Raw genomic sequence first — 57,671 nt, forward strand, 5'->3', positions numbered from 1 at the left:
AAGAACAGTTACAGCGAATTCAAAGCCGAAGAACACCATACCGTCTACGAAGACCGCAAAGTCGAAGCCCGCGCCAACGACCACCTCACCGTGGGCGTGAACCAACACATCAAAATCGGCACCGGTCAGTTCATCGACGCTGGCCAGGAAATTCATCTCAGCAGCGGCATGAAAGTGGTGATGGAAGCCGGCGCAGAGCTGACCCTGATCGGCGGCGGCAGCTTCATCAAGATCGACGCCGGCGGCGTGACCCTGAGCGGCCCGGTGATCAACATGAACTCAGGCGGCAGCCCAGGGAGCGGCACTGGCGCCGCCCCGCTGATACCCGGAATCCTGAAACAGGCCGACGCCGACAAGGCCGGCCAGGTCCTGACCCCGGCCCAGATCAACACCCTCAAACGTAACGCGCCGTTCTGCGAAGAATGCGAAAAATGCAAGGCAGGTGCCTGTGCCATCTGATCGAATTACGCCCAAGGACTGGCTGGCGCAACAGCCGTTGCAGACTGGCGAGCGTTTGTATCTGGTCATTAGCGCAGCAAGCGATTCCGACGCGCTGAAAAACCTCTACCTCACCGAACCCTCCGCCCAACTCCTGCCGATCTGGGGCGGCACGCCCTACTCCACCTGGCAACCGGTGATGCCCTACGTCACCGAGCTCAAAGCCAATTCCGCGTTCCTGCCGTGGATCGCTGAAACCGACGCCCTCGACTGGGGTTGGCTGGCGGTATCGCGTTCGGAGCCGAACGAAGTGTTCGAGCATCTGCGCAGCCTGACTCAGGTGAAGATGCCGGATGGGACCGAGGTGTTTTTCCGGTTTTGGGATGGGCGGCATATCTACCCGATTCTGCATGGGCTTGGGGAGAAGGCCGGGGAAGTACTGCCGATGTTTGAGCGGTATCTGATTAATGGGCAGTCGCTGGAGGTTGGGACGCGGGTTGTGCCGAAGGTGAAGGATTGGCCGTGGTGGGAGGTGCCGAAGCCGTTACTGGACGGCTTGGCCAAGGAAAATCCGACGACGCTGATCAGCAACTTGATGCAGTGGCTGGAAGAAGACCGACCGGACATTTACACCGCTTGGCCCGAGAACAACCTGAAGCTGAAAGTCAGCCGTTTCGTGCGCCGTCCGGACGCACCGAAAAACCTTAAAGAAGCACTGTTAAATCACCTGATTCTGGAGCAAGGCTGATGGATCGCGTTGCCTTTGTTGACAACCAACTGAACACCTTCAAGGACAGTCTGAAGCTGTATCAGGAACAAACCAAAACCTGGTACGCGCGCGTCGCCGACAAGGCCAGTCGGGCCGCTGATATGCCTTCCCTGCTGGGCATGGAGCGAGTAATCAAGGTTGGTGACTCGAGCAAAGCGGTGAGCATGACCGACGGCAATTTCACTTCGAACGTGGCGCAGTGCCCGCTCAAGGGGCCGTTGCTGATCGAAAGTAAATTCGAGTCGGTTTACGACATTCCGGTAGGCGATATCGAAGTCGAAATTGTCGCCGTGGAAGGTGGTGCAGTCAGCAAGGTCAAACTCGACGCACAAGGCAAAGCCGCCTGGACAGGTGGTATTCCCGGCAAGTTCTACAAGATTCGCGTTCATAACGAAGTGACGCCGGCGCAGATCGATGCGCTGTTCAGCTCCTACAGCGGCGTGACAGCTGACCTGGAAGGTTTTCTGCGCAAGGAGTGGGCAGGTTTCAAACCGCAATGGTCGAACCTTTCCACCTCGGGCACTGCAATGGCGATTGGTACCGGCATTCTTGAAGGTGGCTGGGAGGCCATCAAGGGTGTGTGGGATGGCATCAATCAGGTGCTCGACATCCTGCAGGATCCGGGCAAGTTCGCGAAGGATCTTGGCGCGGGTGCGGATGAACTGATCAAAGTTGCCAAAAGCTCGCCGGACATCATGAAAAAGGCCATGTTGCTGGCCAGCGACGAAGCTGCTTTGTTCCTGTTGGTACGCAGCGCCGTGATCTGGCTGGCGGGCTTGCCGCCGATGAAGATGGCGGGCGACATAGCGAAAACCACCACGGCAATGGTCGTTGGTATCGCCATCGACATTGTGATCGGCGTAGTACTGACCATCGCTGCTGAAGGCACCGGCGTTATCTACCTGATCGCCCGCTTGAAGAAGTACGGTGAGCTTGTCCTCAACGCCGTCATCGGTTTTGTGAAGTCGCTGTTCAAGATCATCAATGGCTTTATGGAGTACGTCGCGAAATACACTGCTGTTGCGGCGCGTGGTGTGACGGCTAAGGTGAGAAATGGCATTTCCGAGTTGCGGTTTGATGGGAAGAAAAACGCGAAACTCGCGGATGGCAAAATAGCTGACGATGCCTCCAAGCAGGCGAAGACGCCGGCCGACAAAAGTGCAGAACCTGCCGCCGAGACTTGCACTAACGGATGCCCGGTTTCGATGGTGACCGGCGAAGAGCTGTTGACGCTGACCGACGGTCAACTCGACGGGCTACTGCCGTTTGAGTGGACGCGTCTCTACAGAACCAGTGCCGTGGAAATTGATTGCGGTCTGGGTTATGGCTGGAGCCATGCACTGGCTCATCGCATTGACATCAATGGCGATGAAGTCATCTGGACTGACCACGAAAACCGCGCAACGCCGTTCCCGCTCCCGAGTGAACAACGTCCAGCGATCACTAACAGCCTTTCAAAAGCTGCCATTTTCCTCGGTGACGATCCATCGGAACTAATTCTAGCGCAAGCCGGCAAGCGTCCGTCGTTCTATCACTTCCGTTTCAACAGCAAAGGCACCACCCTAATCGCCATCAGCGACAGCTATGGCAATCGACTGCACGTCACACGCGATATCCATGGTCGTATCAAACGCCTCGACAACGGCGCCGGTCGCGCCCTGCTTCTACGTTACGACCGCAAACACATTGTTGCGGTCGACTATCAGCAGTTCCTGCCCGCAGACAATCTGGAAGACGCCTGGAATACAGTGCAGACGCTGGTGACCTACAGCTACGACGCCCAGCATCGTCTGATCGAAGCAAAGAACGCAGCCGGCGAAGCCGAGCGCTATCGCTACAACGAACAGCACGTCATTCTCGAGCGGCAACTGGCGGGCGGCGCTGCGTTCTACTGGGAGTGGGAGAACGAGGGGAAGCTGTCTCGCTGCATCTGTCACTGGGCCAACTTCTCGCAGATGGAAGCGCACTACGCCTGGGATGACAAAGGCAGCGTGACTGTCACCAACGCCGACGGCAGCGAAGAGGTGTACACCCACGATGATCAGGCGCGACTGATCAGCAAGGTCGACCCGGACGGTGCCGAGCATCTCAAGGCCTACAACGACAAAGGCCAATTGATAGCGGAAAAGGATCCGTTGGGCGCCGTCACCGAGTACCGCTACGACGACAACGGCTTGATGACAGCCGTCATCCCGCCGGAAGACCAAGCCACCACCTATGAATACATCAACGGTTTCGTCAGCGATGTGCATCGCGGCAAAGCCAGTTGGAAGTATCAACGCAACCGTCAGGGCGATATCACCCAACAAATCGACCCGGACGGCAATGCCACGCTATACAGCTACGACGGCCAGGGGCGTCTGCTGGAGATTCGCCACCCGGACGGCAGCCGTCATCAACTCGGCTGGAACAATCTCGGCCAGTTGCTGGAAGAACGCCTGCCCGATGGCGGCCAGCGCAAATATCGCTACGACGCACTGGGTCGGCAGATCACCCGCCAGGAAGAATCCGGCGCCATTACCCAATATCAATGGGACGCAGCCAATCGTCTTGCCCAAGTCACGCTACCGGGCGGTGCAACCCGTGCGTTTACCTATAACGCTTACGGTAATGTCACCGCTGAACGCGATGAACTCGGCCGCATCACTCGGTACGAATATGCCGAAAATCTGCATCTGGTCAGTCGCCGCATCAATCCCGACGGCAGCCAACTTCGCTATCGCTACGACAACTCGCGTTTGCTGCTGACTGAAATCGAAAACGAGCGCGGCGAGCAATATCACCTCGATTACTACGCCAACGGCCTGATCCAGCAGGAAACCGGTTTCGACGGTCGTCGTACGGCTTACGAGTATGACCTCAACGGCCAACTGCTGAAGAAAACCGAGTTCGGCGACGATGGCAGCGAACTGGTCACTGAGTATCAGCGCGATGCTGCTGGTCGGCTGCTGGTGAAAACCCTGGCCGATGGCGAAGAAATCCACTACAGCTACGACGCCCTCGGTCGCCTAGTAAACGTCGACGACGGCCACTGGCCGCTCGCCTACAAATACGACCTGCAAGACCGCCTCATCGAAGAACACCAAGGTTGGGGCACCCTGCGCTACGAGTACGATAGCGTTGGTCAGCTCAAACACTGCCGCCTCCCTGACGGCAGCAAACTCGATTACCGTCACCAACCGGGCGGGCAACTGAGCAACATCGACCTCAATGGCTCGCGCCTGACCTCTCATCAGTTCAGCGCCGGTCGCGAACAACAGCGTCAGCAAGGTCTGCTGCTCAGCCAATATCAATACGACGAACAAGGTCGCCTGCAAGCACACAGCGTCAGCAAACGGGACAAAAACCTGTTCCAGCGCCGTTATAACTACGACGCCAATGGCAATCTCGCGGGCATCGATGACAGCCGCAAAGGCAACCGCAGCTATCACTACGACCCGCTCGACCGACTGATCAGCGTGCGCGGTGCTACTCCGGAAAGCTTCGCTCACGATCCGGCGGGCAACTTGCTTGGCCAAAGCAATGAAGGCACCGCCAACCTCGCCAACGTCAAAGGCAACCGCCTGCTGATGCAGGGTGATCGTCACTACGAGTACGACGCGTACGGCAACCTGAGTCGCGAACGCCGTGGCACAGGACAGAAACTCGTCACCGAGTATCGTTACGACTGCCAGCACCGCTTGATCGGCGTTAGCCTGCCGGGTGGCAGCACTGCAACCTACAATTACGATGCCTTCGGTCGACGTATCAAAAAAACCGTCGACGGCCACATCACCGAATTCCTTTGGCAAGGCGAGCGCTTGATCGCTGAAAGCGCCGAGAACCGCTACCGCAGTTACATCTATGAACCGGGCAGCTTCCGTCCGTTGGCCATGCTCGACGGCGAAGGCCCACGTAAAGCCACCCCGTTTTACTACCAACTCGACCACCTCGGCACACCGCAGGAACTCACCGACTACAGCGGCGAGATCATGTGGTCGGCGAAGTACCGAGCCTACGGCAACCTCGTAGCGCTGGACGTCAACGAAATCGATAACCCGTTGCGGTTCCAGGGTCAGTATTTCGATGCGGAGACGGGGTTACATTACAACCGCCACCGCTACTACAATCCGGGAACTGGACGGTTTTTGACGCCGGATCCGATCAAGCTTGCGGGTGGGTTGAATAGCTACCAGTACGTGCCTAACCCTACGGGGTGGGTGGATCCGCTTGGTCTAAACACTTGCCCTGGTGGGGATAAGTGCATTCCTGGCCAAGGTGCCGAGCCTCCAGAGCAAAAAGCCAAGGTTAGCGATGGATCCCCGCCTCCTCCAGACGTTCAATGGACAAACCATGGAAATAAACATGTGGCCCCTAAGGCTCCTTGGCCTTCTGTCGTAAAATCCACTGCCAATGGAGGTGCAGCGAAATATGTGCCGGGCACAGATATAGAAGCATTAGAACGGCACGCGTTTGCAAACGGACAAGATGTCAATAATGGAAAACCATGGAAAGTCATTGATATGGGAAAAACTATCGGTGCTAACGACGGAAAAGAAACCCGGTACATGAGGGTGGAATTGAGTGCGAACACCATACATGGACATCCGATATCTGAAGAAGCCTTCAAAAAACTAACCAAGAAGAAAAAATAATCGATGAACATTGATAAAATAATAACGCTCGGCGGAACAATTACTTTCGATGATCTCTCCACATTAGTTGGAAGCGACATCAAACTTATTACCGACGATTTAAAAGAAGATCTATTACAGGCATCACTGCCACTCGAACAAATAATTGATATTGGATGGTACCCAGAATTCAGCGAAAATGGCTCCTTTAGAATCTCGCTAATTTCAGATCAAAACTGGGAGTCGCCCACGCACAGCGAAAGCGCGAAAACTTGGACTGAACTTGAAAGAGCGTTAGATCACACTCTGAATAAAATAAAAAAACCTTAATATTTACGCAGGCGTAAAATAGATCTTTCGTAAAAAACACCACTCCCGAAAACTTTAGGCCTATTTACCGCTTATCATTACAATAATAAAAATTATAAAAGTTCAACTGAAAATGAGACAGTTTCATTTGCTGCACTCAAGAGAAACCAGCCCTTTTTTTAGAAAATAAATTTGTCCCCTTTCTTCGCACTACCAGTGGGATGCTGCTAACCGTCTGGCACAGATCACCCTGCCCGGCGGCGCTACCCGTGCGTTCACCTACAACCCATACGGCCGCGTCACTGCAGAACGCGACGAACTGGGGCGCATCACTCGCTATGAGTACGCCGACAATCTCCATCTGGTCAGCCGTCGTATCAATCCGGACGGCAGCCAACTGCGCTATCGCTACGACAACGCACGCCTGCTGCTTACCGACATCGAAAACGAACGCGGCGAACACTATCAACTCGATTACTACTCAAATGGGCTGGTCCAGCAGGAAACCGGTTTCGACGGGCGTCGTACCGCTTACGAGTACGACCTCAACGGCAAACTGTTGAAGAAAACCGAGTTTGGTGACGACGGCAGTGAATTGGTGACCGAGTATCAGCGCGATGCCTCTGGTCGCCTGCTGGTCAAAACCCTGCCCGACGGCGAGGAAATTCACTACAGCTACGATGCACTTGGCCGTCTGGTCAATGTGGACGATGGTCATTGGCCGCTTGCTTATGAATATGATGTGCAGGATCGACTGATCACCGAGCATCAGGGCTGGGGCACCACGCGTTACGAATACGACAGCGTCGGCCAACTCAATCACTGCCGCCTGCCGGATGGCAGCACACTCGATTACCGCCACTTGTCCGGCGGTCGGCTGAGCAGCATCGACCTCAACGGGTCGCGCCTGACTACGCACCAGTTCGACGCTGGCCGTGAACAGCAGCGCCAACAAGGCGTGCTGCTCAGCCAATATCAGTACGACGAACAGGGAAGGCTTCAAGCGCACACCGTAGGTCAGCAGAATCGCAATCTGTTCCAGCGCCGCTACGCCTACGATGCAAACGGCAACCTGGCCGGCATCGATGACAGCCGCAAAGGAAACCGCAGCTACCACTATGATCCACTGGATCGTCTGGTCAGCGTTCGCGGCGCCACCCCCGAAACCTTCGCTCATGACCCGGCCGGCAACTTGCTCGGCCAAAGCGATCTGCCAACTGCGAACCTCGCCAACGTCAAAGGTAATCGCCTGCTTATGCAAGGCGACCGGCATTACGACTACGACGCCTACGGCAACCTTAGTCGCGAACGCCGTGGTACCGGACAGCAACTGGTCACCGAATACCGCTACGACTGCCAGCATCGCTTGATTGGCGTCTCGCTGCCCGGTGGCAGCACCGCAAGCTACAAGTACGACGCCTTTGGTCGTCGCATTGAGAAGACCGTCGATGGTCAGACCACAGAGTTTCTCTGGCAAGGTGAACGCCTGATCGCCGAAAGTGCCGAGAATCGCTATCGCACCTACATCTACGAGCCTGGCAGCTTCCGCCCATTGGCAATGCTCGATGGCGAGGGCCCCCTCAAGGCAACCCCGTACTATTACCAACTTGACCACCTCGGCACACCTCAAGAACTCACCGACTACAGCGGCGAAATCATGTGGTCGGCGAAATACCGTGCCTATGGCAACCTGGCCACCTTGGACATCGCCGAAATTGATAACCCTCTGCGCTTCCAGGGTCAGTATTTCGATGCCGAGACGGGATTACATTACAACCGGCACCGCTACTACAATCCCAGCACCGGGCGGTTTTTGACACCGGACCCGATCAAGCTTGCGGGTGGATTGAACAACTATCAGTATGTGCCTAACCCTACGGGGTGGGTGGACCCGTTGGGGCTGGATAACTGTCCGGGGGGACCAGGATGCGAAATTCCTCCATCCGTAGAAGATCCCGTTACGAAAGCCAAAGTCGATACAGGAGAACCCGCCGCTCCCACTTCTACGGGCTATGGCCCTAATGATCCAGCAGTAAGGATTGAAGGTGAATGGTCTACAAATGACCTGAAACAAGCACTGCTTGGCCACCCGCCGAGAGGACTTGGAAGTCCTGACCTTCATCACGCGGATCAAATGCCTGGATCAGCAATCCATGAAATATTGCCAGCGGAGCATCGCGGTAACAAAGCACTTCACCCTAATAAGTTCAATCAGGGTGTAACTCTAGAAATGAGGCAGCAGGATCGAAATCTTCACTGGTGGTATCGTGCGAGAGAACAAGGCGCAGATGAAAAGCTGCCAGAATGGATTTATGACAATCAAGGTCGCAAAAAATGAATTTTTCCGAATTTGAAGAACTTGTAAACGAAAAAAAAATGGCCAACCCAGTATGGTTTGGCTTGGAGCCAGACAGCCTAGCAAGCGAAGACAGTGTGATTTTCGCTCAAAATACACTGAACGCAACGCTGCCTATTGAATACGTACAGTTTGCGAAGCGATTTGGCGGCGGATATTTCGCATTCGGAATCGTCTACTCTCTGGATGAAAACAGCAACTTCAATATTTTAGAGATAAATAAATCCGAATCAACAACCAGAGGAACCCATATACTATTTTCCGAAAATGGAACTGGTGATTTTTATGGATTTGAAATTAAAGATAGCCAATGCCTTCCAGAGGTATATTTTTTCGATCACGAAACTGAAAAATGGCAAAAAACAAAGTACGAAAACATGCTCAGCTTCCTTGCTGAAACTGCACTATCCAACTAAAAAATCAACTAAAATCGCAAGCAGCATCAATGCTTTATTTTAAATCATGATTAAAACAATTAAGGAAAAAGGAAAAAGGGGACGGAGTCTGAGAAATCCCCGATTTTTCTTACAGTAAATCAAGAAGTTAGGAATTGAAGTGGCCTGCATGGGTCGGCAGCTTGTATTGCACCACACAAAAACAAGATCCCGATCCCATGCAGGCCATCCGATTCTTACACAGCGCGCTCGCCCAAGCACTTCCCACTGTCCATTTTCGTCGTCTGAAAACAGACGATGTGTTGTGTCAGCGCATTACTCCAAGGACGTCGGCTCACTCTGACGGGGCTTGGTCGATTCATGTCAGGCAAGGCCTACCCCAAACACGCCATCAAACGAGTCGATCGGTTGCTGGGTAGTCGGCATCTGCAAACTGAGCGTTCGCTGTTTTACTGGGTCATGTTGCGAGCCTTGCTGGGGTCGCTGAGACATCCGTTGATCCTAGTCGATTGGTCACTGATCGATGCGGCTGGAGAGTTCTTTTTGTTGCGTGCAGCCATTCCTCTGGCAGGACGTTCGTTCCCGATTTACGAGAGCGTTCATGAGCGCGAAGGTTGTCCGAAATATCAAAAACGGCTGCTGCAAACGTTGGCCGAAATGCTCCCCAAAGACTGCATTCCGGTCCTTGTAGCTGATGCAGGTTTTCGCCGGCCATGGATCAATGCCGTCGAGGCGCAAGGCTGGTATTACGTGGGTCGAGTGCGTAACCGGGACCTCTACCGCAACGACGCACGAATTTGGCTGCCGGTTAAAAACCTCTACGCCTTGGCGTCGTCCTCACCAAAATCACTGGGTCGGATCGAGATGACCCAAAGCACTCCGCACTTCATCCATTTGTACTATGAATCTATCCCCTTTTCTCCTTGAGCAAGCAGAACCATGCATAAATACCAAGACTTGATAACGAAACTCGATAACTCCGACGAAGAAACATTTTGGCTCGGACCCGCCACTGCCGAGCAAATTAAAAAACTCGAGAACATTCTAGGCATAAAGCTGCCTGAAGATTTCGTTGACTTCTTGAGTGTATGCGGTGGTGGTGCAGCAGACTTAGAAATATGCGGAATTGAGAATAATGATGCAACTCTAGATAACGGCGGAACTGTAAATTACAGCACCATGTACTGCCGTTCAGAGTTCGAATTACCTAGTCATTTTGCCGTCATTTATTTAAAAGACGACGAAGTTTGCTGGGCAATTGATTGCGGCCCCACGAAAAATGGACAGGTCATTAGCTACGATCTATTTAAGCGCAAACCGTCTAAGAAAATAGCGGAAAACTTCTATTCATTCTTTGAGGAATACGTCAAACTCAGAACTTAACTTTCAACCGTGAGTTATCTAGTAAGCAGTCGAGGCATTCCACATTATATATTCTAGATGCGTGAGGTACCCATTGCAATTTCCGATGTAAAATTTATGAATCCTGCTGGTCAGCACCAGACAAAAGGGGACAAATTTATTTTCGACACACTGAAAATAAATCTGTCCCCTTTTCTGCTTGCCCCCTTTTCCACTCAAATAAATCCGTCCCCTTTTCTCGTAAAGAGGATGGTACGATCACGCTAATACCACCTGGAGAATTTCCATGATATTTAAATCAGCCGGCACAGAAGTCAATCTAAACACGGTCACTTACAGGAGCCTTGGCTTCGGTGAGAAATCAATTCTCGAAACAAAAAAATACGAAATGACGATAAACAACGATGAGTTCCCGGAAAACTTCATCAACCATGCAAACTCATTTATTGTCGAATGCAAAATTGATGACTCTGAGCAAGGCTACGCTGACATTCCCGAACTAAAAAAAATAGGTTATCCAACCTTTAATGAAATTTTAAACGACCATCACAATTTGGCTGCCAGCCTTATAAAAGATTATCTTTACTTCGAGCTTTTTTACTTCTTATTCCCCAACTCAAGAGAGCTTAAGGTGGTTATTAACAGCATCGAAGACATAAAATCAGATGGAAGATCAATTACAATCACGGGCGACACGTATCCAGTTCAGAAAATTTAGAAAATCAAATCTACAACTCAAAGGAGAAAAACTACAATTGCAATGACAAAAAAACAGAAAAGGGGAGAGATTTATTTTCTACAAGCTGAAAATAAATCTGTCCCCTTTTCTGCTGAGCAGATCTATGAGCTACGGACCGCGATTGCTGAAGTGAAATTTGTGAACCCTACTGGTCATCATGGGGGCAAAGGGTCCACAAAAGCACATAATGAAATACTTAAAATAATTGACAATTCGAAAGATTACGGCGAGTTCCGACAGGACCTCAATGAGTGGGCGGGTCGGAGGTTAGAAGGTGGAGTTGACTCTCTCCCATCCGGCCTTAAAAATTGAGGAGAAAAAGATGAGTAATAAAAAAACAGTATCAATTTGGACTGCAAACGCCGACTGGCAGCAATCCACTCTTCGGGAAATAGTGACGCCTGCCTATTCTGACGATGGAGAATCTCTAGGATCGGAGTTCAGCAATGCATTTTCTCTGGGCTTTATTGACGACGACTTTATTGAAGCTGATTTCGTAGAGCCAACTAAAAATTTGGAAAAAGCAATCGAGGATTTTTCTTATGACTCCGATATCATCGCTGAAATAAAAAGAAAAACCTCGCTACTTCACCTGAAAAAAAATAAACACTGTTATTGCAATTTACAATTGTGCTTATAAAGGAAAAACCACAGCTTCCATATTACGAGGCATCGAATTTACATATCGAGGTCAGTTTAAATATCAAGATTAGGACACATGAGACGCAACCGATAAAGATTGAAATTTTTACTTTCCTAAGTGCCCATCGGATGACCTTTACCCTTCAACCTTAAATGCTCGTGACTAGCCTCGTCGATGTCAAAGACAAGCACCCGACGACACCCTTCCTATATGGGTAATTGCACCGTAACGAGGGACAAACCACGTTTTCTTTTTCTGAAGGTAATCTAGAAAATATGGCGATGGCGGAGCACAACAACTCCATCTAGATGGGCAAAAAGTAAACTTCGACAAACTCGACGTACTTCCGAAAAAAAATGAGAACTTTTTATGTGATTGCTAGTAAGGATATGGAGCCAAACCTCCCGCATAGCTCAAACTGGCCAAAGCTTATAGGCTACTCCTTCGCAGATAACTATTTTTACTTATCCGAAGGCAAAGGCCACGGCTTTGCCGCGAACGACATGCCTGAATCGAAGGCTAAAAGACAAGAATGGCTTGAAATATTTACAGCTTTAGACGCGACTTGGTTCCTCAACATGATTGACAACACTAACTTCACCAGCGAAACGGATTTCCGTGAAAAATTAACAGCACACATTGGCAACGTAGATATAATATTATTTTGACCAACTCGAGTTCGGTATTACACCAGCAGGCAGAAGACAAAAAGAGAACAGATTTATTTTCTACTAACTGAAAATAAATCTGTCCTCTTTTCTCTAGTTAACGTGGTCTGCCCCTGAATAATATTGAGACTCGTTGAAATCCTCACAACTGGAAAAAGCCGCAATGACGACCACTTTTGAAACAGCTTTAGAACTTCATGAAACATCTGACTTCTTTAAAGGCAATGGAAAATATTTTGCTCGCGGCTCTGACTGGGGAGATCATCTTTTCATTAGCAACTGGCAGGAAATGTGCGGAGTTTTAAAACACAAAAAAGCAGCACGACACCTGCTGACAACTATATTTCAAAATTATGCAGAACACTTAAAAGAAGATTATTCAGATGCGGAAGGATTGCTTTCAAACATAAGCGCTTACTACACACTTAAAAGCAAAATCGAATTTCTGTCAGACAATAATTACGACTTGGTTGAGAGCCTTGACGAAAACAGCAAAAAAACCATAGGGAAATTATTCCGCCTTCTTAGACAGCATTACGACATAAAAAACGAACTCTTGCCAAAATACAAATTCAATGATGAGATCAAGCGATTAAAACTCAAAGGCTGTCTAATTGACCTCGAACACCTTTGAGCAGTATTTAATGCGACTACCTCACACCACCGCACGATCAATACTTGACCAGTCCTCATGAATAAACATCAGATCACTTTAGCCAATGGATGGACAGCAACCTTTGATAACAACGGTGAATTCCGTATGGGAGCCGAAGGTTGGAGCTTGTCTTTGCAAGGGCCGGACGGCAGGAATATTCATTACTTCGCGGATCAGATCATTCTGGTCAACGATGACGACGGCACCCAGGCAAATTCATGCCTGCTTCTTTCTACTGATGGTGTTTACGGTTATTTGAGTACGGCCGTTGATAGCTGCTGGGTGATCGATTTTTCGCGATGCATGATCGCACCACACCGAGTGAATATCCGTCACTACCACGACGCCTACGATGAAAGCGTCGCAGCTTACGAGCAGCCGGCCTTCAAACGCGCGAGGCAATACATCAGCGTTGTTGGAAAGTACATTTATCTGACCTTCCCTCTAACCAAAGATGAGGACTTTCCCAAGATATGGGAGGAGTACCTCTCGATACGCAGACGCCAGCTGGATGAGTTGTATTTCAGAAACTGATCAAAGGGCGCCATCGTCAGCGAAGTGCTTTCACGCGCCCTACCCGATCAACTCATCTGCCACGTCGTACTTAACCACCACCCGATTCCGATACAACCTCACCCTCTCCACCAATTCCCCAACCTGCCCTTTTTCCCTGACCTCTCGCCAAATCTCGTTCTCGCGAAACACCCTGCTGCCTTCCCGCACAAACCGATGCGCCTCTTGAAACACGTGATAGCGATACTCCCTTACCCGATCACACAACAACTCCCCTTCGAGTTGTGTCTCGCCGACGTTCAACTTCAGCTGAAAGCTCCGATCCGTCGGGTTATGCAGCACCAGATCAACGTAGTTGTAGAAAATCGCCGCCCCGGACCCAAACGGCAGCACCCGCCCTTCATCCGGAAACGGGTCGAAGCTGTGGTTGGAACGCTCGACCACCACCAGCGGTGAATGAATCGCCATCCAGTGGATCAGGTTGCTCAGTTGGCAAATTCCACCGCCTACCCCGCGTCGAGCTTCGCCGAAAGACAGTTCCATGCCTTCAACGTAGCCGCGCTTCAAAGTCGGGCGGCCGACGAGGCGGCAGAAGGAGAAGTGTTCGCCGGGGGCGATGATGACGCCGTCGATCGCGGCGACGGCGAGTTTCAGGTTGATGACTTTGTTGTGTTGCAGGGCGAGGTCGGAGTCGCCGAGTTTGCGGATGAGTTTCGAGGTGTGTTTGAGGTAGCGATATGGCAGGCGCTCGGCCGTGGCGACGCGGCGAGCGTAGCGTTTGCCGGAGCAGCGCCAGGCAATCTGGCGGAACAGTCTTTTTTGCCACACGCGCAGCCAATACAAGGCCGGGTGGTAGAGGGAGAGTGGTTTCATCCGTGACACAACGGCGATTGCCGTTTCTTCCTTGAACCGTGATAGGGCACGCATTTTATCCGTTAATGGTTGGCAGCACCGCATGCATTTCATAAACCAGCGGTCTCAATTCGACACACTCTGCCGGTTACCCAATCTGCAAATTAAGGTTCGCCTAAGGTTGTCTCGCTAAGATCGCGGCCACGAAACCCTGTCGCCCTTGAATCGCAGATGAGCCCTTCTGTCATGAATGCCTTTAATTTGCCCACCCCACCGCAGGCCAATTTCAGTCTGGTCCTGGTCAACTACAAAACCCTGGACTTGACCCGCATGTGCCTGGAGCTTCTGCGCGAGCACGTCACGGAACAGCAGATTCCCGTGTGGGTAGTGGACAACGATTCGGCGGATGCCAGTCTCGATTACTTGCGTTCTCTGGACTGGATCAACTTGATTGAGCGGCCTTCGCCGGGTAAAGAGGCCGGACATATTGCCCATGGCAAAGCACTGGATCTGGTGCTGGACAAAGTTGCCACTGACTACCTGTTTCTACTGCACACCGACACTTTCGTTTACGACAAGGAAGTGTTTTCGATGATGATGCGCGAGTGTACAAAAACGCCGGACATCGCCGCCGTCGGTTGTGTCGAGCAAATCAATCGCGGGATGTTGCGCGATACCTGGCGTCTAACTTCGCGTTTCTGCAAACACTATGTTCGACGGGCGAAAACGCAATTGGGGCTGAAAACCAAAGAGCCAAAACCGTATAGAGAGACTCACCTGAAGAGTTTCTGCACTCTGTGGAATGCACGGTTGATGAAGTCCCAGGGGCTGCACTTCTGCATGGATGATCGGGTACCGGGTTATACGCTGCAGGATCGGATGTCGGCTCTGGGCTACGGCATCAAATTCCTGTCACCTCGGAAGATTTTCCATTATCTGGATCACATCCAGTCCGGAACCGTTGCGGCAGCAGGCACTTACGGCAAGGATCACCGCCGCACGAAGATGTATCAGGCGTCGCTTAAGCGCTTTCAGGGACAGCGAGCGTAGGCCGGGATGCTTAAAATCGGCACAAACAAAAAGGGCGACTCTAGAGTCGCCCTTTTTGTTTGCAGAATTTGTATACAACCACTTTCTGAAGGTGTTCGCCCAGTGTAATGGCCTGGCAATCCATGCACCGGTAAAGAGCCCTGACACTGGGCGAACGGAGGGGATTTTAATAGAAGTTGGCGCTTATGTCGTCATTGATAAAGATGAAATTTATGTACTAGAAAGTTAAAAAGTGTGTATCGCCGATATTTACCGAGAAACTTCCGACAACACACTTTTATATGATTGTTCTCATACCTAAACCTGTACAAGAACAATCACTCTGTAGAGTTAATGCTCAACTTTCGTGTTGACTGGTCACTTTTAAGATATCGGTGTAAGTGACGATGACGCTCTGCCCTTCTTTCAAATCTTTCAGTTTGGCTTGAATTTCAGGCTTTTTCACGTCGAGGACTTTCGATACGCCCGCCGGGTTTTGCAGGGTCACCTGATTTGTCTTCAAATCAATTTTGGTGATTTTCAATTGCACCTGAACCTGACGGTACGCTTCACCACCGGGGTTATCACTGCCCGGGGCCTTACGCAGCTCACCGGTACGTTCGGTGGTGCCAGGCAGACCTTTATCCACATCGGTGTCGAGGTAGGCGGCGACGGAACGCTGCACTTCGATGTTGACCTGATCGCCGGCCTTGAGATTGGCGAGGTTTTTCGCCTTGTCGCTGAGCTGAACATGAACCGGCTTGCCTTCGGCGCCTTCGAGCACAACCTGATGGTTAGCGGCATCGACGGAGATCACTTTGGTGGTGACCTGATCTGCTTCAACAGTGGCAGACAGCGGAATATCGGCAGCCAGGGCGCCGAAGCTGGTGGCGGACAGTACGGTTGCGAGGGTGATGGCCTTGGCCAGTGCGTTGAGCTTCATAAGCAATACTTTCCCTGTGATGAATGGCAGCGCCCGGCGCCGAATTGGCTTCGGCGACGAACGTGCCACTGAGCATAGACGCTGTTCAGGGCTTGGCTTTGGTTTGTGTCGAGGAGCTCTGTTGTTTTGCGGTGTCCTGCGCGGTGGATTCGCCGCTGGGCGTGCCTTTGCCGCTGTTTTCACGCTGTTTCGGGTCGGTGGGCCGCAGGGCGTCGTTGTCGCGTTCGGTTTCGCCCGGTGGGCGGGGTTCGTCGGGGTGTTCGCCTTGGGTGATCGGTTTCATCGGGTTGTCCTCAGGCTTCGGGGTCGTCGAGTTCACGGGCGACGTTGATGGCGGGGGAATCCTTGTGCAGGTCGTCGGCCTTGGCGCGCAGGATCTGCCATTGCTCAAGGTCGATGGCGCCTTGGCCGAGCAGGTCGTCGGCGATGCGTTGCAGATCGAAGTAATGTGCGTCGGGGGATTGCTGCCAGTAGGTCTGGTCGTCGAACAGGCGCTGCCAGGAATTCAGGTCTGGGGGTTTCAGGTCGTCGCTCATGGCTAATCCTCGGCAGATTTTTCTGTAGAGGACAACACACCAACCCAAGTTCAAACCGATCCATTGTAGGAGCTGCCGAAGGCTGCGATCTTTTGATTTTGCTTTTAAAAAACAAGATCAAAAGATCGCAGCCTTCGGCAGCTCCTACGGGGATTCGTGGGTACCTTTCAGTACCCGGTCATTTCCAGATAGCCCTGGCCGGGATGACTGCCGCTGATGTGCACCGGGCCCTCCCAATACGGGATGCGCAGGTTCATCCACGCATTGGGGTTGAGCGCGTCGAGGCTGATGTCGAGGTGTTTGTCGGGGATGCTGATCGACCATTTCACCGGCATCGCCCGGCCGGCGACGTTGGCGGTGTCTTGCGGGGTGAGCCGGATCTGCGAACTGCGCAAGGTTTGCGTCTGGCCATCGGCGGCTATCCACGTGCCGGTGAGATACGGCGCGCCGTCCTTCTGACGCATGCGATAGAGCATCACGTGTTCGCCGCTGTCCAGGTGCAGGGAAAACCAGTCCCAACCGGTTTGATTGGCGGTCAGCGGCTGGCTGCTCCATTCGCGATCGAGCCACGCGGGGCCGCTGACGGTGTAGCTCTGGCCGTCGATCTGCAATGTTCCGCTGGCCTGGAAAAACGGCTGACTGTAGTAATATGAAGCCTGACCTTCTTCGGATTTCTGGCTGAAACCCTTGTCCCCCTGCAACACCAATGGGCGGCTGGAAGTGAGGTGCAGTTGATAGGCGAAATCCTTGTCGCGTGCGCTGAGCTGCAGATCGCGCAACGGATCCTGCGCCTGACTGGCAAACCGCCAATCGTCGATCCACGCCTCGAACGGTGCCAGTTGCACACCCGCTTGCCCTACCCCGCCTCGCGCATAACGTTCGGCAGCGTGATGCACCGTGCTGGACGTCACCGCCGCATGCCCCAACCAGATCGTCTGATTGGCCCAGCCGGCCTGCTCTGCCACTGGTTTCAATGCACTGCGAAACAAGGTCCATTGCACGCCGAACTCGTTGCCCTGCGCGTCCTTCAGGTTGGCGGTGATGTACCACCACTCGATGCGAAAGCCATCGTGCGCGCCGTGATCCGCCGGAAAACCGAACACGCGCCCCGGCACCACCGGCGTAAACGCCAACGCCTGATCGCCCATCCCGGCGAAGCCTTTCTGCTCCGGCACCGATTGATCGCAACCACCGAGCAGCAACAAAACCATCAGCACAACGAGCTTAATCCTCATGGGCAAACGTCCTCAGCAGATCAGCCGGTTGCGTGCGATACAGCGAATACAGCGGCCATGCCGAAGCCAGTAACGTCGCCAACAACGCCAGCCCCATCAATTGCAGCAATTGCCACGGGAACACCCGCAATGGCAGCCGCCAGCCAAATGCCTGCACATTGATCACCGCATCCAGGCACCACGCCAGCGCGATGCCCAGCGGCAACGCCAACACCAGCGTCAGCACCGCCAGCAACCACGTCTGTCCCAGATTGAGCAGCATCAACTGCCGTCGCGTCACGCCCAGCGCCCACAACGGTGCGAGTTGGCCGAGGCGACTCTGACTCTGGGTCAGCAGGCTGATAAACAGCGCCACGCCCGCCACCGCGAGGGTCAGACTGTTCAACGCTGCCGTCGCGGCAAAAGTGCGTTCGAACACCTGAACCGACCAGCCTTTGAGCCGTGCCTGATCGACGATGCGGCTATCCTCCAACTGAAACCGTGCCTGCAATGCGCTCAGCAATGGCGGAATATGTTGCGGGTCGATGCGCAGGTTGAAGCGATTCGGCGTCAGTTGCGGCCAGCCGCGCAGCAGGTGATTGACGTTGGCGATCACGTGTCCCTTCGGGTTGCCGTAATCGGCGTAGATGCCGACGATGCGTGGCGACCACGAGCCGTTCGGCGTGGGAATCGTCAGGTGTTCGCCAGCATGTAGTTTCAGGCGTCGGGCGAGTTGCTCGCTGAGCATCACCGCATCATCCGTCGCCAGATGCCCCCACGGATCACCGCCGCTGGAATCGAGCAACGGCCAGTGCTGGCGATAATGTGCATGATCGATCACGCCGAACACCTCCGTCGGCCAGCCCTGCAACGTCACCGACACCTGCCAGTTGGGCAGCACTGCCGCGACGTTCGGCTGCTGCTTGAGCCAGCTGTACATTTCCCGGGACTGCGCCGGGTTGGTCGGGTTGATGTACAGCTCGGCGCTCAGACGCTGTTCGAGCCAGTCATCGAAGGTCTGGCGAAAACCGGCCGTCATGCTGCCGGCGCCGATATTGGCGGCGAGGGCCAGCAGCAATGCCATCAATGCCAGACTCAATGCCGGCAATTGCTGACGGCAATCGGCGAGAAACCACTGGCCGAGCACTGAGCGACTGCGCCCGAGCAACTGACTCAATATCGCACTGAGCAACACCGGCAGCGCCAACGCCGCGCCGAGTAGCAGCCCGGCCATCAACACGAAGCCGCTGGCCAGACTGTCGCCCCAGATCAAGGCCGCCAACGCAATCAATCCCAACCCCGCTGCCAGCCAACCCTGGCGCCGCAACCAACGCGCATATTGCTGATGCCAGGCTTGCGGATCGGCCACGGCCAACAACGGCAAACGCGCAGCACGCAATAGACTGTTGGCCCCAGCGAGCAAGGCGCCGAGCAGACTCAAGCCGATGCCGCTGAACCACCACCAAGGGCTCAGACGCAACTGCCCCGCCACTTCCGCGCCGTACAAACCGCGCAGGCTGGCGGCGACGTCCGGCAGCAAGACACTGGCCAACCAATAGCCGCTGATCACGCCGAATAGTCCGCCGACCAGTGCCAGCACACCCAGCTCAACGATCAGGCAAACAATCAACATCCGCGCACTGACCCCGCAGGCGCGCAACGTACGCAGCAGACCGCGCCGTTGCTCAAGCGCCAGCCCGATAGCGGCGTGGACGATGAACAATCCGACCAGAAACGAGAGAAAGCCCAAGGCATCCAGATTGAGGTGAAAGCTCTCGGTCAGGCGTGCCAGATTGTTTTCTTCGCCGCTGCTTTTGAGTTGCAACTGGCCTTTGAAGGAATCCGGCAGTTCACCTTGGAAACCCTTGGGTAACAATAGCCGCGACAGTTGCCCAGGTTGTTCGAGCAGTGTTTGCGCAACGCCGATGTCCACCAGCAAAACGCCCGGCGCCATGTCCTTTTGCACCAGCAACGGTGGCAACGACAGCCCATTCACGGTCTGCGGCGTGTCGCCTTCACGCAGATCCAGCGCTTGCAGAGTTTCCGGAGAAATCCACGTGCTGCCCGGCGGCGTGAAAAACTCGACGATCCGTTCGATGGGCAGCGCCTGCCCGGCCACCGCCGAATCGGCGGGAAGCGATACCGGCTCAATGCCCAAGAGTTGCAACCGCTGATTTTCGAAGCCCTTGAGCAGCAACCGGCCCTGCAACAGCGGCGACACCGGCCAGCCCTGTCGGCGCAGATCAACGAACCATTGTTGCGCGAACGTCGCGCCATTCGGTGTGCTCAGACTGGCCTGCGGTTCGCCGCCGATCATCTGGCTGGCGCGGGCGTAGCTGTCACGGGCCTGACTGTTCAGCGCTTCGACACCGGTGAGCAAACTGGTCGCAAGCCACAACCCGGTCAGCACACTGAAAAACTGCACCGGATGGCGTCGCCAATGGCTGAGCAGCGCGCGCAGTGTCTGACGAAAAACCATCACGTCAGCCGTCCTTTGGATAGCACCACACGCTGAGCCAATCGCGCCGCAACCCGCTGACTGTGAGTGACCATCAACAACGTGGTGGGCGTGTCGTCGAGCAATTCCAGCAACAAGCGCAGCACTTCATCACTGGTCGCCTCATCGAGGCTACCGGTGGGCTCATCGGCCAACAGCAATTTCGGCTGCGACGCCAATGCTCGGCCCAATGCGACCCGCTGCTGCTGACCACCGGAAAGTTGCTCGGGATAGCGCTTGAGCAAATCGCCGAGCCCCAGACGCTGCACCAGATGCGCCTGCCAACGCGGCTCATGCCGCCCGGCCAGACGCGCCTGAAACGCCAGGTTGTCCTCCACACGCAGACTGCCGATCAGGTTGAACTGCTGGAACACCAGACCGATTTCTGTGCGCCGCCAATTCGCCAGTTGCGCCTCGTTCATCGCCTCCAGCCGATGCTCGCCGCTGCGGATGCTGCCGCTGTCGACTTTGTCGAGACCGGCCACCAGGTGCAGCAAGGTGCTTTTGCCACTGCCGGATTCGCCCATCAGCGCCAGACTGCTGCCGGATTCGAGCGTCAGGTCGATGCCTTGCAGCACCGGCAATGGGCCTTGCGGTGTGAGATAGCTTTTGAAGACATTTTCAACACGAAGCATGCCGCCACCTGATTGGTCAGTGTGGGGCAAGGATAGCGGATGGCGATGACAGACCTGAATCTTGCGGTGAACTCAATGGCCTCATCGCTGGCAAGCCAGCTCCCACAGGGAATGAGGTTGTTCACAAATATTGAATTCACCTTAAAACGCTGTGGGAGCTGGCTTGCCAGCGATGGGGCCAGTCCTGCCAACCCAAAATCTATTGACCAGCTGCGACACTCGCCGGCGCCTGCGTCGGCGTGACAATGCTGCCCAGATCAATGTGCTTCCACTCAGGCTTGGCCCCGAGCCGCGCATTGAAGCGGTAGTTGAAGGTAAATTCATCCGCCGTCGCGACACTCAGTGGCTTGCCATAAACCGCCTCGATCCCCGCCAGGTCATAGCCCATCAACTGCAGCAGCGTCGGAAAGATGTTGTAGTGGCTGGAGCGATCCTTGTTCGCCGCCAGTTGCGCCGACCAGTCCAGCGTCTTCAACTGGCTGCCCTGGATCACCACTAGCGGAACCAGCCCTTCCTCCTCGACCGGGTCGCCGCCGCAATGGGTATTCAATCCAGGATTGCCGCGCTCATGCAGATCCTGACCGTGATCGGAGGTGTAGATCAGCGACGCGTTATTCAGATTGCCCTGAGCGAAAACCCGCGAGAAAAACTCGCCGACATTCCATAACACCGTGTTCTTGTAGGCGTTGCGATACAGCACCCAATCATCTGGCTGACCATTGAAACCGTTGCGTTCGCCGGTATCGGCCACCTCGGTGAACTGCCCGCGCGGCAAGGTCGGGCGGTAGGCCATGAACGCATCCGGGTATTTGTCATGCACCGGGAAGTGCGCGCCAACCTTGTTGATCACCACCAGCTCCGACTTGTCGTCGTTGAGCAATTCGATGAGTTTCGCCGCTGCCGCCATGTCGCGATCGCGCACGCTGGTCTGGTCAAATTGCACAAACTCGTCGATGTCCTTTTTCTCGGTTTCGGTCATCAGGTTCTGCAGATTGCCGGCGGTGCGCTGGGCGTCGATGTACACGGTGCGCAGCCCAGCCTTTTTTGCGTACTGCCAGATCGACGGCAGCGTGCTGTTGATGCGCATGTAATCGGCGCGGGTGCCGCCGTAGCGCAGGGTTACGTTGGTGTCTGCGCTGCAATTGGCGATGGACGCCGCGTAGCCGTAATTGAAGATATCGACGCCGGGACGCGCCTGTTTGAGGTTGCTGTGCACACCGAACGGCGCGTTGATGTCCAGATAATTGCCGGAGATGCTCTCGTCGATGATCAGCACGATGTCGTGATCGACGGCTTGAGTGTTACGCGTCAGCGTCACTGGTTCGCGCGGGCCGACGGTGTTGTGCAGCGCTTCATAGGCAAACAGGTTCAGATAGGCCAGCGGCGTGTACATGATCGGCAGGCCCCGCGCACCCTCACCCGCACGCAAAAACAGCACGGCACTGAGCAGCAGCACACCACACAGTGGCGCCGCCACACGCAAAGCGTTGGGAATCGCCAGCCCGTGGCGGGGTTTCAGGCCGATGCCGAACAGCAACAGCAAACCGCTGAGCACGCCACGCAAGAGCGCGTCCCGGTACTGGTACGCCGCTTCCTGGATGAAACCGCCGGAGTAAACCAATGACACGAAACCGCTGTAGGTCAGGTAGTCCGCCGTGACCCGGGTATAAACATCGAAAAACACTGCCGAGACAAACATTGCCAATGCGAACACGTGGCGAATGAGAGTTTGCCTTATATACGCCATTAGATATAACGCAAAAGTAAGCGCCAAAAACATCGCGCCAAAAAGAAGTACAGCAAAACCGAAGCCGATAGCATTTAACCGATCAATGTAATATTCGGAATAAATCAACAAATAAACAATTAAGAACAATTCTTTGGCATATCTGAACATGGCGATACCGATCGGTCAAAACGGCAGGGAGTCAAAGGTTTGTCAGTCAGAACCTGACACTAGCACCCGGCCATCAAAGCGCAAGAATTGACTGTTTTTTATAGAAAGCGTCAAAAAAACGGTGACTCAAATCTGACACAACCAAGACGCTACAAGCCTTTAAATTAGCGGCTTACGACCGTTTATCGCATATTTGAAATCTGAACAAATCTGCACGAAAGCAACAAATTCAATCGCAGCAATGACTTGATGGCCAATCGCCAAAAAATGCTCAAGTGTTATACAGATGCAACATGTCATTTTGCTGACACGCTTTTCAAACGCTGCGCTATACCCCTTTAACTATCTCATTCCGTAGTTAACTTTTGGTGTTACTGAGGTGCGCAGATGGACGTGAGCGTATTTGGCACTGGCTATGTCGGACTTATACAAGCCGCCGCACTTGCAGATGTCGGTCATCGCGTTTTATGCGTGGACATTGACCCCAACAAAATTAAACAACTGCAACAAGCAGTGCCGCCAATTAGCGAGCCAGGTTTATCCAGCACGCTTGAGGAAAACATCAAGGCCGGCCGTCTGCTGTTCAGCACCCAGGCCAGCGACGCCGTCGAGCATGCCGAGCTGATTTTCATCGCCGTCGGCACCCCGGCCGATGAGGATGGCTCCGCCGACCTCAGCCACGTGCTCAACGTCGCCCGGCAAATTGCTTCGTACATGGAAGCTGACCGCACCCTGATCATCAAATCCACGGTGCCAGTGGGCACGGCCGATCAGGTGTTGGCCACCGCCAACAGCGAATTGCTGCGTCGCGGCAAGACTGATCTGCAAGTGCGGGTAGTGTCCAACCCGGAATTCCTCAAGGAAGGCAGCGCCCTCGCCGACTGCATGCGCCCTGACCGGATCATCGTCGGCACTCACGATGACGCAGCCCGCGAACAGATGAGCGAGTTGTACGCGCCGTTCTGCCGCAACCACGAAAAAATCATGTTCATGGACAACCGCAGCGCCGAGCTGACCAAGTACGCCGCCAACGCGATGCTCGCCACCCGCATCAGTTTCATGAACGAGTTGGCCAATCTCACCGAACTGCTCGGTGCCGACATCGAAGCGGTGCGCAAAGGCATCGGCTCTGATCCGCGCATCGGTTACCACTTCATCTATCCGGGCTGCGGCTTTGGTGGATCGTGCTTTCCCAAGGATCTGCGCGCGCTGCTGCACACCGCCGAACACAACGGTATGCCGCTGAAACTGCTGCGCAGTGTCACCGACGTCAACGACCTGCAGCGGCACATCCTGTTCAGCAAACTCAAAGCACAGTTCCCGCAAGGCCTGGCTGGCAAGTCCATCGCGATTTGGGGCCTGGCGTTCAAACCGAATACCGATGACATGCGCGAAGCGCCTAGCCGTTATCTGATGGATGCGCTGTGGGCCGAAGGCGCCAGCGTGCAGGCCTACGACCCGGAAGCCATGTCCGAATGCCGGCGCATCTATGGTTATCGCAACGACCTGCACCTGTGCGCCACCCGCGACGACACCCTGGAAGACGCCGATGCGCTGGTGATCTGCACCGAGTGGAAAAACTTCCGCGTGGTCGATTTCGAGTTGCTCGCCGAAAAGCTGCGCTCGAAGGTCATCATCGACGGCCGCAATCTGTACAACCCTGAACAAGTGGCGGCCGCCGGCCTGCATTACAGCGGCATCGGTCTGCGCCACATTGCCCCTGAAGGACTGCGGCCATGAAGGTGCTGGTCACCGGTGCGGCCGGTTTCATTGGTGCCCATTGCGTGTTGCGGTTGCTGCGCGACGGCCACTCGGTAGTCGGTCTGGACAACTTCAACGGCTACTACGACCCGCAACTCAAGCACGACCGCGTGCAGTGGGTGCGTGAGCAGGCCGGCGATTTCCAGCTCGCAACGGTTGACCTGGCCGATGCCCCGGCCATCGAAGCGCTGTTTGTCCGCGAACGTCCGCAAGTGGTGATCCACCTCGCCGCGCAAGCCGGGGTGCGTTACTCGCTGGACAATCCACGGGCCTATCTGGACAGCAACCTCAACGGCTTCCTCAACATTCTCGAGAGCTGCCGGCATCACCCGGTCGAGCACCTGATATACGCCTCGTCGAGTTCGGTCTACGGCGCCAACCAGCACACGCCGTACTCGGTGAAGGACGGCGTCAATCATCCGCTGTCGCTGTACGCCGCCACTAAAAAAGCCAACGAGCTGATGGCGCACAGTTACAGCCATCTGTTCGGCATTCCCTGCACCGGCCTGCGCTTTTTCACCGTGTACGGGCCGTGGGGCCGGCCAGACATGTCGCCGATCCAGTTCGCCCGGGCGATCAGCGAAGGCACGCCGCTGAAGCTGTTCAATTACGGCGAGCACCAGCGCGACTTCACCTATATCGACGACATCATCGAAAGCATTGCCCGCCTCATCGAGCAGCCACCGCAGGTCAATCCGCAGTGGGATCGCGAGCAGCCCGACCCGGCCAGCAGCATGGCGCCGTGGCGCCTGTTCAATATCGGTGGGCAGCACCCGGTCGAGCTGAAAACCTATCTGGCGCTGCTGGAAAAACACCTCGGTCAGACCGCCATTGTCGAGTTGCTGCCGCTGCAACCGGGCGACGTGCTCAACACTTGCGCCGAGGCCAGCGATCTGGCCCAGGCCACCGGATTTCAGCCCCGGATAGAGCTGGATGAGGGACTCGGGCGCTTTATCGCCTGGTTCCGCGACTACTACCCCACTGCCTATCGCCCACGCGCCGTTCGCGGCTGAATTCATGTGGAGGACTCCATGACTGGACATGAGAAAGGTGTACCGATCCTCGAAATGCGCCGCGACAAGCGCGTGGATCCCGAGCACCGAATGCGTCTCGACGCGGCGATTCATCGCCAGGGTCGCGGCTGGTTCACGGGACGCGACGGCGGTCGGCCATGGCAACTGTCACGCACCAATCGCGTGGTCGCCTGCCTCGGCGCCTTGCTGATTCTGCTGCTGATTTCGCCGCTGTTGATCGGTCTGGCGCTGACCATCAAATTCACCAGCGAAGGCCCGGTGATGTTCGTGCAGAAACGCACCGGTTATCGCGGGCGCAAATTCGGCATGTACAAATTCCGCACCATGGTGGCCAACGCCGAAGAGTTGAAAGAGTCACTGCGTCACCTCAACAAGCACGGTGCCGACGCGATCGATTTCAAGATCGACCACGACCCGCGCATCACCCGCATCGGTGGTTTTCTGCGGCGCACCAGCCTCGATGAACTGCCCAACCTGATCAATGTAGTGACCGGCGACATGCGCCTGGTCGGCCCGCGTCCGACCTCGTTCAACGCCTACCGCTACAAGGACAATCACCTCGCGCGTCTGGCGATCTACCCCGGCATGACCGGCCTGTGGCAGATCTCCGGGCGCAGCAACATCGACTTCGACCAGCGCGTTGAGTTGGACCTCAGCTACATCGCCGAGCAGAGCCTTTTGCTTGATCTGAAGATTCTGTTGAAAACCCCCTTCAAAGTATTCAGCGGCCACGGAGCAAGCTAATGGACGGTTCAACCAACAAAAGCCTGAGCATTGCCAACCCCAGCGAATCGAACCTGACCTCGACCGTGCTGGATCTTGATCTGCGGATCCTGTTCCTGACCGCCGCCAACCCCGGCTCAGGCACCACCACCAGTGCGCTGGCGCTGGCCGGCCAACTGGCACAAATGAGTAGCGGCCAAGTGCTGCTGGTCGATGCCAGTCAGTCGGCGAGCAATCTCACCCAGCAGTTGAACCTGAGCAAGGAGCGCGGCCTGCGCGACTTGCTGTTCAACCCCGACAAACCGCCGCTGTTGCAGGACTGCGTGGTGCAGGTCTCAAGCCTGCCGTTCCACGTGCTGCCCAACGGCCGGCCGATCCGCACCCTGGAGCACCTGACCGCCGAGCGGCTGAGCCCGTTGCTTGATCAATTGGGCAGCCAGTACCGCTTTGTGGTGATCGATGGCGACGCGGTGTACTCCGACGCCGACACGCTGGTCATCAGCACGCAAGTCGATGGCGTGGTGCTTGTCGTACGCGCCGAAGACACCCGCTGGGAAGTCGCCCAGGCCGCCGTGCAACGCCTGACTCAGGCCGGGGCAAAAGTGGTCGGCAGCGTGTTCAACCGGCGCAAGTACTACATGCCCAAATGGCTTTACAAAAACCTGTAAGCGAACGCAAAGGATGACGCCATGAACGCCAAAATGCTTGTCCTGCTGTTGCTGCCGCTTGCAGGCTGCTCCAGCAATTCCGACACCCGCAACATGCCGGTGAATATCCTCACCGCCACACCGGCCAATGCGCAAGCCACCGACATGCCGAGGGTCGAGCAGACCCTGCGCCCGAAAGACGTGCTGGATGTGATTTTCCACATCAGTACCAGCGGCTCGGACGCTTACCGCGTGCAGTCGGGTGACCAGATCGGCCTGAACTTCACCGCTGCCAGTCAGCTCAACGGCACGCAACTGGTGCTGCCTGACGGCAGCATCGAACTGCCGGGCGCCAACACCTCGGTGAAAATTGCCGGGCTGACCAGCGACGAGGCGCGGCAGGAAATCCAGCGCGCCTATCAACGCAAGCAACTGTTCCAGCCCAACCGCAATCAGCTCTCGGTGCAGATTCTCAGCCCGCTGAGCAACGAGCAAAACCTCAAAAGTGCGCTGAACCACCCGGCCACCGGCATGAGCCGCGAAATCACCGTCGGCACCGATGGCTATGCGAGTTTTCCGGAAATCGGCGCTGTGCCGCTGCAAGGCATGACCGTCAATCAACTGGAAACCTTCCTCAACAGCAAGTACGCACAACTGCCGGGACGGATGACTGTGGATGTGCTGCTGAAATCCACCGCCGGCAACGAGATCTACGTGCTCGGCGAAGTCGCTCAACCGGGCTCGTACCCGATCCGCCGGCCGGTGTCGGTGCTTGAGGCCCTGACTCTTGCCCGAGGCACCAACGTCAAGGCACGCCTGGATTCGGTAGTGATCATGCGGCGCAACGGCAATCAGGTGCAGGCCATGAACTACGACGTCGAGAAAGCACTGTCGGGCGATGCGCCACAGATCGCCTACCTGCAACCGGACGACATGCTCTACGTACCGAAAACCAAACTGGCCAGCGCCGGCGAACTCGCCCGCCAACTGGCCGATGTGGTGCTGTTCCAGGGCGTGGGGTTCAGCTTCGGCTACCGCGTCGACAACAAAGGCAGTGACAACTGACTCTCAGGTGAACGACATGAACCCAAAAGAAAATTACCTGCACGAGTTCTTCAGGATTTTCTTCGCCAACAAGCAACTGGTGAAGCGCATCTTCCTGATCTTTGCAGTGATCGCGCTGTTGCTGCCGCTGTTGCTCAAACAGAGCTTCGATATCACCGCGCAGGTGATCGTGCAGTCGAAAAAACTCTCCCAGGGCGATGCGACGACCTCGCTGACCCAGGACAGCGCCACCTTCATTCCGCCATCGCTGGCGGATATGGAGACCGAAAGCAATATCCTCCGTTCGCCGGCGCTGATTCGTCAGACCATCAGCGAACTGCGCGATCAGGGTCAGTACAACCCGCCGCCGGGGATGCTCAGCAAACTGGCTGAACCGTTCAAGCGTTACGTCAGCACGCCGCTGCGCGAATACGTGATCAATCCGCTGCGTGATGCACTGGGCATGGAAACCGATCCGGTGCGCGACACGGCACTGGATGGCTTGACCCAGGAGGCCATCGACAATCTGAAGATCGAAACCCTGCCGGGTTCCAATGTCATCTCGATCGTCTACAGCTTCCCGGATCCCGCCCAGGGCACGACGTTCGTTGCCACGCTGTTGCGCAACTATCTGGTCGATCGCCAGGCGTTGCAATCGATCGAGCTGCCGCACTCGTTCTACGAGACCAAGAAGCATCAATATCAGGTCCGCCTCGATGGCCTGGAAGGCGCGCGGCTGAGCCTGCTGGAAAGCGTCGGTTCGTCCGATCCGAAGGAGGAAATCACCTTTCGCCTCAACGCGATCAACACCGAAGAGCAGGCACTCAACCTGTATCGCGATCGCTTGCTGCAAAGCCAGCGCTGGCTCGATTACCTGAAAACCAGCCTGGCCGCTGCCAACACCAACAAGCTTAACGACTACACCTTTCCGTTCACCTTCACCACGACGGTAGACAACATCGCGTTCGAAGACCGTGAGATCCGGCAGATGGGCGAGGCGCTGACCACTCAGGTCAGCCGCTATATGAATGACCTGGCGATATTTCAGCCCAGCAGCGAACCGATGTTGCTGGCCCGCGAGCAAATTGCCCGCACACGCCAGCAGTTCCTCAAAGTGGTCAACAACCGCATCCAGGAACGCACGATCGACCTGTCGGTGGTCAGCCAGGTCATCGAGCAGAAAACCGCGCGCATTGCCGAGTTCAAGAATCGCATCCATCAATTGCAGCAAACCCAAAGCAAGCTGCGCCAAATGGACACCGAGATCGGCGCATTGCACGCAGCGTTTTCAACTTATGCGCAACGCTTTGCCGAAAGCAGCACGACACGCGCGCTGGATAACGACTTGTCCAACGCTCGTGTCCTGAGTCCGCCGTATGAACCGACCGAGGCGGCGTTTCCCAAGCCGATGTTGATCATTCCGTTCGGCCTGCTCACCGGACTGCTGCTGGCCATTGCCTTCGTCTATGTACGTGAGTTCTTCGATCACCGCTTCAAGCATCCGGCGCAAATCAGCCATGAACTGGGCCTGCCGGTGCTGTTGGTGCTCAACGAAGAAACGTCGCAGCCGGGCAATCCGCACAAGAACTGGACCGTGCCGAGCCTGGTTCACTGGGTGCGCAATTGAACGCGGCGTCCACCCCGTGCGTCGCCCTGCCGATCATTCATTTGCTCAGCAGCGGCGGCTTCTACGGCGCCGAGCGGATGTTGCTGGATCATTGCCTGGCGACGCCGGGGCAGCATCAGGTGCTGTTCCTCGACGCGCCACCAGAGCTGATCGAGCGCTTTCGCCAGGCCGGGGTGGACGCTCGCGGCTGTGCCGGGCTCGGTGGACTGCTGTGGCACTTGCGTCAACGCCGTGGTGACAAGCCGTTGCTCAACACGCACAACTTCAAAGGGCTGCTGTTCGGCTGGGTCGGCGCCACTGTGTTGCGCCTGCCGCTGGTGATCACTCAACACGGTTTCACCCCGCGCAGTCGCAAGCAGAAGTTCTACACCTGGCTAAGCCTGCAACTGTGCCGCACGGCTTCGGTGAAGCGGGTGGTCTGCGTAGCGCAAAGCATCGCTGTGCTGCACCGTCAGGCTGGCGTCCGTGCGGAGAAGTTGCAGGTGATTGCCAACGGTTTGCCAGCGGCGCCAGTGCTGCCGCCGGCGCTGGAAAGACAACGCTGGCTGGTCGGTTACGTGGGTCGGTTGAGCAGTGAGAAAGGCCCGGATCTGTTTCTCGATGCGCTGATTGCGTTGTGTCACCAGCATCCGCAACTGGACGCCGTGATGCTCGGCGACGGTCCGGAACGTGAGGCCTTGCAGGCGCGTATCGACGCGGTCGGTTTACAACAGCGGATTCGCTTGCCGGGCTATCAGACGGCGATGCAAGGCTGGTGGCAGCAACTCGATGCGCTGGTAATCAGCTCGCGCACCGAGGGTACGCCGATGATTCTGCTTGAAGCGATGCAGGCCGGTGTGCCGGTGGTGGCATTCGCGGTCGGCGGTATTCCCGATGTCTTGCAGGACCGCCACAACGGCCTGCTCGCCGCCCCGACCGATACCGCCGCCCTCGCCCGTCAGCTCGACACGTTGCTGGCCGAACCGAAGCTGGCCGCACAACTACGCGACAACGCCAGACGCACACAACAGGAACGCTACGACCTCAAGGCTTTGGCTGAACGCTGGTCGCAGCTGTACATCCACACGGCACGGGAGGCACGCGCATGATTTTCCCGCTCTCGATCGTCAGCCTGCTGGCACTGGTCTGCATGGCTTTGCTGGTCAGTCCTTATCCGTATCTGGCGCCGGGGGCGGTGTTAGGGCTGCTGGGTTTCACGGTGCTGTACCGCAAACCGGCCTGGGGCCTGCTGGGCATTGCCGCGCTGGTGCCGTTTGAAGGATTCTTCAAGGACAGCGTGTTATCCGGGAGCAAACTGATCGGTGCTTCGCTGGCGCTGATCCTGGCGTTGCAACTGGCATTGCATCAGATTCCATCGCAGCGCCTGCGCAGCAATCTGTGGCGCTACCTGATCGGTTTCATGGCGCTGTACCTGCTGAGCCTGCTCGCCACCGACAATATGGGCATGTCACAGAGTCATCTGCGTGAGCTGAGCGTGGGCCTGATTCTGTTCGTGATCACTTTGTTGATCGGCCGCGAGCTGAACCTCGATATGTTCGCCCGGCTGGTCACGCTCAGCGTCAGCGCGACCTGCGCGATGGCGATGTTTTCCAGCCGATTCCAGGACAAGGGCCGCGCTGCCGGCCTGCTCGAAGACCCGAATGCCTTTGCTCTGCTGATCGCCTTCGCCGTGCCGCTGGGCCTGTTGCTGGTGATTCGCAGCCCGAACCTGCTGCACCGTTTGTTCTGGGCCGGCTGCTGCCTTTTGCTGCTCGGCGGCATGACCAAAACGGAGTCGCGCTCAGGGCTGGTGGTATTGGCATTGAGTCTGGCGATCGGTGTCTGGCATTACCGCCAGCACCTTACCCGCATCCGTCCCCGGCATTTCGGATTCGCCATGCTCGGTGCCGCCATCGTGCTGCCATTGGCGATTTATGCGATGCCTGCCGGTTACCTGGCGCGCATCCAGTCGCTGAGTATCTTGAGCGCCGGGGCCAAGGCTCAGGACGAATCCCTCGGCCGTCGCGCCTCGTACATTGTCGTCGGCAGCCAGATCATCCGCGAGCATCCGCTGCTCGGCTCGGGCCCCGGGACCTTCCCGCTGCACTATGCAACCACCGGTTATGCCAAGGCGTTCTCGGCCAACCGCAAGATCGGCGATCTGTATCGTCGGGCGCATAACACTTATCTGGAGATTTTCAGCGAATTGGGGATTCCCGCCGGCCTGCTGTTTGTCGGCATGCTCGTGCAGGGTTTCTACAACCTGATCCGCGCACGACGCGAATGGCTGCAACGCCGCAAATGGCAGCAAGCAGACCTGATGACCCATCTGGGAATGAGTTTTCTGTCGTTGACGTTGTTTCTGATGTTTCTCAGCGCGCCGAACCTGAAATACCTGTGGATCATGCTTGCGCTGACCTGGGTGCTGCGCCTGAAAGCCGAGCAAGCACCGCTGACGGGGACCAAGGCATGAGCCGGATCAGCATCGTCATTCCGATGTACAACGAGGCACGGCACATCGGCCGCACCCTCCTGGCCGCTCGCAAAGCCGCGAACGCCGCCGACATCGACTGTGAACTGATCGTCGTCGACAACGGTTCCACTGATGACGGACCACAGATCGCCCGCGCATTCGGCGCACAGGTGCTGGTGCTGCCCGGCCTGCTGATCGGCGCTTTGCGCAATCGTGGCGCAACGGTTGCCAGCGGTGAATGGCTGGCGTTCATTGATGCCGACATCGAAATGCCCGAAGACTGGCTGAACGAATTGTTCGCTCTCGAAGCGCAGAATCAGGGCGACATTTTTGGCTTGGATCTGCACACCCCCGCCGCCGCGCCGTGGTACGCGACCGCCTGGCAACGACGCATGTTGCGTCCATCAGCGCACGCCAGTCGCACCGTGGACTGGCTGCCCAGCGCCAACCTGTTGATGCGCAAACGCTGGTTTGACTTCGTCGGCGGATTCAACGAAACCCTGCGCACCGGCGAAGACAAGGAATACACCTTGCGTCTGAACACACAGGGCGCACGGCTGCTGTCGACCCGTAACAGCATCGCCCTGCATTGGGGCTACGAAATGAACTGGCGCGAGTGGATGGGCAAGGAGCTGTGGCGCCAGGGCAGCCACCTGCAGTTGCTGCGCACCCATGGCATGAGCCTGCGCCTGCTGCGTTTTCCGCTGCTGTCGTTGCTGGTCTGGATGACGGATTTTCTACTGATCGTGGCCTTGCTCGCCGGCTTCGCGCAGCTCGCGGTGATCCTGCTGGTGCTGACCCTGCTGCCGAGTCTGATGCTCAGCGTGCGGCAGAGTATCAAGCACCACAACGCTCGCCTCACCTTGCAGCTGTGGGGTCTGCACTGGTTACGCCTGCACCTGCCCAGCGCGGCACTTGTTCTCAGTCTGTGTCATTGGAACGCCAGGAGGCCCGCCCGTGGCTGAATTCATTTTTTGCCTGTGCCTGCTGCTGCCGGCGTACGCCTACATCGGCTATCCGCTGCTGCTGACCTTGCTGGCGCCGCTGTTCCCGGCCTGGCGGCACGCGCCAGCACCGCCGCTTAACGTCAGCATCGTCATCGCCGCGCACAATGAGGCGCGGCACATAGAGCACAAGTTGCGCACCCTGCTGGCCCAGGATTATCAGCCCGCCACGCTGCAGATCATTCTCGCCAGCGACGGTTCGAGCGATGACACCGTGGCCTGCGCGCACAAAGTGATCGATCCGCGCATCACCGTCCTCGACCTGCCGCGCCAAGGCAAAGCCGCCACACTGAATGCCGGCGTCGCCGTGAGCAGCGGCGACATTCTGGTGTTCACCGACGCCGATAACCAATGGTCGCGCGACACCCTCGGCCATTTGCTCGCGCCGTTGAGCGACCCGCAGGTCGGTGCCTGCGCCGGGCACATGGTGATCCCGGTCACCGGTGGCGGCCTGAGTATTGGCGACAGCCTGTATCGGCATTATGAAGGCTGGTTGCGCCGGGTCGAGAATCGCACCGGCTGCATGGTCTCCGCCGACGGCGCCCTGCTCGCCTTGCGCCGCGAGCTGTTCCAGAACGTACCGGCCGAGGTCAACGACGACTTCTTCATCAGTACCTGCGCGCCGGTCGCGCACAAACGCATCGTTTACGTGCCCCAAGCGCAAGTGATCGACCAGGGCGTCGACGAAGCGGGCAAGCAATGGCGCCGCCGCCAGCGGGTTACCGTCGGTGGCCTGCAAAGCCTGGCACAACGCAGCGCACTGCTGAATCCGTTCAAGTACGGCCTTTATTCCATCGCGTTGATCAGTCACAAACTGATCCGCCGCCTCGCGCCGATTCTCTTGCTGCCGCTGCTGCTGAGCAATTTCTGGCTGTGGAACGAGCACGGTTTCTATCGCCTGAGCCTGGTTGCGCAATTGCTCGGCTACGCGGTGGCCATCGCCGGCCTGCTGGATTCGCAACACCGTTTACCGAAACCGTTCCGCCTCGCGGCGTTCCTGCTGGTGACGCTGGCCGGCATGAGCGTCGGCCTGTGGCAGTTCCTGCGCGGGCAACGCTACGCACAATGGAATCCTGACCAGAATCGTTGAGAGGACTCATGCCATGGCGATCAAACAACTGCTAAAACGCACCAGCGGCTGGCTCTATCTCAACTCGTCTGTGGGGCGCAACCAGTTGCACGGTGCGGGGGTCATTCTGATGCTGCACCGGGTACTGGCCAACGACCGTGCCGCCAACCTCCCGCACCGCAATGAGCTGTGCGTCGGGCCCAAGGCCTTCGAGCATTTACTGCTGTGGCTGCGGCGGCATTTCGATTGCGTGCCGCTGATGGAAATCCTCCAGCCCAATTCGCTGCGCAGCGAGCGCCCACGGGTGGCGCTGACCTTTGATGACGGCTGGCGCGACAACGCCGTCAACGCCTTCCCGCTGTTGCAGAAGCATCAGGTACCGGCGAGCATTTTCCTCTCCACCGATTTCATCGGCAGCCGTCAGCGTTTCTGGTGGGAAAGCCTTGGCGAAACCCTGTGGGGCAGCCACGGTGAAAAAGCGCGGATGCACTTGATCGAGTGCCTGCAGTTCATGCATCACCCATTGCCGGTACTGCTCGATGACATCGATGTCGACCGCCGCAGCCTGGCGCTGCTGCATTTCCTCCAAGGGTTGAAGACGCTTGACCCGCAGGAACTGGAAAAACTCACCGATGAGTGCCCAGCCGAATCACAGCCGCAAGCGCTGGACTGGCATCAAGTGCGCGCGCTGGAGGCTTCCGGTCTGGTGCGCTTTGGCCCGCACGGTGCCAGCCACGCCATCCTCACCGGCCTTGATGATCAGCGCCTGAACGAAGAAATCAGCCGCAGCCGCGATGCCTTGTACAACGGCTGCAATCGCCCACTGCCGGTGTATTGCTACCCCAACGGCGACAACGATGAACGCGTGCGCGAGCAGATCGCCAATCACGATTATCCGTTCGCCCTCGGCACCGGCACCGGCATTTATCGCGGCGAAGGCGACCCGCTGAACTTGCCGCGCTTCGGCGTCAGTCAGCGCATCGCGTGCAATCCGGCGTTGTTGTCGTGGCGCATTTATCGCGGGGCACGGCCATGAGTCGCGGCAGCTACCTCAAGCATCTGGCCCTGAGCATGGGCACCAAACTGGCAATGATTGCCTTACGCCTGCTGCGCAATGTGTTGCTGGCGCGGATTCTCGGCCCCAGTGAACGCGGTTTGTTCGCCCTGCTCAGCACCCTGCCGGACCTGATCAGCGCGGCTACCAGCGGCGGTTTGAATTCGGCAGTCGGTTATCAAGCGGCCAATCAGCGGCCGATGGGCGTGTTGCTCGCTCAGGTGTTGGTGTTCGGCTGTCTTCTGGCCGGGCTGCTGACCTTGCTGGTGGTCGCGCTGGCCCGTGAGTTCGGCAGCGAGCTCGATGTGACAATGCAGCTCGGTCTGCTGGCGTGGCTGTTGCTGCTGGCGGTGCCGTTGACCGTGCTTAAAAGCGGCTTGCTGACCTTGCACAACGCATCGGGCGGCGTGGTCGCCTTTAATGTTCTGCGTCTGATCGAATCCCTCGCGCCGCTGCTGTTGTTTGTCGCGCTGTTCTGGATGTGGAAAGAGGCAGCACTCGAAGCCGCGCTGATCAGTTGGCTGGCCGGCATCAGTCTGGTGGTGCTGGTGGGCTGGATGTGGCTCAAACGCGCACAGCCGCTGCAACTGCAATGGGACCGTGCGAGCCAGAACGAGCTGCTGCGCTTCAGTGCGCGCAGCCATCCGGACCTGCTGTTTCAACAGATCATTCTGCGCTCCGACTACTTGTTTATCGGCGCCCTGCTGGGCAGTACCGCGCTCGGCCACTACGCCATGGCCAGTGCCGCCGCCGAACTGTTGCTGATCGTTCCGGAGGCAGTCACCACACCGCTGATGAAGCGACTGCTGCAACAGGACAAAGGCATGGACAAGGTCACGCCGCTGGCCCTACGCCTGACCGCCACGGTGATGCTCGGCGCCTGCATCACCATGGCAGTGATCGGCGAATGGTTGATCGTCACCCTGTTCGGCGTCGCTTACCAACCGGCCTACCCGGCGCTGCTCGCGTTGCTGCCGGGGCTGCTGGGCCTGTGCTACGCAAGCATTCTGCGCCTGGATCTGATTGGCAAGGATCGCCCCGGCACGGTGTCGTTGCTGATGGGCATCGGCGCTCTGTTCAACCTGGCGCTGAATCTGCTGTTGATTCCTGCCTACGGCATTGTCGGAGCAGCGGCGGCTTCATCAATCGCCTATCTGGCGGTGACGGTGGCGATGCTGGTGCTTTATTGCCGCTTGAGCGACGTGCCGTTCTGGCAAACCTTGATCATCCTGCCCAGCGACATCACCCCGATGTGGTTGATGCTGCAACGTCGGAAGACAGCATGAAACGCCTGGCCCTGCTGTTCGGACTCGGCCTGACGCTGAACGGTTTCGCGGCGCCGATGCAGTGGGGCGATATCCGTGACGGCAGTTTGTATCTGCAAGCGGAGCGCCCGGACACCGTAACAGTGCGATGGGTGCCGGCATGGCAGGCCGAGGCCAATGAAGAGCATATTTATCTGCTCGATGGTCAGGGCAAGCTACAGGGCGAACGGCTGATCAAAGCCAGCGAAACTCGCGGTTCGCAGAGCTGGACTTTGCTGCCCGGGGCTGCCAGCAGTCGACTGGAAATTCCCGGCTATAGTTTTCGTAGTTATCGGATTGAACATGACGAAAAAACCGTGGCGCTGTTTGCCCCGGCCAAGGTGCATTTCAGCGCGGAAGTACGTAACGCCACTGAGCTGTATTTCAGAGTCGCACCCGGCGAACACGCGGTGCTGGCCGGCAAGTTTCATGGCGGCGTCAGCGGTTTGCAGGCACAGCGGGTGGGCGATGAGCAAACGCTGACGCTGGCACTGAAACCCTATCGTGCCTATTGGCAGTTCGATCAGGTCGCCCTACCGGTCAGCCAACAGGAACAAGTCTGGCGCCTGCGTCTGCGAGGCACTGGCAAAGCGGCATTCTGGCTCGACGGCACAGCCAATCTGTTTGCACAAAATCCGCAGCAGTTGCAGCCCTTGCGCGAAGATCCGGGGCAAACGCATTTGACCCTGCACGATAAAATTCTCGGCCGCACGCCGGATCTGGGCATTGCTCTGCCGTACCTCGTGCCACCACCCGCCAGCCATGCCTTACTTGATGCACTGAGGCCGGGGGCAGCGAGTTACTACAGCTTCGTTGACGTCACCGCGAAGAATCCACATTTCGAAGACGCGTTCCGTCAGCTTTATCAAAATCGCTTCGGCATTCGCCAGGACATCACCCTGCTCGCCGGCACCGGACGTCAGGCCGATCTGCGCGCCGATGCACAAAGCAACAGCGGCCTCGACGCCTGGCTCGCCGGCACCCGCGCCCTCGGTGGCAAAGGCACGCATTACATCGGTTTCGCCGACGAGCCTAATCTCAACTATTCAAGTTACGAACAATACCGGGCGATCTTCAACAGCATGGCGCGGCAGGTGCGCAGCGACCCGGCCAACGCCAAGGCTGGCGTGCGCATCGCAATGCCGGCCAGCTCGCGGCTGGTCAACGGGCCGTTCACCGAAAACGCAGCGGACAAGCGCGGCATCGATTGGGCGCGGCGTCTACTTAGTGAATCCGCCGATCAGGTCGATGCATTGGCCTGGCATGAATGGATGATTCGCGACTTGCTGGCCACCCGGGTCTACCGCGACAGCGTGCGCCGCGCAGCAGACCTGGTGGGGCTGGACGCTAAAGGTCAGCCACGTAAAGCGTTGCTGCTGGATCAGACCAATCTGTCCAGTGGCTCAGCCCTGAGCCCCTACGATCAGGAAACCCATTACACCGCGCTGTGGTGGGCCTCGGTGGTGATCAACGCTTCTCAGGATGGACTGCTGAGCATGCTCAACTGGTTTCAGGCGGCCGACGAACCGCCCTACGGCAAGGGCATGGTGCGCATACACGACGATGGTCGCTTCGAGCTCAAACCGGTGGGCCTTGCCCAGCAATTCATCGCCCGGCATTGGCTGCCGCAAGTGCTGCAACTGGATAACGACGCTTTTGAGGTGGATGTCCTGGCGATGGCCGGTGACGAGCAGCGCGCACTGCTCGGGGTGAACAAAGGCACGCGTCTGCAACGCGTTGATCTGAGCGGTGCCAAGTGCCCGCTGAACCAAAGCGCCCTGCGTTTCTTCGGCGCTGACAATCGCAGCCGCGACATACCGTTTGCCTGCGAAAACGGGCGCGTACGTTTCGAATTACCGGGGCAAACCCTGTTTGCCCTGACCTGGAGCGCTTCATGAACCGCCCTTCGATGTTCTGCCCCGCGAGCCTTTTGCTGTGCGTGGGACCCTTAACAGGAGAAGAGACCATGGATGTATTGCGAAGACTCTGCGGACATATCCGTCGTAAAGGCCTGCGAGCGACCTTGGCGAAGATCCGCAGAATGTACATTTTTGCCCATCAGGAACTGCTGTGGATGGAGCGCGATCTGGTCAGCCCCGTGCCGCCACACAGCCTCAAACCCTACCCGCCACTGCGCATGCTGAAGATCACCGAAAGCAACGCCAGCGCCTTTACTCGCTACTTCGGCAACCGCGTCGGCGTCATGGCCGAGCTGGCCAGTGACGGTCACACCGGGCATATGCATATCGACGACAACGGCGATGCCGTGGCGTTTATCTGGGGCACGCCACGCGACTATTTCGATCGGCATTACTACCGTTGCCGGTTCCCGGTTAAACCCGGCGAGTTTTTCGAATTCGGCGGCGAACTGACCCGTGCCTACTGGGGCACCGAATTGTCGGTAGATCTGCAACTGCGCCTGTGGGAAGCCATGGCCTTGAAAGGCTGCCGCAAAGTGGTCGATGTCTGTGACTCGAGCAACGTCCCGGCGCTCAAGCTGCACCTGCGCATGGGCTATACCGAACAACAGCGGATCATGAATATCTACACGCTGTTCGGCCGCTGGCGCTTCTATCGCGAAACCCGCTACAGCGGCTCGCGTCTGGCGGCGCTGGGTAAAACTTCCCGTCCACCTGTCACAGCAACGGCGGCCTGAACCCATGGTGATGCGATTCGAATGGCGCACCTCCCTGTGCGCTACCGACTTCCCGGCAACAGCCTACGAAGCACTACGCCTGCGCGTAGCTGACCACACGCCGTTCAACAACCTTGGCTGGTTGTGCGCGGCAGAGCAGGCCATGGGCGAGGATCAGCGCCTGCACATTCTGCTCGGCTGGCAAGCCGAGCAATTGCTGCTGTGCCTGCCACTGGTGGCCAGCCGCGAACGCTTCGCTGGCGTACCGTTTCGCGTTTTGCATCACTTGGGTTATCCAATGGCCGATCGCCTGGCCCTGCTGTCGTTGCTCGGCAGCGAAGACATGCACAAGGCGCTGGTGCTGATCCGTAAGCATCTGCCCCATGCGCTGCTGCAACTCAATGAACTGTCGGAACCTGCCGGTGAAGAAAGTGCGCTCACCGAATGGATGGCGCGCAGTTCCACGGCTGAACGGCGCCTGAGTTGCCGGGTGCCGGTGCATCTGATCAGCGATGCCGATCATCAGGAGATCTCCGGCGACCCGCGCTACAAGCTGCGTCGGGCGCGCAAACGGATTGCCGCATGCGGTGCGCAAGTACGGCGAATCACCCCCGATGCGCTGTCGATGCCTACGATTTTAGAAGCGCTGCAGGAAGTCGAGTCGGTCAGCTGGAAAGGTGACGAGGGCGTCGGGATTTTCGCCACCGAACGCAGTCGTCAGTGGATGCAAAGCGCCTTCACCGCCCTCGCCGCCCAAGGCCTGGTTCGGGTCGTGACGCTGGAGCTGAACGGCCGCTGCATCAGCTATCGCCTCGGCCTGCTCGAACAGGGCCGGCTCTACGATTACAACCTGGCGTTTTTGCCGCAGTACGCCGACCTCGGTAGCGGCCGGGTGCTGCTGGAGGAATGGATTCGTTGGGGGCTGGATGAGCACTGGCGCTGGATCGACGCGTCGCGGGTCAGCCTGGAAAACTCCAGCCATCAACTGCACGAACGCATGACCGGGCAACTGGAACACTGGCGCTGGAGTTTCTACTCATGGCGCCCGAGCGGTCTGCTGTTGGGCCTGGGACTACGCCTTTGGCACCACGTCAAACCGGCCCTGCAAAAATGGATCGCACCGCGTGCCGACAACTCGACGGCGGCGAACACATCCGAAATTCAACCGGCAACACCATCCAACACACCTGGGCTAGCGCCTCGGAGGGCATCATGAGCGTCATCGAAAATCTGCTTCTGCGCATCAAACAAAAAGGTCTGCGCCGCACCCTTGGCGCGCTGTGGAAACGTTACGTGTTCGCTCACCGTGAATTGCTGTGGATGGAGCGCGACCTGGTCACGCCGATTGCCGCGAACAAACTGCGCCCCTGTGAAGGTTTGCGCAGAGTCGACATCACCGAGGACAACGCCAAGGCATTCGGCAAGTACTTTGGTGACCGCGTGGAGACCATGGCCGAGCTGGCCGCTGAAGGGCATACGGGGCACATGTACATGGACGAGGACGATCACACCGTCGGGTTCGTCTGGGCCAGCACTCGCGACTATTACGACCGCCACTTCTACCGCTGCACGTTCCCGGTCAAGCCCGGTGAATACTTCCAGTTCGGTGCCGAAATTACCCGGCACTATTTCGGCAGTAGCTTGACCGTCGATGCACAGACCGCACTTTGGCAAGTCATGTCTGCCCGAGGCTTTAAAAAAGTCGTGGATATCTGCGACAACGCGAATGTACAGGCCCTGAAGATGCATATTCGCCTGGGCTATCAGGAACAAGGGCATATCACGCATGTTTACGACCTGTTCGGGCACTGGCGTTTCTTCCGCGAATCGAACTACAGCGATTCAAGGCTGGAGGCGCTGCGCAAGCCGGAAAGACCGGCAGTGACGGTGGCGGCGCAGGCTTGATTCAGTCGGGATATTTGTGGCGGTTTTGATGCCGCCATCGCGAGCAGGCTCACTCCTACACGGGATCGCATTTCAAATGTAGGAGCGAGCCTGCTCGCGAAGAGGCCGGCAGCCGCACCGATCAATCAGGCCTTGGTGGCGACGAGGGTAAAGCACATCGGCATCTGCGCATCCCGATTCAGATACTGGTCATACACCTCTTCCCGATTCGAATGCGCGTACTCCCGGAAGTGCGCAATGTTCAGCCCTGCCGCAATGGCACCGCTGAAAATCGCCCCCAGCGTATGCACAAACCAATACGACTTCGCCGCCTGCTGTTCAACCTTGCCGACGTAGACAATCGGTTCTTCCTGCACAAAGGGCTCGGCGCGGAAGTACGAAGTGGCGAGGCGGTAGGGATCCTCTGCGTCGGGATCGACCATCTCCAGAAATGGATGGGTTTCGTAGATCACCAGTTTGCCACCCGGTTTCAGCGTCGAGGCGACGTGGCGGAAGAACTCGCCGATGTCCGGCATCCAGTTGAGAACACCGATGGTGATCAGCGCCACGTCAAACCGGTTCTGCAAAGACGCTGGCAGGTGATGAATATCGGTTTCGATGAACTCGGCGTTATGCGGTGAACGCTTGTTCAGCTCACGCGCCTGTTCGAGAAACGCCGACGACTGATCGACACCGACCACGCTTCTGGCACCGAGCGCAAACAGGGAGAGACTCTCGCGGCCGTTGTTGCAGCCCAGTTGAATCACATCCTTGCCATCGACCTCCAGCAACCCGCTCAAGGTCTCATCAAGGCAAGAGAAATCCGCCTGCGCGACTTCGCCGAGCAAGGCCTGCCAATCAGGCGAATCCTGGTGATGGCGAGCGGAATCGTTCCACGCCTGTCGATTGCTGTCGATGGCGGTTTTATTGTTGGGCACTTCCATGGCGCACTCCGGACGATGCTCGTGATTGAGCGGATCCGAGTCTAGATCAGCCCGGCAATTGCGGTTGTTGCAAACTTGTAAGCCAATTCGTGTAGGAGCTGCCGCAGGCTGCGATCTTTTGATCTTGTTTTTAAAGGTCAAGATCAAAAGATCGCAGCCTGCGGCAGCTCCTACATATCTGAGTGTTCATGCCTACAAGTGTCGGCGAATTATCAAAACAGATAGCGGACACGGCTGACTATTCAACTCTGCTCACATGGATATCCTCACAAAGCGCAGACATCCGACGCGCACAAAAAATGGCTAAGGAGGTTTAACCATGAGCCAGACGTTAACGAATTTCGACGTGGCAGCATTGCTGGACAGTGACGAAGCCATCAGCGAATACCTGTCCCAGGTTCTTGCAGACGGGGATAACGAAGAGTTTCTTCGCGCAATCGGCTATGTCCTCAAGGCCTGCGCACAGCCGGGGCATGTGATCAATCACCCGGTTGTTTGAATGTCGGGCAGCTATAGTTAATAGCCTTGGGGAAAACCGCACTCGCAGGTGCCGCCATGCATATGCTCGCTCGGCTGTTGTTGACCGGCTGTCTGCTTGCTGCCACTCAGGCGCAAGCGCTGGACAGCAATTTCAATTATTACGGGCCCAACCAGCCCTTCGCCCACCCTGCTCCGTATTCGCTGGGTTCCACACCGCCCAAACCTTACGACGATACGGCGCCGCAGGATTTTGTGGTGATTCCGGGTGACCATGAGTTCTACGATTCACAATTGCCGACGGTGGCGGATGCGACGGTGCGGGTGTTTATTCGCACGTACGATGCCGAGCGCGGGATTTATGTGAATGACGAGGTGCTGGATCCGGGGTGTTTGCTGGAGTGTTTGAGCCGGCAGCAGCATTGATCCGGCACCTCCGATCCCTTGTAGGAGTGAGCCTGCTCGCGATAGCGGTGTGTCAGCAATAAAGAGGTCGACTGACACACCGCTATCGCGAGCAGGCTCACTCCTACAGGGGATTTGCGGTGGGGCTACCACTGCCGTTTATCGGGCCGGGCGAGGCCGAGTTTTTCGATGCGGTAGCGCAGCATGTCGCGGCTCAGGCCCAGCAGACGCGCGGACTTGGTGACGTTCCAGTCGGTCTTGTCGAGCATCTTGCGCACCATGTCGCGTTCGACTTCCGGCAGGTTCATCGATTCGGTGTTGCTCGCCGGGCGCGGTTCGTAGTGCATCGGGGCTTCATGAATATGCAGCGGCGGCTCGTCGACCAGGCTCATGCACACGTTCAACTGATGCGCAGCAATCGTGTCGCTCGGCGCCAGCAACACCGTTTGCTCAAGCATGTTGCGCAGCTCGCGCACATTGCCCGGCCAGGTGTAACTGAGCAGCAACTCCTCGGCTTGATCGCTGAAATGCAGATTCGGTTTGCCGTAACGCTTGCCATGGCTGGCGAGGAAATGCCGCGCCAGCAGCAGAATATCTTCACCCCGCGCATACAGACGCGGCACCTTGATCGAAATGATCCGCAAGCGGAAAAACAGATCACGACGGAATTTGCCCTGCTGAACCATTTGCTCCAGGTTGCAGTTGGTCGCACTGATCACCCGCAGATTGACCTTGCGCTCCTTCACCGAACCGACGCGGCGAATGGTGCGATCCTCCAGCAACTTCAAAATTTTCGCCTGCAACAGCAGGTCCATCTCGCCAATTTCATCAAGAAACAGCGTGCCGCCATCCGCCGCTTCCACTAACCCGACGCGGCGATCCTTGGCGTCGGTGAATGCGCCCTTTTCATGCCCGAACAGCTCCGATTCCACCAGATTCGACGGGATCGACGCACAGTTGAATTCAATGAACGGACCTTTGCTGCGCGGGCCGTCGAAATGCAGCGCGCGGGCCACCAATTCCTTGCCGGTGCCCGTCTCCCCCTCTACCAAGACCGGCGGCAGATCGGTGTTGGCCATGCGCCGCTCGGCATCGAGCAACTGGCCGATGGTGTTCTTCAGATACTGCATCGGCGCCGAGTCGCCAATCAGCGCCTGCACCCCGGATTTCTGCGCCTCGCGTTCCTGATAGAACGACAGCGTGCGTTCCATCCGTTCGGTAGCCAGCGCCTTGTCGAGCAGCAGTTTGAGTTCCGTCAGCGCCACCGGTTTGGTGACGTAATGAAAGGCGCCCTCCTTCATCGCCACCACGGCATCTTCGACGTTGCCGTAGCCGGTCATCATGATCACTTTCAGATCCGGCGCGCTGATGCGCAGCTTCTGGATCAGGTCGTGGCCGCTCATGCCCGGCAGCGAGTTATCGGTCAGCACAATGTCGGGCATGAAGGTTTCCAGTTGCGCCAGCGCGTCCTCGGCCGAATGGCAGACGGTCACCTCGAAGTCTTTGCGCTCCAGGTAGGTCTGAATATTTTCGGCCAACAGTTCGTCATCCTCGACCAGCAGAATGCTGTGTTCCATATTCCCCTCCCGATGCCACTTTGAAGTTGAGACTGACGCGGGTTCCTTCCTGCTCGCGGCTGGTCAGCACGACCGAACCTTCAAAACGCTCCATGATTCTTTTGACCAACGCCAGACCAACCCCGAGGCCGCCCTGTTTGGTGGTGAAAAACGGTTTGAACACCAACAGTTGCTGCTGCGCGCTCATGCCCTTGCCGGTGTCGCTCAGGGTCATGCGCACGCGGTCCGGCTGCGGTGATTCGAATTCGACGCTGAGCACACCGCCCTTGGGCATGGCTTCCAGGGCATTGGCGAACAGGCTATTGAGTATTTGCGTGAGCAACACCTTTTGACTGACGACCGGCGCGCAGTTTTGCGGACTGAATCGCACTTCGACGCCACTGCGTTTGATCAATGCATCAAATGCGCCAAAGGTGTCTTCAACTGCCAACACCAGATCGACGGTCTCACCGTCGTCATTCATCGGCCGCAACGACACCAGCAACTCGCGCACCCAACGTGACATGCGATCGACCTGGCTGATGATGTCGCCGATGTTGCGCTGCGCACCGGGGCTGGCGATTTCCTGGGCCAGTTCGGCGCTGGAACGAATCGTCGCCAGCGGATTGCGCAGGCTGTGCGCCACCGCCGAGGACATCTCGCCGAGGGCGACGAAGGTTTCGTTGCTGATCAGTTGTTGCTGCTGGCTCTGCAGCAATTTCGCCGCGCGCCGGACGATCCAGAACAAGGCTAGAAAGATCGCCGCACCGCCGAAGCAAGTCGCTGCCCAGATCGAGGCAAATCCACGGTCGATGCGATCGACCAGATCCGCCGGCTCCTTGTAGACCTCAACCATGGCGACGACTTTGCTTTTGTCGGCGTTAAACATCGGGATGTAGTTCTCGATGAACAGGTATTTCGGTTCGCGCAACATTTGCTGCTCGGGTTTCTCATCGTCGATCTTGTGGTAGCTGGAAGACACCGGCACTTTCATCTCGAATGATTCGTCGAGCTCATCGTCATCCTTGATGTGCACGCCGATAAGCTCAGCGTTGGTCGACCAGATCACCGTGCGATCCAGCGCATAAACGGTCGCGAGCAAAATGTCCGGCAAGTGTTCGACGTGATCGAGAAACTCGGTGCGTGCCGAAGCCTGTAACGCCGGATCAACATCGGGATAGTGGTTGTCCTGGCGCGGGTCGAGCATCTCGCCCATCGTCCGGTTCGGATTGATTTTCGCGTGACGCATTTCCGCCGCGCCGATGGCCTGGACGAATTGCGCAGTCAGCAGCGCGTCGCGCTCGACGCTTTCGGTGACCACGAAGCGCGTGGAGATATAACCCAACCCCAGCGCCACGGCGGCGATGATGAAAAAACTCGCGAGCGAGAACCAGCGCAGCAGATTGAACTGCTCGCGCCAGCACTTGCCTGCGACCGATGGGTTCGGTGCAGAGGTTTTTTGTGCTTCCAGTCGCTGCATGGGAGTGCCCTGGAGTTTTTCTATCGAGTCGCGTACAGAGATCAGTGTAGGTGGCTCTGACCGCGACACACGGTTCAATGATGCTATTTCGCCGCTACTGCATACGACTCACCGCTGCGGCTGGATCGCCCGGTTTTACTGGCGTCAACGCCCCGTCGGCCACGGCAGCGGTGGACGGATGCTGGCGCTCGGTTTCTTCACTGAGAAAGTCGATGATCGACTGCGCGGACGGCTCGTCGAGGCGCAGGTTGGGCATCGGAATTCGCTCGAATTGTTCATACAGTTGCAACGCGATCGGGTCTTTTTCCGCGAGCAGGCGATCCGGCTCGCGAATCCAGCGATTGAGCCATCTCGGGTCGCGGTTGCGGGTCACACCGATCAGGTCCGGGCCGATGCTGCGCATGCCGAGGCCCTGCCCATCCATGGGGCCAAGGCTGTGGCACGAGGCGCAGCGGGTGCGGAACAGTTCTTCGCCGTTGCTGGGCGGGCGAATGTCCGGGGCATTGGCGTAGCTTTCCTCGATGCTCGGCTGCTTCCAGTTCTGCAGGGTGTTGGCCAGTTGATCGGCGAGGATCCACGGATTTTCGAACGGCGACGCCTTCATCCAGCGCCCGGTGCTCTGGTTACCGACGATCAGGCTGAGGTTGTGATCCTTGCTGCGACCGTTGTCGACACCTTCGATGAACAGCCCGAGTTTCTTGCGCAAGTCGGTGACGTCTTCGAACTCGCCGGTGAGAAACTTCCAGCCGGGGCCGACCTTGAAGCGCTGCGAATAGGCCTTGAGCACTGCGGGGGTGTCACTGAGCGGATCGATGCTGATCGAGTAGAAAAAGATGTCCTGGCCGACCCGATCGCCGAGCAGTTTCTGCACCTGGCGCAAGCGTGCAGTTTCCAGTGGGCAAGAGTCGCTGCACGAGGTGAAGATGAAGTTGATCACCACCACTTTGTCTTTGATCAGGTCATCGAAGAAATTCACCTGCCGACCGTCCTGATCGGTCAGCAAGGTATTGGGGAAATAGTCGCCACCCCACGGGGTGGCGGATTCACTGGCCGCTGACGGTTCGCCGACGCTGGCCTGGTGTGCCAGCAGCACACGGCTGCCGAGCACACAGGCCACCAGCATCAGCACCAGGTGCATGCCCAGCGCCCGGGAGCGCGGGGTATGCTGCGGTAGGCGGTCAGCGTGCCGGCGGTTCATGGTTTGACCACCACTTGTGGGCCAACACCGTCACCGTTGCGGAAGGTAGGCAGCGCGGCAGAGTTGACGTAGCGCACACCGTCCCAGCTTGGCAGTGGGGTTGGCATCAGTTGCAGTTGCCCGGGCTTCTCAAGGTCCCAACGCAGCAGCATCGAGTTGTCTTCATGCTGAGTGTTGTGACAGTGCTCCATGTACGTCCCGGCAAACTCGCGGAAGTTGATCGCCATTTCGACGCTGTCCAGACCGTCCTTTTCCGAGCCGATGCGATAGACGTCCTTGCGCGCCCATTTTTCCCACTCTGGCGGGGCCTTGCCGCCGCGACTGAGGATGATCCCCTCTTCGAAGTGCACATGCACCGGATGGCTCCAACCCGTGCCGCCGGCCTTGATGTTCCACACTTCGAGGGTGCCGAACCCGGTGATACCGGCATCGGTCGGGCCGCTGGACAGCTGAGTCGAAGCATTCAAGCGACGCGGGTCCATGTGAAAGCCGAAGCCGCCATCGGTCTTGACCGTCCATGGCGCTTCATCGGTGCCGTCGGAACGGCCGAAGGTGAAGGTGCGGTGGCGAGCCTTGGCTAGCACGGCTTTGTCGGCAGCATTGTCGCGGTGAAGCTTCAGCGGGATCATCACCAGCCCTTCAGCCTTGCCCGGTTTCGCCGGTTCGTAGGCTGCCGGGTTCATCGCCAGATCCTGGCCGGTGTAGGCCTTGACGTTGAGCTGCAAGACCTTGCCAACCGCCGGATCGCCTCTGTCCCACTGCGGGCCCTTGCTGGTCTGCTTGATCACCGCCAGGTATCTCTCCGACAGGATGTCGCCCAGCGGGATGACATCTTTGGGTCCCTTACCGTCGTCGTGAGCCTGCAGGTTGACGAAGAACAGCTTGTCCCCCGGTTTGATGCCGTTTTTCGAGAAGTTGACGATGATGTCGAAGCGCTCGGCGATACCCTGAGTCGGCAGGATCGCGTTGTGGTTCTGTTTGTCGCCATCGGCATCGAGATCCATGCTGCCGTCAAACGGTACGCTGTGTTCCATGATGTTGCCGTCGTTGGCAATCATGTGAAACGGCACGCGACTGTACGACACGCCGGAGTTTTTCGGCCCCTGGAACTCGCCGCTGGTGCCTTTGATTTCCCGCACCAGCGCCAGTTTGAAGTAGCGCGACACCGAGCCGTTGAGGATGCGGAAGCGATAACTGCGCGCACGCACATCGAGGGTCGGTTTCCATTGCCAGTTGACCAGCAACTGATCACCGAGGAAGCCGTCGGTGTTGAACGGGTTGAACCACAACTGCCCTTCCTGATCCCACGCCTTGTCGGCAAACACCAGGTTGACGTCGTAGTCACGGTTGCCCCATGGCAAGGCGCTGCCGCTGGGCAGACGCAGGTTGACGCCGTCGTCCACCGATTCATTGCCGCGATCCAGCGCGCTGTAATAGTTCATCATCGCCGCATTGCCTTTGTAGACGTTCTGCGCGGTGAAATCGAGCATGTGATCGTGGAACCAGTGAGTGCTCATGGTCTCGCGCCAGTCGCCACGGATTTTGATCGTGCCGTGGTCGCAGGTTTTCTTCGCGGGGGCCAGGTCGTTGACCCACAAGGTTTCACCCGGTGCGCAAGGGAACGCCGCACGTGGGTCTTCAGCCTTGGTGTTGATGCTGTCGTAACCGGCGAGCTGGATCGGCCAGCGATAGTCATAGAACTGCCCCGGGAAGAAGAACGCGTTGGCATAGCCATCGCTTTCCGCCGGCGCGTGACCGTTGTGCTCGTGGGTACTGATCGTATGCAGACCGAAGCCTCGGTTGGCCGACGGGTCGATCGGCAAGCCGTTGTAGTGACGCATCATCACCGGTTGGCCGTAGCGCACCATCAACAGTTTTGGCGGCAACGTGCCGTCGAAGGTCCACACCGAATTGTGGTTTTGCGCTGGCATGGCCGGGTGGAAACGCGGGTCGACACCTTTGGCGGTGCCATCGGTCAGCGGTACGCCAGCGACGTTGTGATACAGGCCGCCGGGGCCGAATTCGCCGACGGCGTAATGGTGCATTTGCACACTGTCACGCAGGCCACCATTGAGGCGCGCGCCGGTCTGCACGGTTTTGTAGGCGACTTGCGGGTAGAACTCGTTCCAGCGCTGGTGCGCCCAGCCTTTTCCTGGTGGCCGCCCTTCGGCGGACGAGCCGATATGGCGGTTGAGGTACACCTCGATCTGCGCCTGCCACGGATTGCGGTCGACGACGTTGGCGAACTGGCTGGGGAATGGCGTCAGACCGGGTTGCCGCAGGAACGCATCAAGCGCAGTGCCGGGCGGCGCGCTGCGGGCGATGTTGTTCGGATCTTGGGCCGGTGCCGGACCGATCGCCGCTGGTGGAAACGGCAGCGACGCGGCCGGGGTGGTCGGGTCGAGTTTTTCCGGGCCGAACTCTTCGAACAAGGTCAACTGCTGGGTGAACGGCTGCGCGCCATAGAGCGGGCTCGGCTTGCCGTTGGTGGGGTAGTTGAAACTGGTCTGCACGGAGGGTGGCAGGACGTTTTCGATACGCGTTTCAGCGCGATCGCCTTTGACCCCGTCAGGTAGATCGAAGGAGTCTTCGTTGGCCTCCGGCATGGTCAGAATGGCGTTTAGCGCGCCAGCGCGGTCGGCCGGTTCGTCGTAGTACGCCGAGGGGTCGGAGACTTCTGGCTGTCGCTCGTCATCAATGGGACTGGCGCGGACGCCGGCCATGGTGCCGAGGGTCAACATCAGAAAGACGCTCAACGGCGTCAGCAGGAAGGTGTTGCTTGGTCCACGCGTTGTTCTGTCCATCACCAGCCGCCTCATCAAGAAAGGGGTGATGGTGTTTTGCAACTAGTGCGCCAAGAAATTATTTCCAGTTGTAACAGGGGCTTGGGGATGCTGTGGGTTTCCCCACTTCCCGGTGACCGGGGCTTGACACCCACTGGTGGGGGAAGTTCATAAGTTTTTGCGGCGTTTATAAACTTGTGTACCAACTGACGCAGGCTGCGATCTTTAAGAGTGATCGTTCCCCCGCTCTGCGTGGGAATGCAGCCCGGGACGCTCTGCGTCCCATTGGAACGCGGAGTGTCCCTTGAGGCATTCCCACGCAGAGCGTGGGAACGATCAAGATCAAAAGATCGCAGCCTTCGGCGGCTCCTACAGGGAATGTGTGGTTCAGGTAACGAGTTGAAAGGCCAACCGCACGGTGGTGCCCTCGCCTTCGCGGCTGTCGAGGGTCACGCCGCCACCGAAGCGTTCCATGATGCGTTTGACCAGCACCAGGCCGACGCCCAGACCACCGGTTTTGGTGGTGAAAAACGGCCGGAAGGCCATGGTCCGTTGCTCTTCGTTCATGCCTTTACCGGTATCGCTGAGCACCACGCACACACCCCGATCATCGCTTGGTTCAAGGCTGACGGTCAATGTGCCGCCCTTGTCCATCGCTTCGAGTGCATTGGCCAAAAGGCTGTTGAGGATCTGCGTCAGTTGCACCGGTTGGCTGAGCACCATCGGCGTGTGTTGCGGATGAAACACCACCCTCACCCCGGCCCTGGCGATCTGTTGTTCGAACGCCACCAGGCTTTCGTGCAACGCCGCCACCAGGTTCACCGGTTCCGGGTCATCGTTGAGTGGTCGCAGCGATTGCAGCAGTTCGCGTACCCACTTCGACATGCGGTCGACCTGACCGATGATGTCGTTGATGTTCTTCTCGGCCGGGCCGGCATCGAACTCCAGCGCCAGTTCAGCGCTGGAACGAATGGTCGCCAACGGATTGCGCAAACTGTGTGCCACCGCTGAAGACATCTCGCCCAGGGCGACAAAGGTTTCATTGGCGATCAGTTGTTTTTGCTGGGCCGCGAGCAGAATCGCCGCACGCCGCACGATCCAGTACAGGCCCAGATAAATCAGCCCGCCGCCGAGCGCGGTGGCCAGCCAGATCAGCACCATCCCGCGCTCCATGCGCGCGATCAGATCCTTGGGTTCCTTGTAAATCTCGACCATCGCCGTGACGTTCTTGCCCTCGGCGTCGAACAGCGGGATGTAGTTCTCGATGAAGATGTAGTCCGGCGGCGTGATGAATTTCTGTTCTTCGCGGGCCTTGTCGACATCGTGGTAACTGGCAGAAACGGGGATTTTTTCGTTAAAGGCGCGATCAAGGTCTTCATCGGCATGAATGTTGGTGCCAATGAGCGCGGGGTTGGTTGACCAGATCACCTGGCGGTCGGGCGCATAAATATTGGCGAGAATCACGTCCGGCAAGTGTTCGATGTGATCGAGAAACTCGCCCCGAGCATCGGCCCGGGCTTGCGGACTGACCTCGGGAAAGTTCGTGTCCTGACGTGGGTCAAGCAATTCACCCATGGTCCGCACGTTGGGAATCGACACATGGCGCACCTCGGCCGAGGCGATCGCCTGAATGAACTGTGCGGTGAGCAAGGCATCACGCTGCACGCTTTCATCAATGACAAAACGCGTCGACACCGCGCCAAGCGCGATGGCCACGGTACCAATCACCGCCATGCTGATCAGCGAAAACCAGCGCAGCAGGTTGAACGACTGCTTGCGCGAGCTCAAGCGCAGATTGCCCTCCTCGACCGGTAGCGATTTCGACTGCATGTTCATGGCGGCGACTTCTCTATACGTCCCTATAGGGTTATAGCCCACGGGTGGGGGTTTGCCCGGTTGCGGGGATATCGCCCCGATATACACCTCCCAAACCACCACAAGTCCCTGTAGGAGCTGTCGAGTGAAACGAGGCTGCGATCTTTTGATCCTGTCTTATTAAATCAAGATCAAAAGATCGCAGCCTGCGGCAGCTCCTACAGGGATCTCGGTCGCCCACATATTTTGTTTACACCGAAGAAGCTTGCTCGCGAAGGCGGCAGGTCAGTCGACATTTTCGTCACGGGAAGTCCGCATTCGCGAGCAGGCTCGCTCCCACATTGGCCTGGTTCGCTCACCTGTTTTGTGTTCACCGAAGAACCCTGTAGGAGTGAGCCTGCTCGCGATCGCGGTGGGTCAGCTGAGATTTTTGGTACAGGGAGACCGCTATCGCGAGCAGGCTCACTCCTACAGGGGGTTTGTGTAAGGCGGGCAATGATGGTACTCCCCACCGTCCCCGATTCTGGGGAATGACGCCCTTTCCCCGCTGGAAAAAACCCCAGCTTCATTCCTGCAAACCCTTCTAATCCGGCCTTCTCCCGCCCATTCACCGCACCTTGGCATGGAAGGTGTACAGGCCCCTTCAACTGACCCATCCCCAAGGGGCAGGTACTTTGATAGAGGGATTAACTCATGCACCCTTTACTGTCCAAAACCGCGACCGTCCTGGTCGTGAGCGCCTTGGCCCAAGGCATTGCCCAGGCCGCTTTGTTTGCTGTTGATCCGGGCCCGTACGCGCCGGCCACCGGTGGTTTCGCCAGTTGGTATCAGGACACCCACGGTCGCACGCTGGATCTGTGCCTGTCCAAAGCACTCAGCTCGCGGGTGCCCAGCGCTCCCGGCGCGCCGTCGTACATGTGCTCGCTGCTGCCAACTCCCGGGGTGTTCGATGACGCCCAGCCGATCGTGTTCCCGAGCAACTTCCCCGATGAAGCGTTCTGGTTCACCGGCGAGACCACCCTTGTCGACGCCGCACGCGGCATCGACCTGACCTACGTCAGCGCCATCGAAGCCGCATTCGCTGCCGAGGAACCGGTCGAGGGCGATCAAGTCAGCTTTGCGCGGATCCGTATTCGCGTCGATGTGCCGACCGCCGGTACCTACGTGATCACCCACCCGTACGGCGTCGACGTGTTCAACATCGACACCCCCGGCCGCCGTGCAATCAACATGACCCGCGACATCGGCATCGGCACGCCGAAAACCTACGACGGCGCGCTCAAGGGTGACATCGGCCCGTTCCTGCGCAGCGTCAACGGCCCCTACACCGAGACCAACCCGCTGACCGGTGCCGCCGAACAATTCGTCGGCGACCCGAACCTCAGCGAGGCGGTCACTGGCAGCCCGTTCAATACCAACTACGTGCGCATCGAAGGCCCGAACGGTCTGGATCTGCGCGCCACCACCTTTGCCGTCTCCGGCAAGTTGTCGACCGTGGTTCGACCCACGCCGATGATCGCGCAGCGCAGCACCTACTCACGCAAGGCCGGCGACAGCGCACCGGTGGCGCAGCAAGACGTGTTTGTCCTCGCGCCGCCGGCACCGGGCACAGCGGCCATCACCAGCAGCACGCCCGTGCTGAACATGACCGAGGCCAACACCACCGGTAGCTGGTACGCGCAGTCGTCGGCCAACCCGACCTTGCCGACCACGCTGCAGGTGACCGCCGACAACCACCTGGCCATCGCCAGCAGCACGCCGACCACCCTGCCCATGGCCCTGACCGACCTGGTGGTGATCCAGAGCGCTCAATACAGCCTGAGCTCCGGACAACTCACCGTCGTAGCCTCGACCAGCGACGAAACCTCACCGCCACTACTCACCGCCACCTCCGGCAGCGGCGCCGCCATCGGTGCACTCGGTGGCGACGGCGCGGTGAAAACGCTGGCCACCGGGATCTCGCCGATTCCGCCGTCCCGGGTTCGCGTGACGTCGTCCAACGGCGGCAGCGACACCGAAGAAGTGGTCATCGTGCAATGAACGCTCACATGCCCAGATCCGCATCAGGAGGCATCATGAACAAGTGGCCACGCTTTGCGCTCAACGCGCTCGGGCTCGCTCTCTCGCTGACCGGCAGTGCCTATGCGCAACTCGCCGCCGTCGACCCCGGCCCCTACACCTTCGCCACCGGGAAATTCCCGATGTGGTATCAGGACGAAAATCAGCTGTCGATGGAGCTCTGTCAGTCGCGCGCGGCCAGCTCGCGCGTGGCGGCTACCACGCCGCCGGCCTACATGTGCATCCTGCTCGCCGAGCCGGGGATCTACGACGACGCCCAGCCGATGATTTTCCCTGACAACTGGCCGCCGGAAGCCTTCTGGTTCCTGGCCGAAACCGCAATTGCCGACAATCCTGCCGGCTATGGCGTGGATGCTTATGTCGCCGGGATAGAAGCAGCGTTCGCCTCGGAAAATCCTGTGGATGGTGATCAGCAAAGCTTCGCGCGGATTCGCATCCGGGTGAACGTGCCCGTTGCCGGCACCTACACCATCACTCACCCCTATGGCGTGGAAACGGTCAACGTCACCGCCCCCGGTCGGCGAGCGATCAACATCACTCGCGACATCGGCATTGGCGCGCCGGGAAATTTCTCCGGCGCTGTCGGTGGTGCCATCGGCCCGTTCCTGCGCAGCGTCAACGGCCCCTACACCGAAGTGAACCCGGACACCGGTGCCACGGAAACGTTTGTCGGCGACCCGAACCTCAACGAAGCGGTGACGGGCAGCCCGTTCAACACCAACTTCCTGCGGATCACCGGGCCTGCCGGAACCATCCAGTCCAACGTGTTCAGCCTGTCCGGCAAAGTGCTCGACAACCGCCAGCAAACCCAAGTGGAAATCGACCGCGCCACCTACCGCCGCACCGCTGCCGGCGTGCGTGCCGAAGTGTTCGCCAAAGCGGCTAACAGCTCAAGTCTGTGCTTTCGCGAAAGCGTGGCGCTGCTGCCCGGCCCACCGCCGACGCCGTGCCAGACCAGCCTGTTGGGTGACAACAACGGCCTGTTCTTCGGCCACCGATTGGGCACTGGCGCGGTACCTTCGGTAGTCGTCGTGACCGCGACCAACCCCACCGGTACCACGCGTCCGACCGCCGTCTCGGCCAAGCTCACCGACGTGGTGAAAGTACAAACCGCGCGCTACAGCTGGGCCAACAAAAGCCTGTTGATCGAAGCGACATCGAGCGATGAAGTGGCGATTCCGGACATGGTTGCCCAAGGCTACGGACGTCTGTCGAAGACCGGCACCCTGCAACGCATTACCGTTGCCGACCTGACTCAGCCACCGGCCACCGTGACGGTGAAATCCGCCGCCGGCGGCAGTGACACCGAGGCTGTCGTCGTGGTCGGCACTGCGCCGGACACTGGTGAAAACCAGGCGCCAATCAGCAACGCGGACACCGGCAGCACCAGCTTCGGCGTGCCGATCACCCTCAGCCTGTTGACCAACGACAGCGATCCCGATGGCGATAATCCGCTGGGCATCACCGCGTTGACGCAACCGGCAGCCGGCCAAGGCACCGTCGCCCTCAGCGGCACCGCTGCCGTGGTATACACCCCGCCAGCGGTGGTGAACGCGCCACTGACCACGACCTTTACCTACAAGGCGCAGGACGCCAAAGGCCTGGCTTCGGCCAACCCGGCCACCGTGACGATTACCGTCGCACCGAACCAGGCACCGACCGCCGTCGCTGACGCCGTCGCCACGCTCGGTGTGGCGATCCCGATCAACGTGTTGGCCAACGACACCGACCCGGAAGGCAACGTGCCTCTGGCCGTCGCCAGCCTGACCCAACCCGCCGCTGGTCGCGGCACGGTCAGCAGCAACGGCACGGTGATCACCTACACCCCACCGGCCACCGTGACCACGGCGTTCACCACGACCTTCACCTACATCGCCCGGGACAACTTCGGTGCCCTGTCGACGCCGGCCACGGTCACGGTGCAAGTGTCGCCAAGACCAGCGGCGGAAACGTTCGCCGTCACCGCTTCCACGGTGCAGGCACGCTCCGGCGGGCGCTTCAACTGGGACTTCACCGGTACTTCATCGGTGACCACCGGCAACACCATCACCGTGCAGGTCACCACCCCGACCGGGCTGGTCACCCTTGGCACCACCACGGTGCCGTTGACCGGACGCTGGCGGCTGACGCTGAACAACACGCTGGTAGTGCCATCGGCCAACCCGACCGCGACGATCCGTTCGTCCCAAGGCACCGTGCGCACAGTCTCGGTGACCACGCTGTAGGCCTGATCCCCAGCCGCTCTCGGGTGGCTGGGGCTAATTTGAAACCGGTTAACGCCTGACAGGATGTGAGCCATGAACACGCCGACCGCCGCCCTGCTTTGCCTGCTTCTGCTGTGCGGCAGTGCGGGTGTGCGCGGCGAAGACCTGATGGACAACGACGACCTGGTTCCGACCAGCAGCGACCTCGGCGAACTGCCCCCACCGGTGGGTCAGCAAGCCCTGATCGACCAGCTTGGCCAGGCCAACGTCGCCCTTCTGCAACAGAACGGTCAGTCGCTGCTCGGGCAGATCGTGCAGTCGGGCAGCAATCAGGAGGCGTACATCCTGCAACAGGGCAGCGACCTGATGGCCCTGATCAACCAGAACGGTTCCGGCAACTCCGCCGCGATCACGCAAAACGGCAGCCATAACCGCGCGCAGATTTCGCAAAACGGCAACAACAACGACGCCAGCATCGAGCAGGCCGGCGCGGGGCTGCAAAGCGCCGTGACCCAGTCGGGCAACGGCATGAGCGTTTCGGTCAAGCAATATCGCTAAGCACTGCAAATCATCGGAGAGTTCAATCATGTTCAAACTGACGCCCCTCACCGCCGCCCTGCTGGTCATGATCAGTGCCCAGGCCATGGCCGACGACAGCCTGTCCACCCAGAGCCAAGCCGGTACCGCCAACATCGCGGATGTGAAACAGACCCAGGCACCGTTCAGCAGCGCCACCCAGACCCAACTGGGCCAGGGCAACGACGCCGCCGCCGTGCAAGACCACGCCACCAGCGTGATCACCCAGGACGCCGTCGGCGACTACAACGCCGGTTACGCCGAACAGCTTTACGAAGACAACGCCACCATCACCCAGCAACAAGTCGGCGCCTTCAACACCGCCCACGCCAGCCAGTCACTGGGCTTCGGCTCACCGAATAGCGCGCTGCAACAGCAGCAAGGCACCGGCAACTTCTCGTTCGTTTATCAGGACTCGCAGAACGGCAGCGAAGGTAAAACCTTGCAGTTCGGCGACAGCAACGAAGCCAACATCGAGCAACTCTATGAAGGCACCGGCAACAGCGCGGTGATCACCCAGTACGGCACCGCCAACTACGGCACCGCCGAACAAGTGCTGCACAACGGCGGCCAGATCGGCATCAACCAGGCCGGCGAAGGCAACTACGCCTACGGCGACCAACGCAACGGCACCGGCGGCAACATCACCATCAACCAGTTCGGCAACCTCAACGGCACTGAAATCTGGCAAGACTCGCAACTGGCAAGCCAGGCCACCGTCAACCAGTACGGTGACAGCAACGAAACCGTGGTCGACCAGAGCTTTGGCGAAAACAACAGCGCTGCCGTCACCCAGGTCGGCAACAGCAACGCGATCTACGCCGACCAGTTCGAGTCGGTCAACTCGACGCTG

General features: G+C 58.0%; 47 protein-coding genes and 3 pseudogenes (1 of these 50 running past the window's edge). 36 read left to right on the forward strand and 14 right to left on the reverse strand.

Annotated features, from left to right (window positions below):
- From CQ009_RS23045 to CQ009_RS23110, 13 genes and pseudogenes are all read left to right on the forward strand, one after another.
- A pseudogene (locus tag CQ009_RS23045) lies at positions 1 to 459 on the forward strand (type VI secretion system tip protein VgrG); the annotation flags it as partial.
- Positions 449 to 1,186 (forward strand): DUF4123 domain-containing protein, encoded by a 738-nt coding sequence (locus CQ009_RS23050; protein WP_064392900.1) that lies wholly within the window; start codon positions 449 to 451, stop codon positions 1,184 to 1,186. The pseudogene CQ009_RS23045 and the gene CQ009_RS23050, both read left to right, overlap by 11 nt.
- Positions 1,186 to 5,841 (forward strand): RHS repeat-associated core domain-containing protein, encoded by a 4,656-nt coding sequence (locus CQ009_RS23055; protein WP_105708809.1) that lies wholly within the window; start codon positions 1,186 to 1,188, stop codon positions 5,839 to 5,841. Before CQ009_RS23050 ends, CQ009_RS23055 begins: the two co-directional genes overlap by 1 nt.
- A gap of 3 nt (positions 5,842 to 5,844) precedes the next feature.
- Positions 5,845 to 6,150, forward strand: coding sequence for a hypothetical protein (locus CQ009_RS23060; RefSeq protein ID WP_034152547.1), 306 nt, complete (start codon positions 5,845 to 5,847; stop codon positions 6,148 to 6,150).
- A gap of 184 nt (positions 6,151 to 6,334) precedes the next feature.
- Positions 6,335 to 8,068, forward strand: a pseudogene (locus tag CQ009_RS23065) (RHS repeat-associated core domain-containing protein); the annotation flags it as partial.
- A 395-nt stretch (positions 8,069 to 8,463) separates the two neighbouring features.
- On the forward strand, positions 8,464 to 8,901 hold the full coding sequence (locus CQ009_RS23070; RefSeq protein ID WP_064392902.1) for an SMI1/KNR4 family protein: 438 nt from the start codon (positions 8,464 to 8,466) through the stop codon (positions 8,899 to 8,901).
- Between the two features lie 197 nt (positions 8,902 to 9,098).
- A pseudogene (locus CQ009_RS23075) lies at positions 9,099 to 9,762 on the forward strand (IS4 family transposase); the annotation flags it as partial.
- Positions 9,763 to 9,819: 57 nt separating this feature from the next.
- The gene (locus CQ009_RS23080; protein ID WP_064392903.1) at positions 9,820 to 10,263 is read left to right on the forward strand and encodes an SMI1/KNR4 family protein; all 444 of its coding nucleotides are present in this window, start codon (positions 9,820 to 9,822) and stop codon (positions 10,261 to 10,263) included.
- A gap of 265 nt (positions 10,264 to 10,528) precedes the next feature.
- On the forward strand, positions 10,529 to 10,960 hold the full coding sequence (locus CQ009_RS23085) for a hypothetical protein (RefSeq protein WP_064392904.1): 432 nt from the start codon (positions 10,529 to 10,531) through the stop codon (positions 10,958 to 10,960).
- 295 nt (positions 10,961 to 11,255) lie between these two features.
- Entirely contained in the window at positions 11,256 to 11,621 is a 366-nt protein-coding gene (locus CQ009_RS23095; protein ID WP_256585477.1) for an immunity 22 family protein, read from the forward strand.
- Positions 11,622 to 11,980: 359 nt separating this feature from the next.
- On the forward strand, positions 11,981 to 12,292 hold the full coding sequence (locus CQ009_RS23100) for a hypothetical protein (RefSeq protein ID WP_105708810.1): 312 nt from the start codon (positions 11,981 to 11,983) through the stop codon (positions 12,290 to 12,292).
- A gap of 163 nt (positions 12,293 to 12,455) precedes the next feature.
- The gene (locus CQ009_RS23105) at positions 12,456 to 12,926 is read left to right on the forward strand and encodes a hypothetical protein (RefSeq protein ID WP_064392906.1); all 471 of its coding nucleotides are present in this window, start codon (positions 12,456 to 12,458) and stop codon (positions 12,924 to 12,926) included.
- 57 nt (positions 12,927 to 12,983) lie between these two features.
- A complete protein-coding gene (locus CQ009_RS23110; RefSeq protein ID WP_105708811.1) occupies positions 12,984 to 13,481 on the forward strand; it encodes a hypothetical protein in 498 nt (165 codons plus the stop codon).
- 39 nt (positions 13,482 to 13,520) lie between these two features.
- On the opposite strand, the gene CQ009_RS23115 is transcribed toward CQ009_RS23110, so the two are convergent.
- The gene (locus CQ009_RS23115; protein ID WP_105708812.1) at positions 13,521 to 14,333 is read right to left on the reverse strand and encodes a VanW family protein; all 813 of its coding nucleotides are present in this window, start codon (positions 14,331 to 14,333) and stop codon (positions 13,521 to 13,523) included.
- A 225-nt stretch (positions 14,334 to 14,558) separates the two neighbouring features.
- Between CQ009_RS23115 and CQ009_RS23120 the strand changes: the two genes are divergently transcribed.
- Positions 14,559 to 15,362: a glycosyltransferase gene (locus CQ009_RS23120; RefSeq protein WP_064392909.1), complete on the forward strand. Its 804-nt coding sequence runs from the start codon at positions 14,559 to 14,561 to the stop codon at positions 15,360 to 15,362.
- A 337-nt stretch (positions 15,363 to 15,699) separates the two neighbouring features.
- Here the strand turns inward: CQ009_RS23120 and CQ009_RS23125 are convergent, their stop codons facing one another.
- From CQ009_RS23125 to CQ009_RS23160, 7 genes are all read right to left on the reverse strand, one after another.
- Positions 15,700 to 16,284, reverse strand: coding sequence for a hypothetical protein (locus CQ009_RS23125; protein WP_064392910.1), 585 nt, complete (start codon positions 16,282 to 16,284; stop codon positions 15,700 to 15,702).
- Positions 16,285 to 16,369: 85 nt separating this feature from the next.
- Positions 16,370 to 16,567, reverse strand: coding sequence for a hypothetical protein (locus CQ009_RS23130; RefSeq protein ID WP_105708813.1), 198 nt, complete (start codon positions 16,565 to 16,567; stop codon positions 16,370 to 16,372).
- 10 nt (positions 16,568 to 16,577) lie between these two features.
- Positions 16,578 to 16,820, reverse strand: a complete 243-nt coding sequence (locus CQ009_RS23135; RefSeq protein WP_064392912.1) for a hypothetical protein — start codon at positions 16,818 to 16,820, stop codon at positions 16,578 to 16,580.
- A gap of 167 nt (positions 16,821 to 16,987) precedes the next feature.
- The gene (locus CQ009_RS23145) at positions 16,988 to 18,055 is read right to left on the reverse strand and encodes a lipocalin-like domain-containing protein (protein ID WP_105708814.1); all 1,068 of its coding nucleotides are present in this window, start codon (positions 18,053 to 18,055) and stop codon (positions 16,988 to 16,990) included.
- Positions 18,045 to 20,516, reverse strand: a complete 2,472-nt coding sequence (locus CQ009_RS23150) for an FtsX-like permease family protein (protein WP_105708815.1) — start codon at positions 20,514 to 20,516, stop codon at positions 18,045 to 18,047. Before CQ009_RS23150 ends, CQ009_RS23145 begins: the two co-directional genes overlap by 11 nt.
- The gene (locus CQ009_RS23155; RefSeq protein WP_105708816.1) at positions 20,513 to 21,166 is read right to left on the reverse strand and encodes an ABC transporter ATP-binding protein; all 654 of its coding nucleotides are present in this window, start codon (positions 21,164 to 21,166) and stop codon (positions 20,513 to 20,515) included. Before CQ009_RS23155 ends, CQ009_RS23150 begins: the two co-directional genes overlap by 4 nt.
- A gap of 199 nt (positions 21,167 to 21,365) precedes the next feature.
- Positions 21,366 to 23,063 (reverse strand): sulfatase-like hydrolase/transferase, encoded by a 1,698-nt coding sequence (locus CQ009_RS23160; protein WP_105708817.1) that lies wholly within the window; start codon positions 23,061 to 23,063, stop codon positions 21,366 to 21,368.
- Positions 23,064 to 23,450: 387 nt separating this feature from the next.
- Here CQ009_RS23160 and CQ009_RS23165 point away from each other — a divergent pair, with 387 nt between their 5' ends.
- The 16 genes from CQ009_RS23165 to CQ009_RS23240 all read left to right on the forward strand — a co-directional run bounded on the left by CQ009_RS23165 (position 23,451) and on the right by CQ009_RS23240 (position 41,322).
- On the forward strand, positions 23,451 to 24,803 hold the full coding sequence (locus CQ009_RS23165) for a UDP-glucose/GDP-mannose dehydrogenase family protein (protein WP_064392917.1): 1,353 nt from the start codon (positions 23,451 to 23,453) through the stop codon (positions 24,801 to 24,803).
- Positions 24,800 to 25,837: an NAD-dependent epimerase gene (locus tag CQ009_RS23170; protein ID WP_064392918.1), complete on the forward strand. Its 1,038-nt coding sequence runs from the start codon at positions 24,800 to 24,802 to the stop codon at positions 25,835 to 25,837. The genes CQ009_RS23165 and CQ009_RS23170 overlap by 4 nt, the downstream gene beginning before the upstream one ends.
- An 18-nt stretch (positions 25,838 to 25,855) precedes the next feature.
- Positions 25,856 to 26,602 (forward strand): sugar transferase, encoded by a 747-nt coding sequence (locus CQ009_RS23175; RefSeq protein WP_064392919.1) that lies wholly within the window; start codon positions 25,856 to 25,858, stop codon positions 26,600 to 26,602.
- The gene (locus CQ009_RS23180) at positions 26,602 to 27,249 is read left to right on the forward strand and encodes a CpsD/CapB family tyrosine-protein kinase (RefSeq protein WP_105708818.1); all 648 of its coding nucleotides are present in this window, start codon (positions 26,602 to 26,604) and stop codon (positions 27,247 to 27,249) included. The genes CQ009_RS23175 and CQ009_RS23180 overlap by 1 nt, the downstream gene beginning before the upstream one ends.
- Positions 27,250 to 27,270: 21 nt before the next feature.
- Complete coding sequence (locus CQ009_RS23185; protein ID WP_105708819.1) at positions 27,271 to 28,293, forward strand: polysaccharide biosynthesis/export family protein; 1,023 nt, start codon at positions 27,271 to 27,273, stop codon at positions 28,291 to 28,293.
- 16 nt (positions 28,294 to 28,309) lie between these two features.
- On the forward strand, positions 28,310 to 29,899 hold the full coding sequence (locus CQ009_RS23190) for a Wzz/FepE/Etk N-terminal domain-containing protein (protein ID WP_105708820.1): 1,590 nt from the start codon (positions 28,310 to 28,312) through the stop codon (positions 29,897 to 29,899).
- Positions 29,896 to 30,987 carry a glycosyltransferase family 4 protein gene (locus CQ009_RS23195; RefSeq protein ID WP_105708821.1) on the forward strand — a complete coding sequence of 364 codons (1,092 nt, stop codon included), beginning with the start codon at positions 29,896 to 29,898 and terminating at the stop codon, positions 30,985 to 30,987. The genes CQ009_RS23190 and CQ009_RS23195 overlap by 4 nt, the downstream gene beginning before the upstream one ends.
- A complete protein-coding gene (locus CQ009_RS23200) occupies positions 30,984 to 32,351 on the forward strand; it encodes an O-antigen ligase (RefSeq protein WP_105708822.1) in 1,368 nt (455 codons plus the stop codon). The genes CQ009_RS23195 and CQ009_RS23200 overlap by 4 nt, the downstream gene beginning before the upstream one ends.
- Positions 32,348 to 33,316 carry a glycosyltransferase gene (locus tag CQ009_RS23205; RefSeq protein WP_105708823.1) on the forward strand — a complete coding sequence of 323 codons (969 nt, stop codon included), beginning with the start codon at positions 32,348 to 32,350 and terminating at the stop codon, positions 33,314 to 33,316. The genes CQ009_RS23200 and CQ009_RS23205 overlap by 4 nt, the downstream gene beginning before the upstream one ends.
- A complete protein-coding gene (locus CQ009_RS23210) occupies positions 33,309 to 34,445 on the forward strand; it encodes a glycosyltransferase (RefSeq protein WP_064392926.1) in 1,137 nt (378 codons plus the stop codon). The genes CQ009_RS23205 and CQ009_RS23210 overlap by 8 nt, the downstream gene beginning before the upstream one ends.
- 13 nt (positions 34,446 to 34,458) lie before the next feature.
- The gene (locus CQ009_RS23215) at positions 34,459 to 35,460 is read left to right on the forward strand and encodes a polysaccharide deacetylase family protein (RefSeq protein ID WP_038369605.1); all 1,002 of its coding nucleotides are present in this window, start codon (positions 34,459 to 34,461) and stop codon (positions 35,458 to 35,460) included.
- A complete protein-coding gene (locus tag CQ009_RS23220; RefSeq protein ID WP_105708824.1) occupies positions 35,457 to 36,764 on the forward strand; it encodes an oligosaccharide flippase family protein in 1,308 nt (435 codons plus the stop codon). Before CQ009_RS23215 ends, CQ009_RS23220 begins: the two co-directional genes overlap by 4 nt.
- Complete coding sequence (locus tag CQ009_RS23225; protein WP_105708825.1) at positions 36,761 to 38,680, forward strand: hypothetical protein; 1,920 nt, start codon at positions 36,761 to 36,763, stop codon at positions 38,678 to 38,680. Before CQ009_RS23220 ends, CQ009_RS23225 begins: the two co-directional genes overlap by 4 nt.
- Before the next feature lie 68 nt (positions 38,681 to 38,748).
- On the forward strand, positions 38,749 to 39,438 hold the full coding sequence (locus tag CQ009_RS23230; RefSeq protein WP_105708826.1) for a GNAT family N-acetyltransferase: 690 nt from the start codon (positions 38,749 to 38,751) through the stop codon (positions 39,436 to 39,438).
- 4 nt (positions 39,439 to 39,442) lie between these two features.
- On the forward strand, positions 39,443 to 40,633 hold the full coding sequence (locus CQ009_RS23235) for a GNAT family N-acetyltransferase (RefSeq protein WP_105708827.1): 1,191 nt from the start codon (positions 39,443 to 39,445) through the stop codon (positions 40,631 to 40,633).
- Complete coding sequence (locus tag CQ009_RS23240) at positions 40,630 to 41,322, forward strand: N-acetyltransferase (protein WP_105708828.1); 693 nt, start codon at positions 40,630 to 40,632, stop codon at positions 41,320 to 41,322. Before CQ009_RS23235 ends, CQ009_RS23240 begins: the two co-directional genes overlap by 4 nt.
- A gap of 125 nt (positions 41,323 to 41,447) precedes the next feature.
- Here CQ009_RS23240 and CQ009_RS23245 read toward each other — a convergent pair whose 3' ends face one another.
- Entirely contained in the window at positions 41,448 to 42,245 is a 798-nt protein-coding gene (locus CQ009_RS23245; protein WP_105708829.1) for a class I SAM-dependent methyltransferase, read from the reverse strand.
- 319 nt (positions 42,246 to 42,564) lie between these two features.
- On the opposite strand from CQ009_RS23245, the gene CQ009_RS23255 reads away from it, so the two are divergent.
- Both CQ009_RS23255 and CQ009_RS23260 read left to right on the forward strand, forming a co-directional pair.
- The gene (locus tag CQ009_RS23255) at positions 42,565 to 42,744 is read left to right on the forward strand and encodes a DNA-binding protein (RefSeq protein WP_105708830.1); all 180 of its coding nucleotides are present in this window, start codon (positions 42,565 to 42,567) and stop codon (positions 42,742 to 42,744) included.
- A gap of 56 nt (positions 42,745 to 42,800) precedes the next feature.
- Positions 42,801 to 43,148 carry a hypothetical protein gene (locus CQ009_RS23260; RefSeq protein ID WP_064392935.1) on the forward strand — a complete coding sequence of 116 codons (348 nt, stop codon included), beginning with the start codon at positions 42,801 to 42,803 and terminating at the stop codon, positions 43,146 to 43,148.
- 125 nt (positions 43,149 to 43,273) lie between these two features.
- Here the strand turns inward: CQ009_RS23260 and CQ009_RS23270 are convergent, their stop codons facing one another.
- The 5 genes from CQ009_RS23270 to CQ009_RS23290 all read right to left on the reverse strand — a co-directional run bounded on the left by CQ009_RS23270 (position 43,274) and on the right by CQ009_RS23290 (position 51,980).
- Positions 43,274 to 44,704, reverse strand: coding sequence for a sigma-54 dependent transcriptional regulator (locus CQ009_RS23270; protein WP_105708831.1), 1,431 nt, complete (start codon positions 44,702 to 44,704; stop codon positions 43,274 to 43,276).
- Entirely contained in the window at positions 44,673 to 46,163 is a 1,491-nt protein-coding gene (locus CQ009_RS23275) for a HAMP domain-containing sensor histidine kinase (RefSeq protein WP_105708832.1), read from the reverse strand. The genes CQ009_RS23270 and CQ009_RS23275 overlap by 32 nt, the downstream gene beginning before the upstream one ends.
- 94 nt (positions 46,164 to 46,257) lie before the next feature.
- Complete coding sequence (locus CQ009_RS23280; RefSeq protein ID WP_105708833.1) at positions 46,258 to 47,361, reverse strand: SCO family protein; 1,104 nt, start codon at positions 47,359 to 47,361, stop codon at positions 46,258 to 46,260.
- Positions 47,358 to 50,165, reverse strand: coding sequence for a multicopper oxidase domain-containing protein (locus CQ009_RS23285; protein ID WP_105708834.1), 2,808 nt, complete (start codon positions 50,163 to 50,165; stop codon positions 47,358 to 47,360). The genes CQ009_RS23280 and CQ009_RS23285 overlap by 4 nt, the downstream gene beginning before the upstream one ends.
- Positions 50,166 to 50,531: 366 nt before the next feature.
- Positions 50,532 to 51,980, reverse strand: a complete 1,449-nt coding sequence (locus CQ009_RS23290; RefSeq protein WP_105708835.1) for a sensor histidine kinase — start codon at positions 51,978 to 51,980, stop codon at positions 50,532 to 50,534.
- Positions 51,981 to 52,652: 672 nt separating this feature from the next.
- On the opposite strand from CQ009_RS23290, the gene CQ009_RS23295 reads away from it, so the two are divergent.
- The 4 genes from CQ009_RS23295 to CQ009_RS23310 all read left to right on the forward strand — a co-directional run.
- The gene (locus CQ009_RS23295; protein ID WP_105708836.1) at positions 52,653 to 53,999 is read left to right on the forward strand and encodes a hypothetical protein; all 1,347 of its coding nucleotides are present in this window, start codon (positions 52,653 to 52,655) and stop codon (positions 53,997 to 53,999) included.
- A gap of 35 nt (positions 54,000 to 54,034) precedes the next feature.
- On the forward strand, positions 54,035 to 56,263 hold the full coding sequence (locus tag CQ009_RS23300; RefSeq protein WP_105708837.1) for an Ig-like domain-containing protein: 2,229 nt from the start codon (positions 54,035 to 54,037) through the stop codon (positions 56,261 to 56,263).
- 72 nt (positions 56,264 to 56,335) lie between these two features.
- A complete protein-coding gene (locus CQ009_RS23305; RefSeq protein ID WP_105708838.1) occupies positions 56,336 to 56,800 on the forward strand; it encodes a curlin in 465 nt (154 codons plus the stop codon).
- A 28-nt stretch (positions 56,801 to 56,828) separates the two neighbouring features.
- A protein-coding gene (locus CQ009_RS23310) for a curlin (RefSeq protein ID WP_105708839.1) crosses the window boundary here: on the forward strand, positions 56,829 to 57,671 show its 5' portion. 609 nt of this gene lie beyond the right edge of the window; 843 of the gene's 1,452 nt are visible here — the first part of the coding sequence; its start codon is at positions 56,829 to 56,831; the stop codon falls past the right edge of the window.

Source organism: Pseudomonas sp. MYb2, assembly GCF_002979955.1.
GTDB lineage: Bacteria > Pseudomonadota > Gammaproteobacteria > Pseudomonadales > Pseudomonadaceae > Aquipseudomonas.

Bases quoted from the DNA above. Each gene is read 5' to 3' on its own strand.
- CQ009_RS23055 (WP_105708809.1), top strand. From the start codon at position 1,186: ATGGATCGCGTTGCCTTTGTTGACAACCAACTGAACACCTTCAAGGAC.
- CQ009_RS23060 (WP_034152547.1), top strand. From the start codon at position 5,845: ATGAACATTGATAAAATAATAACGCTCGGCGGAACAATTACTTTCGAT.
- CQ009_RS23070 (WP_064392902.1), top strand. From the start codon at position 8,464: ATGAATTTTTCCGAATTTGAAGAACTTGTAAACGAAAAAAAAATGGCC.
- CQ009_RS23080 (WP_064392903.1), top strand. From the start codon at position 9,820: ATGCATAAATACCAAGACTTGATAACGAAACTCGATAACTCCGACGAA.
- CQ009_RS23085 (WP_064392904.1), top strand. From the start codon at position 10,529: ATGATATTTAAATCAGCCGGCACAGAAGTCAATCTAAACACGGTCACT.
- CQ009_RS23100 (WP_105708810.1), top strand. From the start codon at position 11,981: ATGAGAACTTTTTATGTGATTGCTAGTAAGGATATGGAGCCAAACCTC.
- CQ009_RS23105 (WP_064392906.1), top strand. From the start codon at position 12,456: ATGACGACCACTTTTGAAACAGCTTTAGAACTTCATGAAACATCTGAC.
- CQ009_RS23110 (WP_105708811.1), top strand. From the start codon at position 12,984: ATGAATAAACATCAGATCACTTTAGCCAATGGATGGACAGCAACCTTT.
- CQ009_RS23115 (WP_105708812.1), bottom strand. From the start codon at position 14,333: ATGAAACCACTCTCCCTCTACCACCCGGCCTTGTATTGGCTGCGCGTG.
- CQ009_RS23120 (WP_064392909.1), top strand. From the start codon at position 14,559: ATGAATGCCTTTAATTTGCCCACCCCACCGCAGGCCAATTTCAGTCTG.
- CQ009_RS23125 (WP_064392910.1), bottom strand. From the start codon at position 16,284: ATGAAGCTCAACGCACTGGCCAAGGCCATCACCCTCGCAACCGTACTG.
- CQ009_RS23130 (WP_105708813.1), bottom strand. From the start codon at position 16,567: ATGAAACCGATCACCCAAGGCGAACACCCCGACGAACCCCGCCCACCG.
- CQ009_RS23135 (WP_064392912.1), bottom strand. From the start codon at position 16,820: ATGAGCGACGACCTGAAACCCCCAGACCTGAATTCCTGGCAGCGCCTG.
- CQ009_RS23145 (WP_105708814.1), bottom strand. From the start codon at position 18,055: ATGAGGATTAAGCTCGTTGTGCTGATGGTTTTGTTGCTGCTCGGTGGT.
- CQ009_RS23155 (WP_105708816.1), bottom strand. From the start codon at position 21,166: ATGCTTCGTGTTGAAAATGTCTTCAAAAGCTATCTCACACCGCAAGGC.
- CQ009_RS23160 (WP_105708817.1), bottom strand. From the start codon at position 23,063: ATGTTCAGATATGCCAAAGAATTGTTCTTAATTGTTTATTTGTTGATT.
- CQ009_RS23165 (WP_064392917.1), top strand. From the start codon at position 23,451: ATGGACGTGAGCGTATTTGGCACTGGCTATGTCGGACTTATACAAGCC.
- CQ009_RS23170 (WP_064392918.1), top strand. From the start codon at position 24,800: ATGAAGGTGCTGGTCACCGGTGCGGCCGGTTTCATTGGTGCCCATTGC.
- CQ009_RS23175 (WP_064392919.1), top strand. From the start codon at position 25,856: ATGACTGGACATGAGAAAGGTGTACCGATCCTCGAAATGCGCCGCGAC.
- CQ009_RS23180 (WP_105708818.1), top strand. From the start codon at position 26,602: ATGGACGGTTCAACCAACAAAAGCCTGAGCATTGCCAACCCCAGCGAA.
- CQ009_RS23185 (WP_105708819.1), top strand. From the start codon at position 27,271: ATGAACGCCAAAATGCTTGTCCTGCTGTTGCTGCCGCTTGCAGGCTGC.
- CQ009_RS23190 (WP_105708820.1), top strand. From the start codon at position 28,310: ATGAACCCAAAAGAAAATTACCTGCACGAGTTCTTCAGGATTTTCTTC.
- CQ009_RS23200 (WP_105708822.1), top strand. From the start codon at position 30,984: ATGATTTTCCCGCTCTCGATCGTCAGCCTGCTGGCACTGGTCTGCATG.
- CQ009_RS23205 (WP_105708823.1), top strand. From the start codon at position 32,348: ATGAGCCGGATCAGCATCGTCATTCCGATGTACAACGAGGCACGGCAC.
- CQ009_RS23215 (WP_038369605.1), top strand. From the start codon at position 34,459: ATGGCGATCAAACAACTGCTAAAACGCACCAGCGGCTGGCTCTATCTC.
- CQ009_RS23220 (WP_105708824.1), top strand. From the start codon at position 35,457: ATGAGTCGCGGCAGCTACCTCAAGCATCTGGCCCTGAGCATGGGCACC.
- CQ009_RS23225 (WP_105708825.1), top strand. From the start codon at position 36,761: ATGAAACGCCTGGCCCTGCTGTTCGGACTCGGCCTGACGCTGAACGGT.
- CQ009_RS23230 (WP_105708826.1), top strand. From the start codon at position 38,749: ATGGATGTATTGCGAAGACTCTGCGGACATATCCGTCGTAAAGGCCTG.
- CQ009_RS23235 (WP_105708827.1), top strand. From the start codon at position 39,443: ATGGTGATGCGATTCGAATGGCGCACCTCCCTGTGCGCTACCGACTTC.
- CQ009_RS23240 (WP_105708828.1), top strand. From the start codon at position 40,630: ATGAGCGTCATCGAAAATCTGCTTCTGCGCATCAAACAAAAAGGTCTG.
- CQ009_RS23245 (WP_105708829.1), bottom strand. From the start codon at position 42,245: ATGGAAGTGCCCAACAATAAAACCGCCATCGACAGCAATCGACAGGCG.
- CQ009_RS23255 (WP_105708830.1), top strand. From the start codon at position 42,565: ATGAGCCAGACGTTAACGAATTTCGACGTGGCAGCATTGCTGGACAGT.
- CQ009_RS23260 (WP_064392935.1), top strand. From the start codon at position 42,801: ATGCATATGCTCGCTCGGCTGTTGTTGACCGGCTGTCTGCTTGCTGCC.
- CQ009_RS23270 (WP_105708831.1), bottom strand. From the start codon at position 44,704: ATGGAACACAGCATTCTGCTGGTCGAGGATGACGAACTGTTGGCCGAA.
- CQ009_RS23275 (WP_105708832.1), bottom strand. From the start codon at position 46,163: ATGCAGCGACTGGAAGCACAAAAAACCTCTGCACCGAACCCATCGGTC.
- CQ009_RS23280 (WP_105708833.1), bottom strand. From the start codon at position 47,361: ATGAACCGCCGGCACGCTGACCGCCTACCGCAGCATACCCCGCGCTCC.
- CQ009_RS23285 (WP_105708834.1), bottom strand. From the start codon at position 50,165: ATGGACAGAACAACGCGTGGACCAAGCAACACCTTCCTGCTGACGCCG.
- CQ009_RS23290 (WP_105708835.1), bottom strand. From the start codon at position 51,980: ATGAACATGCAGTCGAAATCGCTACCGGTCGAGGAGGGCAATCTGCGC.
- CQ009_RS23295 (WP_105708836.1), top strand. From the start codon at position 52,653: ATGCACCCTTTACTGTCCAAAACCGCGACCGTCCTGGTCGTGAGCGCC.
- CQ009_RS23300 (WP_105708837.1), top strand. From the start codon at position 54,035: ATGAACAAGTGGCCACGCTTTGCGCTCAACGCGCTCGGGCTCGCTCTC.
- CQ009_RS23305 (WP_105708838.1), top strand. From the start codon at position 56,336: ATGAACACGCCGACCGCCGCCCTGCTTTGCCTGCTTCTGCTGTGCGGC.